Genomic DNA, 41,149 nt, shown 5'->3' with positions numbered 1-41,149 from the left:
TGGTTCCGCCGGTTACGCACCCGCTGGGAGATCCGCGACGACATCCACGAAGCCTTCCTCAGCCTGGCCTGCGCAATCATCTGCTGGCGACGACTGAAGAACCTCTCACTTTGTTAGGAGTTCTAAGGCACCGCGGCCTGCCCCCCCCCACACGCCATCTCCCCTCTCCGGGCCGGGCCGTGACCACACCCTGCTGCGCACCATCCGTGGACACGGGCCGTGCCCAGGAGGACCGCCCTCACAGACCGACTTGCGCAGCATCCCTCCGCAGGCAGGAGCAAGGCGGTTCACCAGGCGCCCGAGGACGGCGGCGGGGCCGATCACGCGCGGGCCGAACTCGTCCCGGACGCGATCGATGGCCACTTCGGCCACCAGTCGGTCCTCGCGGGCCTCATCGAGGCTGATCTGCCGGGTCACCTGGTCCGCGTCGATGAGGTCTTCGCCCTTGAGCATCAACCCAATCAGGTGGCCGCGCCGCAGGCCGGCGGCGTCCACTTGTAGGCGAGGATGCGCAGGTCGTCGTCGTGCGCGGACGGCTCCGACAGGCGGCGGGTCTTCCCAACTGCCGTTACCGGCGAAATCGGAGCGTGAGCGTCAGCGCGAGCCGCCTGGAAGCGGCGGCGCAGTAGCCGCCCGAACCGGACCGCCAGCTCGAGCAGGGCGACGCGGACGTAGGCGCCGTCCAGGATGTGCTGGGGGAAAGCGCAGCGGGCGGTCGCGGCGGCGGGCAGACACGACTACCGCGTTTGCGGGACGATCCTGCGGCCTGCGCGCAGGTATGACTGCGGCAGCCGAAGCAGTGCATGAGGAAGCCGTTCGTTGGCGCTACGCCACCTATCCTGGTCGAGTGGGTTTGACGAGCGCCATTGATGGATTCCGGCTCTGCTACGACCGCGTCGGTGCGGGGGTCGCGGCGGTGTTGCTGCATGGGTGGCCGGGCGACCGCAGCGAGTACCGCGGGGTCCTCGCCCGATTGCCGGCGATGGACGTCGTGGTGCCGGACCTGCGGGGGTTGGGAGCTTCGGACTGGCGATCCAGCGATCCGACATCGTACGGCGCCGACGCGCAGGCACGCAGCGTCATTGGCTTGATCGAAGAGCTGGGCCTGGACCGGCCGGTGGTCGCCGGACACGATATCGGTAGCCGGATCGCGGTTGCGATCGCCCGGCTGCGACCGGATCTCATCCGCGCCCTGGTGCTGACGCCGCCGCTGCCGGGCATGGGTGAGCGGATCCTCGGCCCCCAGGCGGCGCCGGAGTTCTGGTACCTGTCGTTCAACCAGCTCCCCTTCGCGGTGCAGCTGCTGGACGGCCGGCCGGATGCGATCCGTGCGTTCCTGGGCCACTTCTGGACCCACTGGGCCGGCCCGGGGTTCACGCCACCCGACGGACACCTCGACCACCTGGTCTCGGTGTACTCCCAGCCGGGCAGAGCGGCTGCCCTGCTCGGCTGGTATCGAGCCACCGCAGACGCCCTGGCTCGCGTGGTGACCGAGCAACCACCGCCGCCCGCGGAGCGGATCGGCGTACCGACCACGGTACTCTGGCCGGACCGTGACCCCCTGTTCCCTCCAGCCTGGTCCGACCAGCTCGACCAGTACTTCGCAGACCTCCAGCTTCAAAACCTGCGCGGGATCGGACACTTCGTGCCGATGGAGGCCCCGGACGAATTCGCTGACGCCGTAGCCGCGGCCGATGCGCGGCAAACGGCTGCTCCGCGTGATCTGAGCCGCGCACGCCATGCATGAGCGGCGGATCCGAACCCAGTTCCCCACCCAAACCGCCTGGTCCCGGCATCACCTTCCACTCCGCCTCCGTATCTCTCCACTGCTGCCGCTGAGGTCTTCTCAATGAAGATCATTTCCAGTGTCTGTTGAGGACGAGTGCGGCGCGGGCTGTGTCGCCCATTCTGCTGGGGCCGAGGGTGACGTGCTCGAGTAGCACGTACTTATATTCAGCACGCGCGAGGCCGGGAAGCCGGTCGGAGGCCGTCCATTGGGTGTTTCTGGTATGTGTCTTTTCGGGGCGGTCATGAGGTGCCCTTGGTGAACAGGGATCGTTCGAGCGCGGATCGGATGGAGCCGGAGGCACCGTCACTGGCCGGGGTAAGGGCCAGTGCGGCCGTCATGAGCAGCAGCACGCGAACGGCGCCGCCGGTGGCACTGTCCACTCCGGGCAGCAGCGGGATGACCACAGCGAAACCATCCGCGTCAGATCGTGCGCGAGGCCCTGAACCGTCGGCAATGCTCATCGCGCGTCGGCGTACAGCTGCTCGATCAGCTGGACGACGGTCTCTGGCTCGCGCAGCGTCGGGTAGTGGTCGCAGGCGGCTAGCCGGACCAAGCGGCAGTCGGGGATCCGGTCCGCCATCTCCTCGTTGCAGCGCACCACCTCCGGCTCGTCCAGCTCCCCCAGTGCCAGCAGCGCGGGCGCGGCGATCTCCCCGAGCCGATGGAAGGCGGGAGCGTCGGTCCTCTGGTGGCCGACCGTGCTGAACCAGGCAGGCAGGACCCCCCGGAGCTGGGCGGCTGCGACCGGATCGGCCTCTGGGGTGCCGCCGCCGGCCCGCCCCCAGATACCCAGCACGAGCCGGACGATGCCCTCGATGTCGTCGGCCGTGGCCAGCTTCCCGACCTCTTCGTAGAACCCGGGCGGCGCGCTGTCATACCCGGTGGCCCCGGGCGCGAAGAGCGCGAGACCCGCAACCCGGTCCGGGCTGTGCAGAGCCAGACTGATCGAGGTGGCGCCGCCCATGCTGGAGCCCACCAGCACCGCGCGGGCCAGCTCGAAATGGTCAAGGACCTCAGCGAGGTCCTCCACCAGGGAATACACGGCAGCCGGCCCGGGCGAGCGGCCGTAGCCGCGGGAGTCGTAGCGGATCACCCGGTGCCGCGCGGTGAGCGCCGGGAGGACGAGGTCCCATATCGTCGAATCGCCGACGCCCGGGTGCAGCAGGATGAGCGGCAGCCCGTGCCCTCCCGAATCGTCCGCCCAGAGTTCACCGTTGCTGACAGGCACGATAGTTTCCATGATCTTCAGTCTGGTCAAGCGGTAAGGACGCCTGCCAGTGGGATCTCGGCCGTGTCGCTGTCACCGACAGGGCCAGGCGAACCCGACCCGCCGGCATCAGCCTGTCGCCCCGTGAGGAACAACAGCCGGTCTGGCGAACAACGTGCTGAGCCAGCTCACTCAACCGCTACTTCGAGCAGCCGGTCCTGACCGGCTAGTAGATTGTCGCAGCTTATTTTTGCTGTGTGGTTGGGTAGAGGTGGCGCAGTTTCACGCGGGCGTCGTCGGTGGTGAAGTGCCAGTCGACTTGGCGCTGGTCGCTGTTGGTGTGCTGCTGCCAGGCGGCGAGTTCGGTGTTGAGCACGGCGAGGTCGTCGATGCGGCGGTCCAGGCACTGGCGGGTGAGCGCGGAGAGCTCGATCTCGGCGATGTTGAGCCAGGAGCCGTGTTTGGGGGTGTGGTGGATCTCCAGGCGCTGGGCCAGCGCGAAGGCCTTTGCCGGGTCGAACGCCTCGTAGAGCGAGGCGGTGGTGTGGGTGTTGAGGTTGTCCATCACCAGCACGACCGTGGCGGCGCCGGGATAGTCCACGGTCAGCAGGTGCTCGACCTGGTGCGCCCAGTCGACCCTGGTCCGGCGGGGCCGGGCGTCCACGCGCCGCCATCCGCGCAGCGGTTCGACCCAGCAGAAGATCGAGCAGGTCCCCAAGCGGACGTACTCGTTGTCCTCGCGGCGGTCACGGCCCGGCCGCGGGGGAAGCGGATCGCGGACGTGGCCGAGCAACTGGTATGGCTTCTCGTCCATGCACACCACCGGACGCTCCGGGTCGCAGGGCCGGCGGTAGACCGCCAGGACGTCCTCCATCGCCGCGGCGAAGGCCGCATTCGCGGCGGGCGGGATGGTCCAGCACTTCTTCAGGTGAGGACGCAGTTCCGTTTTTTTAAGACCCGGCCGATCGTGGAGTGGTCCAGGTTCGGGATGTCCTCGATCAGCGCCACGTGCCTCTCCAGCAGGCGCAGCGACCACCGGGCGTGGCCCTTGGGCGGCGTCGAGCAGGCCAGCGCGATCAGCCTCGCCTCGACCTCACCGGTCACCGGGGAGGGCACCGGGGGGCAGGCGCGTTCCTTCCGGCCGACCGTGGCCCACACATCGCCGCCGGTCTCCGCATACCGCTTCGAGATCAGCCGGACCGACTCGCACGACACCCCGACCCGGTCCGCGATCACCGCCCGCGGATCGACTCGCCGACCGACGTATCCAGCGCGAGCAACACCCGCGCCCGTCTGATCATCGACGCGCTACGGACTCCAGTCGTGGTCACCCGCACCAACGCCTGTCGATCCTCAGCACTCAAGGCAACCGGATACTTCTTCTGCGACGACATGGCACCCCCGCCCGGCCGAAGTGAAGCGACGAGGGAAGACCGCCCGACCGTCAACTCCACCGATCAGAGCCACACTTAGCAGCGACAATCTACTAGAGGTGACTGTATGTCACTTTCCGCCGGGGACTCAATGCCGTTGCTTGTGAGGTGCAAGTAGTTCCTCTCCCAGGCGCGGTGACCGCCGGAGTGCTGGTTCGTTGACCGGGCATGCATCAATGGATCGGGTTATCCGATGAGGTCCGGCTCGGGTTGCTCACCGAGTGGATCGTTCCTGAGCTGGTGGATGAGGTGCTGACCGCGTGTGGTCGGCGGGATGCCAAGCCCCGTCCCCTGTCGAGCCGGTTCATGGTCTACTTCGTGCTTGCTCTGGCGCTGTTCCAGCAGGACTCCTACGACGATGTCGTGCACGGATCAGGAACAGCTTCTGACCTTGTTCTTTAACCTCTGGTGCTTCTCATGGCCTGCGACATGTACGGTGCCGTGGCGACAGATGGGCTGTACCCACGACTGGCGGATGCGTTCCCAGCACTTGCTACCGAGATCGTGAACTGCTGCGTGCTGAGGGTGAACCGCTGGCCGAGGTGGTCGCTGACCTGCCCTACTACGGCCCGTGCACCTGTACCGCAACCTGCGTCAACCTGCTGACCGCGCAGCCCGGTTCGTCGGGTTCCTCCAGGCGGCCACAGCGGGGAGATCGGGAACATCCGAGTGCGCGACCTCGACGTCGGCCGTCAGCTCAAGCAGTTCATCGACTCGACGGGTGGCCTGTGGCAGCAGGGCGAAGCTCGCCAAGTAGTGAGCCGGTCAGGTCGCCTGAGTAGGCCGCTTGAGCAGGTCACCTGAGCGGTGCGCTCGAGTAGGTCAACATCTGTCCTATAAGGCCTCTAGTCTGCGGTTTATGCAGAAATACGAGGACGGCGTCGAGATCCTTGTTCCCGCGAGCCCGGCCGAGCTTGAGGCCTGGCTCGACACGCATCACGGGGAACGGACCGCGCTCTGGGTGAAGATCGCCAAGAAGCACACCGGCATCCCGTCGCTCACCTGGGAAGAGATGGTCGACACGGTGCTCTGCTTCGGCTGGATCGACGGTCTGCGGCGTGGCTTTGACGACACGTACTTCCTGCAGCGCACGACACCCCGCAGCCCCCGCTCCGCCTGGTCGCAGGTGAACGTCGACAAGGCCGAGGCTCTGATCGCGGCAGGTCGGATGCGCCCCCGCGGCCTCGCCGAGATCGAGGCGGCGCGGGCGGACGGCCGCTGGGAGACGGCATACGCCTCGCAGAAGAATGCCACCGCACCGCCGGATCTCGTCGAGGCGCTCGACGCGAACCCGGCCGCGCGGGCGTTCTACGAGACGCTCAGCAAGTCCGACCAGTTCGCCCTATACCTCCGCCTGGTCACCGCCCGCACCGAGAAGACCCGGCTGGCCCGCCTGGAGCGGATGGTGGCGGCGATGGCGAGGCCCGAGCGGCCATCATGATCAACCGCTCGGCCAACGCGCAGATCAAGGACATCAAGGCCCGCGGAGGCTTATAGAGAGCTTGAATAGCTGAGGTTACGAGTAACCATCCCGTCGCATATCGGTGATCTCCGTGGCAGGCTTCATTCCGAACGGGTCCCCTCCGTGAGAAGAGTTCGTGATTCGACAGCCCGAACACTCTTCGGGAACCTTCACCTAATCCTAATCACCCCGAAAAGACAATGAGGAAAAGTGATGCTCAATCCAACCGATTTTCCCAAGCCCACCATTATTCCGGTCAACGGTGTGGAACTCGAAGTCTTCGAAGCAGGTCGAGAAAACGAGGGAAAGCCCATCGTGCTCTGCCACGGCTGGCCGGAGCACGCCTTCTCCTGGCGTCACCTGATGCCCACCCTCGCCGCAGCCGGCTACCACGTCATCGCACCGAACCAGCGGGGTTACGGCAACTCATCCCGCCCGACCGAAGTGACGGACTACGACATCGAGCACCTCTCGGGTGACCTCGTCGCGCTCCTCGACCACTACGGATACGAAGACGCCACATTCGTCGGCCATGACTGGGGTGCGTTCGTCGTCTGGGGACTGACCCTGTTGCACCCCAACCGTGTGAACAAGGTGATCAACCTGAGCTTGCCTTACCAGGTGCGCGGAGAAAAGCCGTGGATCGAGGTCATGGAAGAATTCCTCGGCGGCGACTTCTACTTCGTCCACTTCAATCGACAACCGGGCGTTGCGGACGCCGTGTTCGATGAAAACGCATACCAGTTCCTCCGCAACCTTTACCGGAAAAACGTGCCCCCCGCGCCCCCTGAGCCGGGCATGGCAATGATCAATCTCGCAAGAGCGGAAACACCACTCGGTGAGCCCGTCATGAGCGACAGCGAACTGGCCGTCTACGTCTCCGCGTTCGAATCATCGGGATTCACGGGCAGCATCAACTGGTACAGGAACCTCGACCGCAACTGGCGCTTGCTGGCGGACGTGGACCCGATCATCCAACAGCCCGTCCTCATGATCTACGGCGACGGGGACTGGGCGATCCCGAGGTCCGAAAACCTGACAGAGTTCGTGCCCAATGTGGAAGTGGTCGGCCTGGACTGCGGTCACTGGATCCAGGAGGAAATGCCCGAAGAAACAAACCAAGTGATTTCAAAATGGCTGGAACAGCAGGATGCCACCGTCTGAGCTTGATTCTGTCGGGGATCTTGGAGCTTCCCGGTGCGCCGACGTGATCGGTGGGCATGCTCGGGGTGTTCCGAGAGCCCGTGCAGTTGTTGAGGTGTCCGTTGTCGCTCCGTCCTCGTTCCGGTGAGCAAGTCCCGCTTCTGAGCTTGTTCTTCATGGTCTGAGGTCGAATTGGGCCTCGAACTAGTGCTGCTCCGCGCCAGGGAGCTGACGATCAATACCTCCCCCATTTCGTTGGGGAGTTCAGGGCGAAGGCGGACGCTGTCCGGCGATGGCTGCGAGCTGGTCGTGGGAGGTCACCTTGATCGCTCCGGCGGTGACGGTGTGGCCGAGTGCGTCGAGGTCGGGGGTGGTTTCGCGGACGGCCCTGCCGATCCTCGCCTTGGAGACGCCGAACAGGGTGGCCAGGGTGGCCTGCTGCAGGGACCAGCGTTTGGTGAGGACGGTGGCGAGTACCTGGTCGGAGGCGGAGAGCAGGCTGGTGCCTGTGTTCCCTCCCCGGTGACGTCCGGGGATGACGACCGGCGGGTGGTCGGTGCGGTAGCGGGTGTAGCGCTCGAGCAGGTCGGCCCAGGCGGCCGGTTCCAGGCCGGTCAGGCTCGGATGGGCGAGCCAGGCGGGAGCTTTGTCCCCCACAGGGAAGCGCCCGAACTCCACTGCTGATGCTGGGCGTTGAGGCGATAGAGGCTCGGGGCGCGTGAAGTCGACCTGGGGCGCGGTTCCGGTGTCACCCACCGGCCCGTTTCCCCAGGCCGCTTCCCGCACCCGGCGTGCCCGTTTCCGAGCACCGGGCGCTCCACAAGCCGTGCTGGTTCCCGTCTTTCTCTCTCATCCCGTGGTCGGCCACGGTGTCGGGATAACTGCTCCCCGGTATCGGTAGCGGGTCGTGCTCACCTTGGCCGGGTTGAACAATGATCTTTCTTCCGAGGCAGGCCACCATCCGTCGGCGCAGTAGCGGCGGCGGAGGTCCTTCCATCCGGATCGGTGGTGTTTCCGACACATCCATCGGCCCACCCGCAGCCACGTGTAGTAGCTGAGGTAGCCGAAGACCGCGCTGGACACCCCGGGTCGGAAGTACATGCACCAGCCCTTCAGCGCCGGGTTGAGCTGGCGCAGCAGGGCATCGAGCGGCTGGCTCGTGTCCATTCGTCGACACAGCGTCTTCACCTTGCGCGTCACGGCCTTGACGGACTTGCGCGCCGGATAGGTGTAGACGTACTGCTTGGACGTGCCTCGTTTCCGGTGGCGCTGGATGCGCCAGCCGAGGAAATCAAGGCCCTCGTCGATATGGGTGATCAGGGTCTTCTCCGGCGACAGGCGCAGGCCCATCGCGGCCAACACCCCTGCGATCTCCTCCCGGAGGATTCCGCGTCGGTCTTGGTGCCGTGCACCATCAAGCACCGGTGAGTCGGCGGCGGGAATCTCACCCGCCGCCGCTCGCAGAACCGTGCGGGAGCCTCTCGGCTCACACGGCTCCCATCGCCCAGCCGTCAGGCTTGAGACCGAATCGCCAGTGGGCGAAGAGGTTCGGGTACCGGCGGGCCGTGCCCGCCAGCAGTTCCTTCGCCTTCCGCTCCCTGCGGTGAAGCCGTTTGTACTTCCGGCAAGCCCAGCGCACCAGATACTCGTTGAGGCGCCGGAGGAGGGGATACAACATGGACTTGTAGAAGCGCCCGTAATAGTTGACCCACCCTTGCACGTTGAACATCCGCGCAAGGTCGTTGAGGGACTTGTCACTGCGGGCGGCAATGCGCCAGGAGCGGATCTCCTTGCCCATCGCCTTGATCGCCTCCTTGCTGACCGCGGGCAGGAAGTTCACAAAGTGCTTCCCGTACCGGTTCTTGGCCAGCCTCGGACGGAACGTATACCCGAGGAACGTGAACGACGTGTGCTCGTACGAGCCGCGTCGGTCGGCGTCCTTGCAGTAAACGATGCGTGTCTTGTCCGGATGCAATTCCAGACCGACCTGCGCCAATCTCTCGGCGAGCGCGTCCCGCACGCGGCGGGCCTGCCTCTCGCTCTTGCAGTGAATCACTGCATCGTCGCAGTACCGCTCGAAGGTGACGTGCGGAAAGTTCCGCGTCAGCCACACATCGAACGCGTAATGGAGATACAGATTCGCCAACACGGGGGAAACAGCCGATCCCTGGGGAGTCCCACGAACCCGCTGCTGCACCGTACCGTCCTGCTTTGCCAGCGGGGCCACAAGCCACCGCTTGACGTAGAGCAGGACCCACTTCCCGTCCTCATCGATATGCCGCTCGACGGCCTTGAGCATCAGCTCGTGGTCCACGCTGTCGAAGAACGCCCGGATGTCGAGATCGACCACCCAGTCGCTGCGCCAACAGCGCCGCCGGCACTGCTCCACCGCATCCAACGCCGACCGCCTTGGCCGGTAGCCGTAGGAGTCCGGATGGAACACAGGCTCCACCCGCCGCTCCAGATACATAGCGGCCACCGTCTGAGCGATCCGGTCAGCCACAGTGGGCACCCCAAGCACACGGACACCTTTCCCGCCCGCCTTGGGGATCTCCACGGCCTTCACCGCCGGAGGGAAGTACGAGCCGGACGAGAGCCGATTCCACAGCTTGTACAGATTCCCCTTGAGGTTCTGCTCGAACTGCTCGATCGACACACCGTCCACCCCGGGTGCACCCCGATTGGCTTTGACCCTCAGATACGCCTCCCACACCATCGACTTGGAAATGTAAAACGGCTTGGTCTCGGCTTGCAGCCTTGATCCGTTCACCTGGCTCCTCCCGGAAACACCGGTTGACCACCAAACAAGATCAGGACGACCCGCCCCCTTCGCTCCGCCCCCATTACAAGGACTTCATCACTACTACGAGACGGTCCGTCCCCCTGCCACGCATCGGTACTCAGCCCCTTACAGTTTCAGCTGCTTGGGGTTCTCCCTTGACACCAACCAGACTCCAACAAAGCCCAGTCGGCAGCAGCGCAGCGAGGGGTTCCCACGTTCCGCACTGGCGCCTGTCACCGAGCTCGCGCCACCTTCATGCCGGGCCGCCACCTGGTGTTGAGCGTCTTTCGTTCTGCTGGGCGCTGGCGGCGTTGCTGTGGAGCTGGGCGAGGAAGCCTTCCAGGTCGTCGGCGAGTTTGAGGTAGTCGTCACGGTCGGCGAGCTGGGCCTCGAGCGCGTCGAGTTGGCCGCGCAGGCTGTGTTCCCGGGCTCGGAGATCGGGCATCCGGGAACGGAGCTCGTCGATGGTGATCAGCTGTTCCTGGAAGGCTTCGATCATGCGGGTGATGGCCGTGGTGGCCTTGGCCAGGGCGAGTTCGAGGCGCTCACGCTGACGTACGGCCGGATCAGCGGTGCGAGCCCGTGCCAGCCTTTTGTCGATCTCGGCGCGGATCAGCTGCGGGTCGGCGATCAGTGTGGTGATGTGCTTCCAGACGAGGGTGTCGAGGTAGTCGGCGCGGACGGGTTTGTTGGTGCAGACGCGGCCGCCCTCGTAGCGGTAGTCATCCGAGCCCAGACATCGGTAGTAGTAGATCTTGTGCTTCTTGGTGCGGGTCGAGGTGCGGTAGTAGCCGTATCCGCAGCCGGCGCAGGCGGCCATGCCCTGCAGCAGGGAGGGGACCTTGCTGTTGCGGGAGGCGTACTTCTTGTTGTCGTTCAGGCGCTGAGCTGCGCGTTCGAAGGTGGCCGGGGTGATGATCGCCGGGACCGGGATGGTGATCCACTCCTCGCGGGGCGGTCGACGCTCTTCACCGCGCGTGGTGTGGAGCGGCCTTGAAGGCGGGCGACGCGGTTCAGCCCCGGGGACTCGTGGAGGACCATGGTCTTGCCGAAGACCGCGGTCCCCATGTAGGCGGGGTTGCGGAGCATGCCCCAGACCACGCTGCGGTCCCACCGGTGCTTGCCGGTGCGGGTGGGAGTGCCGGTGGCGCTGAGCCATCGGGTGAGCTCCGCGATGGAGGCGCCGTCGTCGGTGTAGCGGCGGAACAGCTCGGCCACCAGCGCCGCTTCATGCTCGACGATCTCGTATCCGGCGCCCTGTTCAGGGGTTTTGCGCAGGTAGCGGTAGCCGAAGGGGGCGCCGCCCAGGACGTTGACGCTGCCGGTGCGGGCCCGGTAGGTCTTGCCGCGTCGGTAGCGCTCCATCAGCTGGGCCTTCTCGTACTCGGCGAACATGCCCTGGAACTGGATCAGCAACTGGTCCTCGGGGGTGTCGCCGCGGGGGCCCTTGACGAACTCCACCCGGCAGCCACGGCGGGCGAACTCCTCCAGGAGCAGGGCCTGGTAGGCGAACTTGCGGGCGAGACGGTCGGGTGCGTAGCAGAGCACCACGTCGACGCAGCCGGTGGCGATCAGGTCCCGCAGCCGCTCCAGCGCGGGACGCACGAGTGTGGCTCCGGAGTGTCCCTCGTCTTCGAACACCCACTCCTCGGGCAGCTCAAGCTGACCAGCGTGGATACGCAGGGCCGAGGTCTGCGAGGCGATCGTCTGGTCCTTCTTCTGCCGGGCCGAGGAGACCCGGGCGTAGATCGCTGCACTCGTCATCGCCCACTCCTTGCGTGCCGCCGGCCCGGTGCTGGGGCACCAGCAGCGCATAGGCGGCGGACAGATCCGCCTCTGCATACCGGTCGAAGAGCGACTCCGACTCCACGACCCGCTCCTTCACCAGCCCGCGCGCCCCTCGGGAGCGTCCCGATCGAGGAACTCCGCCAGCGCGCGGGCCACCACCGCGGAGAGCGTGGCATCTGTGCCCCGCGCATGGGCACGGACCTGACCGGCCAGCGACCCCGGCAGCTTGACGGTGAACACCACGTTCGTTTCGGGGACTTCGAGTCGTCCAGTGGCCATGGCCTGCTCCACGTAGCGGCGTGCCTGCCGTTCCGACACGCCATACCTGCTGGCCATCGTGTGCGCGGCAGCCGCGACGGGCACCCCCGACTCGACCAGATCGGCGGCGGCATTGACCCACCGTGCCTACTCGACGCCATCAACGCAATCACGACGCACCATAGGTGAGCCCTGTGGGGTTCCCGACCCGGTCGGAGAGGTTACCCCGCCCTCCAGCACTCCCATCCGCAGCCAGGCCCGGATCAACTTCAGCATCGACCGGTCCACCACCCGCCGGGCCACCTGGGCCATCAGCGCGTCGTGGTCGATCGTGCCGAAACAGTCCCGGATATCGGCCTCGAAGACCCGCTCCCGGCCCTGGTTCACGGAGACGCGCACTGCTTCGCACGCGTCGATCGCGGACCGTTTGGGCCGGAATCCGTAGCTCGCCTCGGTGAACTGGGCCTCGAAGACCGGTTCCAAGACCAGTTTCGCGGCCGTCATCACCACCCGGTCCGCCACGGTGGGAATCGACAGCGGCCGCAACTCCCCCGGCCGCCCCGGCTTGGGAATCCTCACCCGCCGCAGCACCGACGGACGATACGTATACGTCCGCAGCTGCTCCGACAGCTCCTGAAGGAACGCGTCCACCCCCGAGGCCGCCACCGCGTCGACACTCACGCCGTCGACGCCGGGGGCTCCCCGGTTCGCACACACATACCGGCCGCCGTCGCCCGCAAGGCGGGCGTCTCCCGCACCTTCCACTACGAAACCCCGAGGCCAGGAACCTGATCGAGACCGCACGGGAGCGGGGCGAAGGAGCTGGCCGACCAGATCGGCATCACGGCAGCGAGGCCGAGACGGCCTGGCGTGAACGCGCGCTCAACGCCGAAGACGGGCTCAAGACCGCACACGCGGAGATCAGAAGACAGCGCTCCCGCGTGGGCCAGTTGCTCGGTCAGATCCGCGACCTGGAGGCCCGCTGGTCCTACGAGTCGGTGACGCACCTGGTCGAGCAAGACGCGCAACTCAAGCAGCGAGTTCAGCAACTGTCCCAGGACCTGCGGCAGATGGAGGAGCGACTGCAGGCGGCCCGGACGAACAACACGTTCCAGGACTGCCGCATCGCCCAGTTGGAAGCACAGCTGCTGGAACATGGCGGCGGTTGAGCACCGTGCTGGCCTTGCGACTCGGGGCCTCCGTCAGGGCCGGGACAGCTGCAGGCTGGGCATCTGCTCGTGCCGCAGGTGCTGGCCGGCGTCGTACACGTGCAGGGTGAAGGTCTCCGGGCCCGGGGCGCCGGCCGAGTCGTAGGCGTCCAGGACGCGCTCGATGCGCTCCCACAGTCTCACAGGGCCGCCCTCGCGCACCCGCCAACCGTCGTCGGCCGGGGTGAGGGTGGCGGCGGATCCGGTGACGACGTCGACCAGGTGCACCACCTCGCCCACGGTCGTCATCTGCGCGTCGGGCACCGCGCTCTGTGCGAGGAAGCGCAGGTGGAACGCTTCCTCGGTCGCGGCGGTGATCCGCTCCGGGCTCTGCCGGGCCGTGCGCGGCTTGTCCGGCAGGCCCGCGGCCCAGTGGGCGGGATTCCCGAACACCGGCGCCGCGTGTGTACGTGCCGACATGAACGAGACTGTGCCTCCCAGCAGCCGGCCCTCGGCGGTGCCGTTTCCGTCGACCGTGAGCAGGACGCGGGCGTACCCGTAGAGCCAGCCCGACAGGGTGAGCAGGATCTTCCCGCCCGGCCGGGCCTGGGCCAGCAGCGCGGGCGGCACCGTACGGAACGAGCAGGCGGCCACGATGCGGTCGAAGTTGGCCTCGGGCCAGTACCCGTACAGCCCGTCCGCCACCGCCAGGGTCGGCGTGTAGCCCAACGCGTACAGCGCGCTCGCCGCCTGCTCCAGCCGGCGCCCGTCCACCTCGATGGAGGTGATGTCGGCGGAGCCTAGCCGTTCGCAGGCGAGCGCGGTCGAGTAGCCGGCCCCGGTGCCGATCTCCAGCACCGTGTGCCCCTCGTGGAGGTCGGCATCCGCCCACATCCGCAGCACGAGCGATGGCAGCGTGGACGACGAGGTCGGGGCCCCTCCGTGCCGCACGACTGGGTTCTTCCAGTCGGTCTCGTCGCCGTCGAACTGCGTGATCAGGGTGGCGTCGGAGTACGCCGCGGCCAGCCAGCGGCCGTAGTCGAGTTCGGCGGTGACCGGCTCCCACACCGTCAGGCCGTGCCCGTCGTGTTCGTCGGCGGGCAGGTAGAAGCCGGGCACGAACCGGTGCCGGGGCACCGCCTCGATGGCCGCCCGCCAGGCCGGATCGGCAAGGACGCCGTCCTTGGCGAGGGTCTTCGCCATCGTTTCGCGCAGCCGTACGGCGTCGGATTCACAGTCGGCGGGCATGTTCATGGCCTGCCGCCTCCTTCCCGCTCAGGATGTCGGCGAACGCCTCGGTGATCTGCTCGGCGTCCGGGAGCCAGCCCCACTGTCCGTTCGGATTGCACTCGATCGCGGTCCAGTGCCCGGGATCGTCTCCGTCGTCGGTCAGGGCGAAGTCGAAGCAGCCGAAGACCAGGCCGAACGAGGCCAGGTAGCTGTGCAGCGCGGCCTCGATCGGTGCCGGGACCGTGATCGGGGCGTGGATCAACTCGTCCATCGCCGCGGCGCCAGTCCAGCGCACCGTCCGGGGCGGCGATCTGCTGGGCGAACACGCGGCGGCCGACCACGGTCACCCGCACGTCGCCGGTCTTGGGGATCTCGGCCTGGAAGAGGTGCGCGGTCACCACCAGGGAGTCGTCGAAGCTGTCGGGGTTCACGCGCTGGGCCCAGATGGCCCCCGCGTGCCCGTCCTCGCCTGCCGGAAGGCCACGGAAGGGCTTATAGATGATGTGCTCGTGCTCGGCGGCGAACTTCCGTACCTGTTCGACGTCGTTGGTGACCAGAGTCGGCGGGATCGTCAGCCCGAGTTCGGCGAACCGGGCCAGTTGGACGGGCTTGAAATCCGCGCGGGTCACGGCGGCGGGATGGTTCACGTACGTCGCGCCGTGCAGGTGGTTCAGGACGCCGCCGAGCCCGTGCCTCGCCTCGGCGACGCAGAAGTCCCGCTGCTGGACAGGCAGATGCTGATACCGGGCGGCGTAGGGGGTGGGGCGGCGGTAGTAGACCGCCGCCACCTCCCCCAGCTCCACCTCACGGCTCGCCGTACGCAACCGTCCGCCCCAGGTGGGGCTGTCCTGCCCGATGCGGAACCCGAAGGTCAGGGAGGGCCCGATATCGGCGGGGTCGACGCGTACGACGGGCACCTCACGCTCGTTCAGCGCGGTGATCACCTTGTCCGCGGTGAAGTCCTCCAGCGCGGTGACGACCAGGACGGTGGAGGCCATCGGTCAGTCCGACTCGTAGTCGGTGGTGTTGTCGTCCTGGGTCTGCGGCTGCGGGTTCTGCCCGTCGCCGCCCCCGGACATCGACGCCGTACCGGTCGTCTTCGACGTGCCGTGCTTGCCCATCTCCACCAGCTGGCCGGCGGTGTCGGTGTAGCGGGCGGTCTGCGAGCCCGGGTCGAGCGTCACCGCCGCGTACGACGGCGGGCCGATCGGCAGCCGGTCGGTGACCAGCCGCATCGCCCACGGAGCCTCGGGTGCAAGCGTCATGCGTTGTCCCTTCCCCTGTACGCCAAGCGGTCAGCCGGGCAGCTGCCGCCTTGCACAGAATCGGTGTCCGGCAGGTGCCCTGACCAGTACCGTAGGGGTCGCGAACCGTGGCGGAAATGCCACCTTCCGATATGCAGGCGGGGAAGGGGGGCAGCGATGGCCGGCAGATCCGGCAATGCGCACCTGGAACTGTGGATCGCGGCGACGGGTCTGTCCCACGGGGAGATCGCCCGAAGGATCGCCGCGGCGGCCAAAGACCAAGGCCACCGGCAGATCGCCCCGGACGCGACCCGTATCCGGCGCTGGATCGACGGTGACGCTCCCGCCCGCCGGTTCCCGCCCTGCTCTCCGAAGTCCTGTCCGAAGCGGCTGGCCAGCCGCTCACTCCCGGTGATCTCGGCCTGACGGCCACGGGTCCGGTGCTGGATAACATCCAGCTCCCGCTGCTGACCGAGGCAGCCGCCCAGGCCCTGGCCGGATGGACGCAGATGGACCTGTTCATAACCGTCGCGACACCCTCAAACTCGCCGTCGGCGCCCCGCTGATCCTGGCCGCCGAACGGATGCTCGGCGGCACCGCCCGCGCCCTGAACAACGACCACAGGGGCTTCGACGCGGACACGGTCACCGCGCTGGAGGAGGCGACCGCCTTCTTCACCAAGGCCGACGCATCCAAGGGCGGCGGCCTGTACCGCGCGGCGATCGTCGCCCACCTCGCCGAGGTCGCCCGCCGCATCCAAGACGGCGTCCCGGCGTCCTTGAAGACCCGGGTCTTCTCGGCGACCGCCGACCTGGCAGCGCTCGCCGGATGGGTCAGCCACGACGCCGGCGGCCGGTACGGCGCCGCACAGCGGTACTGGAGCTACGGCGTATACGCGGCCGGGGAAGCGGGACAGCCGGATCGTGGGATGGAGATCGTCACCCGCATGTCCCACCAGATGATCTACCTCGGCCGTCCCCAGGACGTCCTGGGCCTTCTCGGCGTCGCCGCCACGAAGGCCCAGATGTCCGCGACCCGGGCGCTGGTCGCCTCGCAGACCGGCCGAGTGCACGCGGCCCTCGGCGACGAGCGCCAGGCGGATACGTACCTCGGCGCTGCCGATGAGCTCCCTGCCCACGGACTCGGCGACGACGTGCCGGAGTGGGTGGGCTACTTCGACGCCGCCGAACACGCCGGCGCCCGCGCGGTATCCGCCCGTGACCTCACCGGAATCGGACCTCCCTGCCGAGCCGCGAGCCCCCACTTCGAGGACGCGCTACATCTGCGCAAGTCCGGCTTCGACCACGTGAAAGTCATGGACCGCGTCGGCCTCGCCGCCGCACTGTTCAACGAGGGCGAGCCGGAGCGGGCCGCCGCCGCAGCCCACCAGGCGCTCGACGACGCGGCCCGTGTCGACTCCACTCTCGTCGCCTCCCGGCTCAACACGCTGCTGGACGCGGCTCGCCCGTACGAGACCGCCACGGTCGACGACGTGCGGACCCGGGCGAAGGACCTCGCCGCCGCCCGGCCGACCACGATCGCGGCCTGAGAGCATCGAGGTATGGGCAAGCACAGCCGACCCGGACCGTCGAACCAGCCGTCGCGCGCCGTCCCGCGCGTGGACGCCGACAACCCGTTCGCCGCGTACGACAAGCGGCGCCGCCCGCCGATGGACATCTACCGACGCCACCGGCCAGCGCACGGCGGCGCCGGTCATCTCCGGCCCGACGAGCCGCGCGTCCTGGAGGAGTGGAGCGGGTTCGCGTATGAGCCGGCCGGCACCGCCCCGGGCCTCGCAGCAGCCCAGGAATGGGTGAACGAACTTCAAGTCGGCGACGACCCCGCAGCGTGACGACCCGTAGCGAAAGGCATCGCAGTCCGCGGCCTACCGAACGCCAGCCACCGCGACATCGACCGAACACGTGGCGAACATGTCCGGCATGCAAAGTGCCTGGTCAAGCCAGCTTCTGGCAAGAGATAGTCGGAAAATTGGAGATCACGGGCCGCTGCCAGCTCACCCTTCCGTCCCGCGTCGCGGCACTCGCCGTGTCCCACGCCCTCGGTGTCGTTCTAGGCGGGGGCTGTGCCTCGTACGTGCGCAGTGGCGTGGGGGGTCATCGTGTTTCTTTCCGGCCTGGCTGGCGTGACACATGTCATAGGGTCTCTGATGTGCCTTGCGCCTGACTATACGGGTGCCGCAGGTTCGGTGAGTGGCGAGTGACGGTGCCGCCTCGGTCCCTCTCGGGACGGAGGCAGTACGGGTCTGCGGGTTCGTCACCGGCTCCCCGGGCGTGAGGCCGACCAGCGTCTGCGACACGGGGGCCAGATCGGTAGCGGAGGCCACAGACACCTCAAGTCGCTCGCCTCCAACCTTCCGTTTGAGCTGGTCGGGGTACCCTCGGCGATCACAGTGTCCTTGTCGACGACCGCGACCCTGTCGGCCAACTGGTCGGCCTCCTCCAGATACTGGGTGGTCAGCAATACGGTCACCCCCTCGGACACCTGGTTGCGGATCATCTCCCAGAGCGTCCGCCGTCCGGTGGGGTCGAGCCCCGTCGTTGGCTCGTCGAGGAAGAGCACCGGCGGTTCGGCCGGCCAGGCTCGCGGCCATGTCGAGGGGCGACGCATCCCGCCTGAGTACGTCTTCGCCGACCGGTCAGCGGCCTCCACGAGTCTGAACTCATGGAGGAGTTCGTCGGCGCGGATCTTGGCCTCGCGTCTCCCGAGGTGCAGCAGGATGCCGATCAGCCGGAGGTTCTCGCGTCCGGTGAGCCGCTCGTCCACCGCCGCGTACTGGCCGGCCAGACCGATGCGGGTCCGCACTTTGCGAGCCTGGGTGGCCACGTCGTACCCCGCCACGGTGGCGCGTCCCCCGTCCGGCTCCAGCAGCGTGGTGCCCCGCACGCCGGGCAGACCGCGGTGTCCTGCGGAGTTCGTGCCCGCACCACGATCCGCTCGCCCTCGTCGGCCACATCCTCGATGACCAGTGGGGACAGACCGAAAACACCGTCAGCACGAGCTGGTTGACAGCCTTCACACGGAGGTCAACGACCCCTCACAACACTGCGTCACCACCGAAAGTGAGACAGGGCCGATGACCGTACAGATCCTGCTCTTCGGATGATCCAGGGGCGTCAGAATGGTGCGATGGACCATTACTTCGTTGGCATCCCAGAGTTGACCGACGTTCCCCGTGTTGCTGTCGTCATCGACGTCATGCGCGCCTTCACCGTGGCTGCCTGGGCCTTCTCGCGTGGCGTCGAGAGGATCGTCCTGGCCTCAACGGAGAGTGAGGCACTTGCCTTGAAGGAGAGCGGCTCGGGTTGGCTGGCTTTGAAGGACGGAGCTCCAGCAGCGGGCTTCGACGCGGTGAACTCACCCGGCTTGCTCAGGTCATGCGATTTCGCTGGGCGCACGCTGGTGCAGAAGACGACGGCAGGAACCGTGGGCGCGCTGGCCGTCGCGAACGCGCCGCTGGTCTTGTGCGCGAGCTTCGTGGTGGCTGGCCCGACCGCGCGGTTCCTGCAGACCAAGGGTTCCGGTCCGGTGACGTTCGTTGTCACCGGCGAGGGAGGCCAGGCCGACGAAGACCTGGCCTGCGCTGAATACATTGGTCAATGTATGGCCGGAGGCGATGTCGAGGCGGCCCCGTATCTCCACCGCGCGAGGACTTCTCGTGCCGCGGCAGACCTCGCCGGTGGGCTGCGGAGCGGATACCACCCAGACGATGTCGATCTCTGCTTGGAAATCGACAAATTCTCCTTTGCGATGATGGCTCGCCAGGAAGAGTCCCTAACAGTGCTCCGTCCCGTTGCGGTGCCTGACATCCCGTCCAGCATCCGCTGACCTACTGGAACTTTGGACTTTCGGGCGGCAGAGCTCACCTATCCGGGCGGGCTCTGCCGCCCGCGCCAGTCGCCACGAGCCGATGCCAGTGTCGATGATGCTGACCTAGCAATTGACCCAGCGCCTCCCAAAACCATTACCATCACCCGACCGTGGATCGGGGTGCCTCCCAAACCCGTGAAAAACCGCTGTCGTTACCGTCTATCGCCTCGTCGGCCCTTCCCGTGAGGAATTCCGGCCGTTGCCGGGTAGGGGCGGCGGCCCGATGCTCCGTAGCCGTCCTGTTCACGAATGCGCATGGCATGGACGACCTGGATAATCAGTGAATTCCTGGGCCCCGCTATCGCGCAGAAGCTGTATCACCTCCCGTGTCACGCCAGGGCTCGATAGGTACACGGGGATGTTCAGTCGTTTGTCAAAGACCGTCTCTTCGCCGGAGTTTTCCCATATGACCCAATGTGCGCCAGCCTGCTGCTCGCTGACATCACTGCTTGTACCACGTTCCATCATTCGTGTCCCTTCTACAATCGGGTGCACTCGCACTGCCTCCACTGCGAATAGACACGGCGGCGGCCCGTGGACCACCCGGTTACACGACCGTCACCGACCGGGTCTCCCGGAAACCATCCGTGCGGAAGCGGCCCGTCAGCGCCTCGTCGGGTGCGGATGACAGTATGAGGAGATCGTGGCCGGGGGCCTGCGCGGACTCCGGCCAGGACAGTGGTGTGCCTCGGTGCCGTCCCCACGTCACCACGAGCGCGGGGTCGGAGAGCGAGCGCAGCGTAAGAATCCTGTCGGCGTGTTCGCCCCCCAGCTTGGGGTCGAGTGTCTGGGAGGGGACGGGGGCGAAGCCGAAGCGACTCTTGAACGTGAACAGTCCCGGCTGGACGACGTGCCCGAAGAGGGACGGGTCGTTGCCGAGAGACGCGAAAGCCAGCCCGCTTTCGCGGGCGAATCGGAACGCCTCCATGTAGGCGACCCGCATCACCCGGCTCAGGCGCGCGTCGGCGGAGGCCGCGGAGAAACGCATCTGCAGCACGGACTGCTCGGGGCGGATCCACCACAGCGAGCCGACGATCATGCGGGCGCCTTCGTACACGCAGACGCTGACGTGCTCGTGCCCCGCCGCGAGGAGACGGTCGCGCCAGCGGCGGGCGAAGTTCTTCCCGCGCGGCATCGTCTCGATCTGGCGGTCGTACAGCACCAGGAACTGGTCCACGAGCTCCGGGGTCAGTCCGACCCGGACGCTGACGTGCAGTCCTTCGTCCTGGACGAAGCGGCGGCCGAGGCGGATGTTGCGCCGCTCGGTACCGGAGAGCGCGGCCTCGAAGTCCGCCTCGGAATCCCGTACGGGAGCGCACCAGTTGATCCAGCGTGGGCGCGCCACGAACCCCAGGTCGGCCAGGGTCGCCTCGTCGAGATCGTCGGATTTGGCGAGCCTGACGATGTCGACCGGCGCGTCAGTGCCTTTCCAGGCGTGTTGCTCGGCCTCGTCACGGTTCACAGTGACGACGACGGCGTGGTCCAGCTCATCGATCTCCAAGGGAGACTCCTTCCAGGTCGTCCGCCCCCTGGGCGGCCGGTTCGCTGCTGTGGGTGTAGACGGCCCAGATCACGATCGCGGCGCCCCACAGACCCAGTCCGGGCAGCCAGTACCAGAAGCCGTCGAAACGGCTCGCCCACGCGAAGAGAAATCCGGAGAGGGGGGTGGCCCCCGTGATGAACATGCGGATCGTCGCGTTGGCCCGGCCCGCGACGTCGGCCGGGATCGTCTCCTGCCGGTAGGTGATGGAGGCCACGTTGCTCACGGCGACCGCGAAGCTCTCCACCATGAAACCGGCAAGCCGCACCGGCAGCAGCGGCGTGGCCACCAGGACCAGGCCGACGAACGCGATCAACTGGGCTGCCAGGATCCTCCGTTCGGGGCCCCATGCGGGAGCGATGGCCGGCGCCAGGCGGCTGGCGAGGGCGCCGATGAGCAGGCCCACAGCCAACACCAGCGAAATGACGGTGCTGTTCATGCCCTGGTCCCCGAACTCGGTGATCAGGACGGGCTCCAGCTGGCCGATGGCGAGGTTCGTCATCGACATGGTCACCACGAGCCAGAGGATCTCGCGGCGGCCGAGCCAGCGGAATCCGATCGCGAGGTCCCGGCGGATGTCCATCTTCTCGCGACTGGATGCCACCCTGGGCAGCAGCAGCGCTACGCAGCCCGCGAGCAGGTACAGGACCGCGATGCACAGCGAGGCCGGTGCCGGGCCGAGGAGGTCGAAGGCGGTGCCGCCCAGGACCAGCCCGATGACCTTCGACAGCTCGATCGCCGAGTTCAGCTTGGCCACGGCCACGGGACGGGCGGGCGCGCTGATCAACTTCGGGATGAGCACGAACTGGCCGGTGATCGTGCTCGCGACACCACCGAAGCCCGAGAGCAGCACCAGCGCGGCCACCGACAGCTGGCTGGACAGCAGCGCCGCCAGCAGGACGAGACACACGGCCTGCTGCAGCTGGGCCAGTACGTAGATCGTCCGCTTGTCGAAGCGGTCGATAAGCGCTCCCAGGAAGGGCGAGCCGACGTAGGAGACACCGCGCAGCGCGAACGAAACCAGCGCCAGGGCGACGGAGTCCGACTCCGCGAGTACCGCCAGCGGAATGACGATGCCCATCTGCCAGTCCGCGACCTTCGAGAGTATCGAGGAGGTGACGAGCACGCGCAGCACGCGCGTGTCCGTGGGCAGCCCTTGGTGCATGTGAGTTTCTCCCGGGATGGCCGGCCGCTCCTACTTGACGGCGGTGTCCAGCGCGCGGCGCTGCCTGCGGTTGCGGTTCGCCTCTCTCATGATCTTCAGGTAGAAGGTTGCGTAACTGTCGTCCGTGTGCACGGCGTACTCCTTGGCCACCGGATGGCGTTCCTGGAGGCGGTTGATCGGGACCACCATCGACGCGTGGTGCTCGACGTGGAAGTTGTTGCCGTTGGTGAACCACTGGCTGAACCAACTGCCGCTGATCGTCCGGGTGTTGCGCAGCACGTCGGTGCTGTCGGTCTCGCACAGGACGTGCTCGGGGAGCTCCAGGAGGAAGTGGATCGGTATCGACAGCAGGAGCGGCAGGACCCACAGCACCAGGACGGCGTGCCCGTACCCCCCGACGGACAGAGCCGCCGCCCCGACGATGTACAGCGCGAACAGGCGGTACTCGGTGATGACCTGCCGACGGGCACGGTCGGCGATCTGTCCCATCGTGTACGTCCAGCTGCCCCGGCAGCTCTTGAGAACGTCCACCGCGACCTGGAACAGCCGCGCGGGGCTGAGCGTGCCCCGCAGCAGGGCCCCCCAGGTCAGCGGCGCACGCGTGTCGAAGCCGAAGAACTCGGAGTCGTCGGGCGTTCCCAGGTACTTGTGGTGCTGAAGGTGCTGAACCCGGTAGTGGCTGTACGCCGAGAGCAGCGGGAGTCCGAGCAGGAATCCCACGGGCCGGTGCGGCGAGCTGCTGCGGAAGGCCGAGTGGTGCAGGCACTGATGCTGCAGCTCCACCATGTGCGTGTACATCGCGGCGAGCAGGAGAACGCCGATGGATGCGCCGAGCAGGCCGGAGGTCAGGGCGAGGAACCCTCCCAGCCAGCTGAGCAGCAGGGCCACGGCCAGCTTCGCCACGAACACGAGCTCGTCGTTGCGTGAGACTCTCGTCCGCTCGAACAGCGCCTTCGCCGCAGCGTTGTCGGTACTCATGATCTCCCTCGTGGGCGCGGTCCGAAGAACCGCTCGGATGTAAGGCGCTACTGCCAGACCACCGTGGTCGCCCCGTCGGCGACGCGGTACGCCTCGCGTCCGAGCACGGAGTTGACGATGCGGGCGCTGCGCCAGGACGCGAGGCTGAGCAGCGTGTCGTTGATGCCGTGGGTGCTCTCCGCAAAGCCCTGGACGTAGATGCGGAGGTCCTGCGGTCCGTCGAACTCGAGGGAGTAGTCCGGCCGCACGCCGAACCTACCGTTCTCGATGGACAACTGGTCCTGGATCGGCTTGAGGTACTCCGGAATCGGGCTGTGGTATCCGGTGCAGAAGATCACCAGATCCACCGGGAGCCGCTCGACGTCCCCACGGTTCACGTCGTGCAGGTCGACGACGATCTCGGATCCGTTCTGCTCCAGGCCCACTGCCCGGCGGCAGGCCAGGAGCCGGTGGCGCAGCTCAGACCGCAGGACGTGGTCGAGGTGGTAGAGCCGCCGGTAGACGGAGCCCAGCAGCTCGTCGGTGATGCCGTCGCCGCCGGCGTCGTGCTGCTCCCGGATGATCTCCGCGCGGCGCGTGGCGGGAAGCCCGTTGAAGTAGCCGGCGAAGTTCGACGAGAACCACTCGTTGGTGAAGGGCGAGTCGTCCAGCGGCTGGAAGCCTATGCGGCTGGAGGTCCAGGTGAGGGACGAGGGAAGGCGGTTCTCGTCGGACAGGATGTGGTTGACGACCTCGGCTCCGCTCTGCCCTGCCCCGACGACGAGGACCCGGAGGCCCTTCCACTCGGGGCGGGTGACGGTCAGGTTGCTGCTGTGCACCACCCGCTCGCCCTCGAAGGGCTTCGCGAAGGCGGGCAGGCGGGGCTCGGACCCCGATCCGAGGACGAGATTGCGGGCCGTGCTGGTGTCACCGCCCTCGGAGGTGACCTGGAAGCCGTCCTCGGCCAGGGACACGGACTCGACGCGCCTGCCCCATCGCAGCGACGGAAGCTGCGCGGCCGCCCACTGGTAGTACTGCTCGAACTCGCGCCGGGAACAGCTCAGTCCGTTCGCCTCTAGGAACCTGAATGCCCGGCCCGATTCGACGAGGAAATTCAGGAAGGAGAACTTGCTCCGCGGGTCGACGAGCGTGACGAGGTCCCTGAAGTACGTCACCGTCAGCTGGGAGTCGGGGAGCATGAGTCCGGGGTGCCACCGGAACTCCGGTTTGGCGTCCAGGAATCGGGTGCGGATCTCGGGCAGGGGGTGGGACAGGGCCGCGAGGCTCAGGTTCGCCGGCCCTGTGCCGATGCCGATCAGGTCGAAGTCAGGCATGCCACATCTTTCGTTCATGGGTCGGGGCGCTGCTGTCGCGCCCCGCGGGGAAGGGACATACCGCGGGGGCCGTCACCGCCGGTACTCGTCCTTGACACGGGCGATCCGGTGCAGCAGCGCCTCGTCGTCGGGGGCCCTGACCACGTACGAGTCGAGGAAGTCCGTGGAGTGCCGGACGCCTCCGCGGCCGTTGCCCGCGCCGCTGTGCGTGATGTGTTCCACGACGCCCAGGGCGGCCAGCCGGTCGGCGTCGATCCCCTGCGCGTCGCCACTTCCGGGGTAGAAGGCGATGAATCCGCTCGTGCCGCCCCCGTCCACGGGCTCGGGTGCGGACCCGAGGGAGATGTCGAGCCCGGCGTCGATGCGGATCTGCGTCTCAACGATGTTGAAGCCGTACTGCGCCTGGATGACCGGGGGGATGGTGCCGCCCGGCGGGCGCCCGGCGACCTCGCAGAACACCAGCTCGTCCGCCTCCGTGTGGAACAGCTCCAGGTGGGTGGTGCCGTCCTGGATCCCCAGTGCGGCCAGCACCTCTGCGTTCAGTGCGGTGATGCGCCGGTGCAGCTCGCCCTCGCCCACGAGGACGGTGCCGAAGATGGAGCCCGGACTGTAACTCGCGGGGTCGGCCAGGTACTTGCCGACGCTGCGGAAGACGATGCGCCCGTCGAGCACGACGGAGTCGCAGTGGTAGATCTGGCCCCTGACGAACTCTTCGACCTCGTAGTGCGAGCCGGAGAGGTCCAGGCCGCCGACGATGCGCCGCGCCTCCTCCAGTGACTCGACGATGTAGAGATCCTTCGCGGCGAGGCCCCAGCGGCTCTTGATGACCTTGCGGCCGGTGCTCCAGTCCACTCTCTCTAGGTCCTCGACGCTGTCGAGGGCGGCGAAGTCGGGAACCGCCGCGGCGCCCGCCGACCGTACGGTCTCCTTCATCCGCACCTTGTCGCGGAAGCGGGTCGCCGTCTCGAGATCCATCCCGGCGAGGCCGAACTTCGAGCGCATCTCCGCCGCGAGGAGCACCGCCCGCTCGTGCACGGCGATGACCCGGCTGATGGGGTGGTTGCGCAGCGTCCACTCGCAGATCTCGCGCCAGCGGTCCTCCTCGTCGGCGTCGCACAGCGCGACGTGGTCGAGGGGGTGGTCGGCGAATCCGCTGACTCCGCCGTGGACCCGCTGGCGGGCCACCATGTGGATCCCGATCTCCGAGCTCGGCAGGATGTGGGTACCGCCGCGGTCGAAGTTCGCGTACGGATGGTTGTTGATGAACAGCGCGGTCGTCTTCGTCATCGGGTGGCCCCCTCCTGGGCGCGGGCGGGGCTCGTGGCGTCGTCGGCGATTTCGAGGGCCCGGCCCAGGGACGCGCGCACCAGGTCGAATCCCGTGAGTCGCCGGACCAGCTCGGCCTCCTCGTCCGTGCCCGCGGTCGGGGCAGCCCCGAGGACGCGCACCTCGCCGTCCCGGCTCCGCAGCCGGATGCGGGCGGGTCCGTTCTCCAGGCCCGCGGCGTCGAGGAACCCGGTCAGGGCAGCCTCGACGGCGTCGTACTCGCCGGAGGTCAACCGCCGCTCCGGAACGACGTGCTCGAGCAGCGTCGGCTGTGTTCCCTCGTCCAGGAGCGCCACCCACCGGTGTGCTCCCGCCTCGCTGAAGGTGTACGCGGACCACTCCCCGGTGCCGTCGGCCTCACCGCTCACCGCGCCGGCCGTGAGGCGCCGCAGTACGTCGGCCTGGGTGCCAGGCGTGCCGAGCAGGGAGTTCGCGAGCGCGGCCGGCAGGACGCCGTCGTCGCTGAGGGAGACCACGGCCGTGGGAGCGAGTGGACGCAGGACCTCCAGGACGAATCCCTCGAACGTCTCCCCCGTGAAATCCACGTTGTAGTAGCCCGAGAAATCGTCGACCAGCTCGTGCACCGGGGCGCCGGGACGCTGGACGAAGACGGTGTGGCAGCCGAGGGTGTGCGCGCTGCGCGCGGTGCGCACGCTCGCGTCGATGACGACCAGGCGCTCGGAGGCGGGCTGGGTGTCGCGCTGGGGCCCTACCACTGTGTGCTCCCGTTCCCGTTGCCGTCGTTCACCGCTCCGCCCAGGTGTGAGATCTCTTCCCTGATGGCGGCCCACTCCCAGTCCTCCCTGCTGCGCACGTACTTGGGGTCGGCGGCGACGATGGAGACCGTGGAGGTCCGGCTGCCTGCCAGACGCCAGCGCACCGTGCCGGTGACCGGGGCCACGAGTGCCGTGACGAAGGCCTGGCAGGCCGCTCGCAGGCCGCCGTACCAGCGTCCTTCGAGCGCCTCGCGGACCCAGATCTGCTCGACGTGGATCTTCTCCCTGAGGGCCTCGGCCTCGAGCACCGCCGTTTCCAGGTGGCGGCGGGACGCCAGCAGTAGCCAGGCCGCCGGCATCTCCCGCACTTCGAGGACCTTGATTCCGTCCGCGAGGTGCTCCAGGCCGGTGTGGCGGCCCAGGCCGTGGGCTCCGACGGTTCGGTTGAGCAGCTCGATGATGTCCGTGAGCGGGAGTTCCCGGCCGTCGACAGCGACGGGCGTTCCGGCGTGGAAGGTCACTTCGAGGTCCTCCGCGTCGGGGGTCCCTCGCGTCGCGGTCCACCGGTAGTAGGACTCCGGCACCGCGTGGTTCTCGGGATCGTCCAGGCTCCCGGACTCGAACTCGCGGCACCACAGGTTCGAGTCGCCGCTGGCCGAGCGCTCGGCCATCTCGTCGAGGCCGATGGCCCGCAGCTCCTTGATCTTCATCTCCCGGCCCACGGGATCGAGGTCGTAGGGGGTGCCGAAGTACCCCTGGAACCCGAGCTGTTCGAGCGCGCCGTTCAGTCTGCGTAGCGTGTTCTGCGAGCGGTTGGCGGTGTGCAGGATCATCTGCGCGTCCAGTTCCCGCGCCACCTGCACGGCCGTACGGGCGATGAGCGGCCGGCTCAGGGACGAGCTGACGGGGTGGGTATCCAGGTACACGCCGTGTGCGGCGATCGCGGGCTTGACGAACTCCTCCACGAACGCGGCCCGTCCGTCGACCAGGTGGAGCCGTACTCCCAGCTGGTCGGCGATCCGCCGGATCTGCTCCGGCTGTTCGTCGCCACCGACGTCCACGCCGAGGGCGTGCACCTCGGTGGAGCCTGCCTGCACCAGGCGGTGCAGGAGGTAGGTGCTGTCCAGCCCTCCGCTGAACAGCGTCACGATGGGGCGCCTCACATCGACATCACTCCGCGTGATGTCGTGGAAGGATCGGATCCCCCTTCGACTTGTCTTCACGCCGCACGTCCTTAGGGTCCGGCCGGATTCTGAGGGATGAGGCGGTCACGGCCGCCGCGATCTGCTCCGCGGCGGCCGTTGACCGTCAGCGGTCGGCGGGCTGCGAACTGTCGCGCAGGAAGGACAACTTCGAGTAGAGGCCTCGGTTGGCCGCGATACCGAGCCCCGCCAGATGCGCCTCGACCAGACTGGTCAGGCGGCCCAGTTCGGCGTCGATCGACGTCCCGTCCATGCCGTCGTGTCGACGGGTCTCCAGGTACTCCGTCTCCACCTGCCGCATCTTGCGCCCGGAGCCGTCGCTGAGGGTGACCTCGTCCGTCTCGATGCCGAAGCAGTGCCCGGTGGTGACGGACTGGACGTTGATGTCGAACTTCGTACGCCGCAGTCCCGGCAGTCGCCTGAAGCTCAGGCCGGGGAACTCCCGGGCCAGGTAACCCTCGAAGTCGGCGCCCGGAATCTCCAGGCCGTTGCGGAAGGTCTCGATGCGGCGAAGGGAGTCCTTCGCGAACTTCTTCATCTTGAGCCGGTACGTGCCGTCCGCACGCTCCTGGAAGGCGAAGTGGCCGACCTCGTCGTCCGGCGCGAGCACCTCGAAGTTGTACTGGACGAAGTGCCAGCGGGTCAGCTCGTATCCGGGGTCTGTGACGAACCCGGGGAAGTCCCCGTTCTCGACGGCCGTCCACATGCTCTTGGTGAGGGGCCAGATGGGGGCGTCGTCGACGAGGGTGACCTTCTCCTCGATCTCGATGTCCTTTTCGTATCCCAGATAGGCGTTGCCCTCGATGCGGACGAAGTCCTCGAGTTCGGTGCGGTGCTTGAACGCCGCCGCCACGAGCTCACCGAGGCCGACGTCGGCGGCGTGGCCGAACTGGGCGACGCGGACGAACAGCGCCCCGATGGCACGGATACGGGTACACATCAGTACTTCCGTATAAGGCTGCTGCTCGCCGGCGTGCGTGCGGAGCAGCATGACGGGGCCGAGCGCCGCAAGCGCCTCGTCCGTGGAACCGGAATCCGGAGCCTGCCCCGGCGCCGCCAGGGCGGTGCGCAGGTGGTCCGTGAAGGCCTCGTCGAGCCCCGTACCGGCCCAGGTCGCCAGGGGCTCGGCCGGCAGGACGAGCGCCCTGGCCCCATCCGTGGCGTCCAGCACGGCAACCGCTCGTGCGACGGTGTCCCCCTGGCGCAGGTACTCCACGGCCCGCGTGGTGGCCCCTTCTTCGGGTACGAGCTCCGCCACGAGCACGGGCGCGTCCGCAACCGGCGCCAGCGTGTACTGGTAGGCGGCATCCGCGAGGATGAGGCGCCTGGCGACGACCGTGCCGACTCCCCCGTCGTCAACGGGCAACTGCGCTGTCAATGCAACTCCTAGAGAAGTACTCAGACGCGGAAAGGCCACCGCAAACCGACGGACCAGAAACCCATGGGGATACCCGCGCAAGTTAAAAGGCGACGGCTGGAGCCGTCCCTCGCGACGCTGCGAGAATCCGGAACAGAAGAATCCGTAACGGCTGACGGCGAAACCGAGACGTTTCACCCGGGTCACCGCCGGGATTGCCAACGAGGAAGCACGATAAGCAGACCCGACATTAGCCGTCAACACTCATACGGACCTCGGCGTCTCGCCATATCGTTCCATCGCTGGCGACTTCCAACACGCGGCGAAATCGGGCGAGTTCACCCCATAGACCTTCCGCCTACACATAGCCCGCCCTCTCCTGCCCCACGGCACGGACGCTATCGCGCACCCCTAGTTCGCGAAGCTAAAACAAGACACCGGATGCGCCCTTCATTCACGACCAGACCACGCCCGAGCAGCGGAGATCAAGAAGCCAATCCGATCGGGGCACCACTTCTCAGCCACGCCTGTCTCATCACCCGAGACGTCATCGGAAAAGCGGTTGTCAATGCGGCTGGTAAGGATCTAGGTTCACTGAGGCGTCGGCGGGGAGACGCGAGTTCAGAACCGTGGATTCACCTCACGGAAATCCGCATCCTTGGTTCTCGCCTTCCCTCACGAAAGCCGCACAGCAGGCCGGTCAATATTTTGGTGACGGAACACTTTCACTAGGCGGTACAAGTGCGCGCACAGCAAAACCCTGCGGCCCCAGGAGCCAGAACCGGGCGACTCGTGTCCGTGGTAGGCCTGGACGGAGCCGGCAAGTCGACCCAAGTGCGCATGCTCGGCGACTGGCTCCGCTCACAGGGCGTTCCGGGCCAGGCACACCGGAGCCTCACCATGGCCCCCGTACGCAAGGCACTCAACGCGATTGCCGAAGAGGAGGGGCTCACGGACCACTTGGAGCTCATCGGCGGCGAGACCATGCGCCTCGTCTCCGCCTGCTCCCAACTGGCCCGGGTCACCGCCCTCGCGGAGAACCTCACGACGTCCCCGGACGTCGTGATCGTCGACCGCTTCGTCTACTGTCAGTACGCCCTGGCCAAGGCTGAGGGGGTCGGCAGTGTCGACTTCCTGCGCAGACTCCTCGGAGGTGCGCCCAAGCCGGATCTCACGATCTTCCTGGACGTCTCCCCGGCCGAAGCGGTACGCCGCATCAACGTGCGCGGAATCGACGAGGAGGACCCGGACTTTCTCGAGACCTTCCGTGCCGCCTACCTCGACCTCCCCGAGTTCACCGATTTCGTCTCGGTCCCGGGCGACGGCGACTTCGAGACGGTACAGCTGGCCATGAGGCAGGCCCTCGTCGACGCGTTCCCCGAGATCTTCGCGAACGTCTCGACCACCTGAGCCACCCTCCCGACGGGATCGAGGCTCCGTCGAGCCGGATCGCCTCTCAACTAGCTTAGAAAAAACGGAGCTTCGATAAAGCCGACCTTTACCACGCAGGTGATGCGGTCGATGTCGGCCGCCGTTGTGGCGAGCTCCTTCCCTTGAGGCGGCGGCCCCGGAAGGGCACGCATACGAGACGGCCCACGCTTTGGTACGCCTCGTGATCCCACGGCTTCGAGCGGCGGCCGGATGGTGGCAGCGCAGGATCTCAACCCCGCCCCTCGCGGGCCGCCCACTGCTCCGGCAAGAGCTCGCCGCCTCGCGCCCACCTCATGCGTCGGTCGTCCCGCGACGATCACGCCCTGCCGCCCGGCCCCGCACGTTCCATTTCGGCAGCCCATCCAACGACGAGGGGAATGCACACCATGAAGGGCTCGATCGTCCTCGTGAACGACACTGACGATCCCGAGATCACGCGGTCGATCGCTCAGGAGCGGCAGCACCGCCTAACCCAGCTGATCGCCGCACTCCGCCTCTTCTCGCGGTGGGGCTACGACGAAGGCGAGGGCTTCGCCGGGCACTTCGCCTGCCGGGACCCGGAAGTGACGAACGCGTTCTGGGTGAACCCCGTCGGGGTCCATCTGTCGATGGTCGATGTCGACGACCTCGTCCTGCTCGACTACGACGGCAACGTGCTGGCGGGCCGCCACCCGGTCAACATAGGCGCCCTGGTGCTGCACTCCAGCGTGCATGCCGCACGACCGGACGTCGTGGCCTCAGCGCACTTCCATTCCCCGTACGGGCGCATCTGGGCAAGCACCGGCAGAATCCTCCCCGCCACCAGCCAGGACACCTGCGCCTTCTACCAGGACCAGGCGGTGGACCACTTCTTCGGCGGCCTCCCCCACACTTTCGAGGACGGCCGGGCAACCGCCGAGGCGCTCGGCGGCCTCAACACCCTGATCCTCAAGTACCACGGCCTGCTCACAGTCGGGGCCTCGGTGGAGGCGGCGGCTTGGCGCTACATCACCCTGGAAAGGGCGTGCAAGGCACAGGTGCTGTCGGCGGGGCTCGGACCGCTGGAGCCGATTCCGCACGATGTCGCCCTCAAGACACAGCGCTACGTGGCGTCCGAGGAAAGCGCGTGCGTGCAGTTCCAGCCTCTCTACGACTACATCGAGCACGTCGACGGGGCATGGACCACCGAAGCGTCCCGCATGCCCGTGGTGCCTGCGCCCACTCCGGTCTGACCCTCGCCGCCCTCAGCGACCCGCCCATCGCACCGGAGTTCACCCGTCTCAGGAGGACCGTTGAAAGCGCAGCTCACCCGGCCGGAACTGGATGCCCTGCCGTCCTACCTGCCAAGCCCCATCCCGCTCGACAGCAGCGGTGCCCCGCAGGCACCCGACGCTGCAAGACTCGCGCTCAACGAGCTTCCCTTCGGCCCACTGCCCGGTGTCCTCGAAGCCATCATCGCCGCAGCCGGCGACTCCAACCGCTATCCGGACATGGCGGCCGTGGCCCTGCGCAACGCCCTGGCCGATCGCCACGGTGTGACACCGGATCGGATCGTGACCGGCTTCGGCTCCGTCTACCTCCTCGAACTGCTGCTGAAGGCAGTATGCGAACCCGGCCAGGAGTTCGTCTTCCCCTGGCGCTCCTACGAGGCGTATCCGGTCGTCGCGGTGGGCGGCAACATACGTCCCGTACAGGTGCCCTGCGCCGCTGATTTCCGCCAGGACCTCGACGCCATGTCGGCGGCGATCACCGCCGACACCCGCGTGGCACTCATCTGCAATCCCAACAATCCCACCAGCACCGCCGTCACCCGCGCAGAGCTCACGAAGTTCATCGACTCAGTCCCGGAATCGGTCCTGGTCGTCCTGGACGAGGCATACGGCGAGTTCGTCACCGACCCCGACGTCCCGGACGGACTGGTCGAGTACGGCGACCGGCGCAACGTAGTCGTCCTCCGCACCATGTCAAAGGCTTGGGGCCTGGCCGGCCTGCGCCTGGGATGGCTGGCCGCCGCACCGGAAGTGGCCACCGCCATGCGCAAGCTCCTGGCCCCCTTCTCCACGAGCACCTTCGCCGAGGTAGCCGCGATCGCCGCGCTCGAACAGGAGAAAGAGGTACGCCGCCGCGTCGACTTCATCACCGCGGAACGCGCCCGGATGTACCCGGCGCTGAAGGCACTTGCGACCCAGGCCCCAGTGTCTCAGACGAATTTCTTCTGGCTCCCCATGGCGGATCCCGCTGCCTTTGCGGCGCACTGCGAGGCTGGCGGGGTCCTCATACGCGACTTTCCCGAAGCTGCCCGCGTCACCATAGGCACCGCAGCGGAGAACGACCGGCTTCTCGAGGTGACAGCCACAGCAGACAAGTTGCTTACAGCGAGGATTGACTAGTGTTTATTCCCCTTGATTCTGACGGCTATCTGATAAATCTTGCCGACGCCGAGAAGGTGGGTCCGCAATGGCACCCCCTCATCGAGAGTCTGGTGGATGAATGCCGGTCACGCTACCAAGATCTTGCCAGCGTTTACATCAGAGGATCAGTGGCCACCGGAACAGCCGTATGGGGACGTTCAGACCTTGATCTCATAGCCGTGACGTACCAGGAGCACGCGTTCGACAGGGTGTGGATACAGGAGGCTGCGGATCGCACGCTCAGCCGACACTCGACTGTCGTCGACATCGATCTCGCCATAACGTCCGCGACAACAATACTCACGGACCGTAAGAGCGGTTTCTTCATCAAGACGCAATCGGCTCTGGTGTACGGCGAAGACTTCGCGCCGCGGATCGCTCCCTACCGAATTGATGCGGACGCGTTCAGCCATCTATTCAATCTCGAACTCGATCTCAAAACGGTCCGTTGCGCCGTTGACGGCACCTCTGAGACGTTTGCGCGAACGCTCATTTTGCGGCTTGTGAAGCGAGTGCTGCGCGCCGCCCTAGAATTGGTTGCCGAACGGCAGCAAGCATATACGCGTGACCCGGGCATGTGCTGCGACCTCTTCGGGAAGTTTTATCCGGAAAAGGTCGCAGCCATGCGGAGCATATTGGATCTCATGTCCGAATTAACCGATCCTGATGACGCACTTGAATCAATTGAATCATTGATTCGTTGGATCGCTACTGAGAGGTCACGCCTCTACCCGCTGGAACTGCCGAAGATCGCTTTTATTGACGACCTCGGAGTCTGAGAAAACTCCCCCCAAAGTCTTCAGTGGGGTTCGGTCGCTGGTCGGCTCGGCCTTTCACCCGTAATGTCTTCGTGCCGTGTGTGGTGGGCCGTCGCGTGACGCCGCAGGCCCACCACCCTCTCCCTGGACGAGTTCGCCGTCCTCGTCCTCATCGACCTCCAGAACGGCATTCTGGGACTGCCCACTGTGCACCCCTCCAGCGACGTGCTGAGGAACGCCGTGCGGCTCGCCGACCTTCCGCGCCAAGGGCCTCCCGGTCGGACGCTTGCGGGTAGCCTGGTCGCCCGACGGTGGCGGACCTGCCGGTGAGCCGGTCCGCCGCGCCGAGCCTGACGCAGGCACCGCCGACCGAGTTTGTCGAGTTCCCGGACGACCTCGGGCCGGTCGGCGATGACGTCGTGATCACCAAGCGGCACTGAGGTGCGTTCACCGGCACCGAGCTGGATCTGTAGCTGCGCCGGCGTGGGGTCGCGCAGATCCTGCTCGGCGGTGTCGTCGTCGATCGGCGTCAAGTTGACCGCGCGCTCGGCGTTCGAGCTGAGCTACCACCTGGTGCTCGTGGGACGCAACGACCGGCACGGAGGCCTCGTCCCACGAGCACGCCTTCGGCAAGACATTCCCGCGGATCGCCGAGATCGGCACGATCGACGAGGTGCTCGAACTCCTGGGCCGGTAGGGCCTGTTCAGAGCTGCGCCGAGGTCCCCGGGGCTAGACGCAGGTGCTCCGTGCCGCCGAGCCCGCCGATCTGCCGGTCGTAAATCGGGCGGGCCAGGTCGGTCAGGAGTGCGTCGTGGATGTCGTACGCACGTCGCGGCTTGACCTCGCGTACGTAGTCGATGACCTCGGAGATCTTGTTCCATGGTGCATGGACCGGGAGCATCAGCGTCTCGACCGGGTGGTCGGGGACGGTGAGCGCGTCGCCCGGGTGGAAGACCGTGCCGGCGTCGTCGCCCTTCACGAGGTAGCCGACGTTCGTGATGCGCGGGATGTCCGGGTGGATGACGGCGTGCAGCTCGCCGTGGACCTGGACGTCGAATCCGGCCGCGGTGAACGTGTCGCCGTGGCCGACGGTGTGGACGCGGCCAGGGAACGCGGCGGTCAGGTGCTCCGCGACCGATTTCAGGGTCCAGATCTGCGCGCCGGGGTTGGCCTCCATCCCGGCACGCAGCCGTGCCTCGTCGAAGTGGTCGGGGTGCTCGTGCGTCACGAGGATCGCGTCGGCGCCGAGCGCGGCGTCCTGCTCAGAGAACCCGCCCGGATCGATGACAAGGGTTCGGCCGTCCTTCTCCAGGCGGACGCAGGCATGGGAATTCTTGGTTAGCTTCATAGGCCCATCCTGCCGTGCCCTCCGGCCAAGCCCTCCAAGCCGCGAAGGCGCACGCGTGACGGCGCCTGAGCTGCGGGCGCTGCCCGGCCCAATCAGTGCGATCCGCCTCACCTACACCTGCGAGCGGGGCTGGTGGGACACCGGCGAGGACGAGCCGGAGATCTGGCACGTCGCCGCCGACCTGTACGACTGGGAAGGGGAACGCAGCGTCGAGCACGTCGGCGACTTCGAGTTCTACCGCGCCGGCCCCTATGCCACCCGTGACCTGTTCGGCGTCCTCGACGGCGACATCAGCGTGATCGCCGAGTCGATCCTCGACCCGGCCACCGGACACATCCGCGACGACCTGGACGAGTCCGCCGAGCCGTTCGGCTCGGGCATGCTCCCGCTCAACTCCGCACAGATGGCCTGCCCGTGGCGGGGCTTCGGCGTCGGCGTGGTGCTGGCCAGGCAAGGCCATCGCCCGGGGCTGTGGGCCAGGCCGCCTGCTACCCCTCCCCACTGGACCGCACCGGCCTTAAGGACGACGCCGCCCGCGACCGCGCAGTCAGCGCCTTCCAACGCACCTGGTCCCGCCTGGGGTTCCGCCCCTTCCGCGACGACGGCGTATACGTTCTGAACCTCGGCACCACAGCCCTGAGCGAGGCCCTGCCGCAGCCCGACCGTGAGGAGTGGGAGGCGGGACTGGACCGAGGAGCATCTTGCCCCTGACGCCGGTTGGTCCGCCGGTGCGCACGGGCGGACCAACCGGTGCCGCGCCGGTCAGCTACATGAGCCGAACGGCGCTGTGCGGTCACCGGCGCTCGGAAGACGCCGCAGGTTGCCCGCCTCGGCCGCCTGGGCGGCCTGGGTGCGCAGGCGGGTGATCTCCTCGTGCTGGGCGGCCAGCCGGGAGACGGCCTGGGTTCGGAAGTCCTCCAGCTCGCGCAGGGCCGCATCTCGGGCGGCGATGCGGTCCTTGAGCTCGGCGAACCTCGGCCTTGAGGCGTTCGATCTGCGCGGCTCGAAGGTCGGGGACCTGCCCGGCGTCCTGGAGGGCTTGCAGGCGGCGTTCGAACTCCTCGGCCAAGTGCTGGTAGGGGCCCGGACGTTCGGTGCCGTCGCGGTTCTTCTTTGGGTAGAAGCCGGTGCGGGTCACTCCGGCCTCGGCGGCGAGGGTCTTGAGATCGCACTTGCCGCCGGGCGGCAGCTCGCCGCGCAGCATCCGGTCCATCGCCGGGCGGATGGCCTGCTCGTTGCGCGCGCGGGTCTCGTCGCTGATCCGCGCCATGCTCAGCTCACCTCTTCGGTCTGGGTGGCCTGGCAGATCTCGTCCACGACCCGCTGGGCCCGCTCCACCTCGGGCTCGAGTCGCTTCTTCTCGCCCTTGGGGAAGCGCGGGTTGTCCAGGAAGACCCGGCCGCTGCCGACGGCGGACTTCCATACCGGCAGGTGGCAGGGGTGGTGGGTGGCCTGCGGGCAGCGTGCGGAGTCGCACATCCCGCCCAGTGGCTTCGTCGCGTCCGGGGTGCCCGCCAGCTTCAGGCACAGGGCCTTGTGGGGGTCGCGGAACCAGCAGTAGTTCGCGGTCTGCAGATGCAAGGTGCTTGGACTGCTGCCGCAGCAGGTTCTCCAGCCGCCGTTCGGCCTCCAGTACCACCGCTGTGCCCGGCTCGTGGTCCTTGAGCTGGGCGTCGATGTGCTCGAACGCTTTGATCAGCTCGCGGGCCCCGGGGCCTGCGGGCATGCGGCCCGCGCGGTAGTCCTCGAAGGCCTCCTTCGTGAGCGTCAGGTGGTGGTTGTCCTGTTCCCGCTCCACCTCGGCCAGCAGGTTGCCCTGGGAGCCGCCGGGCCGGTTCGCGTAGCCCTCGGTGGTGACCACGGAGACGTGCTTGAGGTGGATCTTTGCGGCCAGCAGCCCGCCGGGGCGGTGGGCCAGCGACAGGGCCAGCGTCCGCCGCAGCATCCGTCCGTTCGCCGGCCCGGCCGGGATCGGCGCCAGGCCGAGCCGCTGGCCGGCGGGGCCGTAAGCGCCGCTGTAGGAGAAATACGGCGGGCCGGCCTCCTGCTTGGTGCCGGTGCGCGGCCGGTAGTTGTAGTTCACCACCAGCTTGGGCGGGTTGGAAGCGGCGTTGGCGGAGTTGACGCGCTTCCACTGGCTGACGGAGGCCGACGGGGCGCGCAGACCCATGTGGGAGCTGGTGTTCTTCGCCGAGGCCCAGGTCTGAACCAGGTTGGTAACGTCCGCGTTGATCCAGCCGTCGGCGGTGCAGGCGGAGCTGCCCTTGGTCTCGGTGGAGCTGGCGTACTGCTGGATCCAGGTCGGCTGGCTGGTCCACCGTGAGGAGGTGGACGGCGCTCCCGTCTCCCACACCGTCCAGGTGGCCGGGGCACAGTGTTGCCGGAGTGGAAGTTCCACAGGGACACCTCGGCGTCCAGGATCAGCGCGTCCTGGATCGGCGTGGTGTTCCAGGTGATGAACGACCGCGCGTAGCGGGGCGTGCCGTCGGAGTTGGTGGTGCCCGGGTTGCCCAGGTCCAGCTCGGTGTCGGTGGACCAGTCGACGGTCTCGCCCTGCTGCACGTAGGTGTCGAAGACGTTCAACAGCGACGAGGTGGACGGGTCGACCGTCACCGGGTACGTGGTGTCCTGGTCGGTGAGGAACTCCGTGTCCCGGGTGACCACCAGGTCGACGGAAGAACCTTTCTGCACTACCGTCAGGCCGACCCTGGCCCGGTTCGTGTGCTCGCCGGACCGCTTGTCGACGGTGGCGTCCCACTTCACCGGAGCGGGCATCACGGCCTGCTTCTTGTTCTTCTTGTTGGTGAACTGCACGCTACCGTCAGCCAGTTGCTTGACCTTCAGTCCCTTGGCCTTCAACGGCAGCGTGTAGGAGTAGCCGTCCGCGCCGGGGCGCTGCTTGATCTCGACGTACTGCTCGAAGCCGGTACGGGTGGCCTCGACGACCACGTCCGCGCCAGGTACGGCGTTGACGTACTCAGCCCGCGTGCTGTCCAGTTCGGGCTTCGGCAACCCGCCCTTCCACTGCAGGGTGATCTGCTGATCGCCCTCACCGAGCGTCACCAGATCGGTGGCCTTGGCCTCGCGTGCCGCCGTCAGCGACTTCGCCGGGGTACCGGCCTTACCGGCCAGCCGCAGACCCCCCGGATGCGCGACGGGCTCTACACCGGAGCCGGACTCGCGCAACTCCACATCGACGTCGACCCACTTGTCGTCCCGCTTGAAGCGAACCGGACCGGCCGCGAACTCGGTGGTGACGCTGCCGTCCTTGTTCGCCCACGTCGTCGACGTCTCGGTGCGCTCCGAGAGCGCCTCGACCCGCTCGCCGGACAGCCTGGCCGCGACACGGGCGGCAGGTATGTCGGCCGCCTCCGTCGCCGACGTCCTCTTCGGCGCATCCGCGGCCTCGGGCGGCGACGCCGCCCCCGCACTCGTCGCGTCGAGCAAGGTGATGGCCATGACCAAGGCGACGCCGCCCGCTGTCCAGCGAACGCTTCCCCCGAGCCAAGGCCGCCCGCGCCGTCGTGGCGCGGGTCTGTGAACCGTCATGATTCCTCGACCTCTCGCATTTTCAGTTGCATCACCCATGTGATGCCAATGCGAAGGTATGCGTCAGGTAAAGAACGGAAACGATGACAAGATCACAGAAGTCGGACAGGATGACGACTGTGCGATGCGGTGATCTATGTCATCCCGACGGGATAACTGGCCTAAAAGGCCGTGGGGTTCACTTCGCCGGTCACTGGACTTCAGCCACTGATGGCTGGGAATTCCCTGCAGTGGCCACTTCCGGGTTGTTCCGGGTGCAGGCGGACGCGTTCGCGTCCGTGCCGGTGTGCCGCGGCGTGGCGCACCTGGGTTTCCGTACCGTCTCGGCGTGAGCAAGTCCGGCTCGCAGCCGCTGACCTGATCGAGGCGGGCCAGTGTCCGGGAGACGGCCCGGCGGTTCAGGGTGACCCGGATGTCGGCGAATCGCTGGCGGCGGGCGTTGGCTTCGGGCGGTCGGCGGGCCCTGGCCTTCAAGGGCCCCGGTGGCGCCCAATGCAAGCTCCAAGAGAGACGACTCCGTGCTCTGGAAGCGGTGTTGGATGCTGGCCCGGCCGCCTCTGGCTGGAGTGACCAGTGCTGGACGCTGGCGCCGAGATCGTGCGCCGCCAGGCCGCGAGACCGGCAGGGCAACCCTTCAGGCGGGGTGTGAGTCTTCTGATCGATCACGTTGTGATCGGAGCCACGAGGAGACCATCATCAACGCCATACGCAAGACCCTGACCGCCACCGCCGTCGTCGGCGCCGTCCTCGCAGGCTCCGCCGCCTGTGGAACAGTGGAGCAGCTGTCCGCCGGCAGGAAGCTCGACCGGGCCTTTGAGGAGCTCGGCAAGAAGAACATGCTCTCCTTCGAGGTCGACCTGGACACCGACGTCGCGTCCCTGAAGGCGCTGGACGCCTCGTCCGACCCCGCACCCGGTGAGGAGATCCCGGACGAGGCCGCCGAGCTGCTCAGTGGCGCGAAGATCACTGTGACCGTGCAGTCGAAGAATCCGCTCGAGGAGTCCGGCGAGAAGGACCTCATCGGCACAGCCATGAAGGTCAGCACCCCGGACGGCGCCCTTGTCGAGTACCGGGTGATCGGCGACTACACCTACATCCGTGCCGACATGGACGCCATGGGCAAGACGATGGGCAGCCCGTTGCCGGACGCTGACGATCTGCCCCCGGAGGCCGGGGCGATGAAGGACGTCATCGAGGGCAAGTGGGTGAAGTTCAACACCAAGGAGATGGACAAGGCCGCCGCCGAGGGCCAGGACACCGAGGGCGGTGCCGCGCGGTCCCTCGACGCCAAGACGCAGAAGAAGCTGGTGAAGGCCCTCCGCGACGTCGTCGCGGGTGAGGTCGAGTTCGAGACTGACGGTGGCGGGGACGGCACCGAGCACGTCACCGCCACGGCCCCCTTCCGCACGCTGATCACCTCACTGCTCGGCGAGATCCGGCCACTGGTGAAGGACCTGCCGCCGGGCATGGAGCTGCCGACGGCCAAGGACCTGAAGGACGCTCCCAATGCCAAGGTGACGGCGGACTTCACCCTCAAGAACGGCGAGCTGGCCCAGGTGGACATCGATCTCGCCAAGCTGGCCGAGAACGCCAAGGTGAAGAAGCTCGGCCTGACCCTGCGGATGCGCGAGGGCACCAGGCCCACCGCTCCGGCCGGTGCCACGACGCTCGACCTGGATGACCTCATGAATGGCTTCCTCGGCGGGCCGGCGATGGGCGATGCCGAGTTCGACATGAGCGGTCTCGCTGACGAGGACGTCCCACAGGACCAGCTCTGATCGAACCGAGCACGGGGTCCCGCTGCTCCCCGAGGGGGAGACGGACAGGAGCCGTACGGGAAGGACCCCTCGCAGGCGTCGGCCTGGCAAGGGGCCTTCCCCATTCGGCAGGTGCCACCATGCGCGAGCCGATCGCCGCCCGATTAGGGCTGACCGTCTACCAGCTGCCGCCGTATGCGCCTGAGCTCAACCCCGTCGAGGGCCTCATCGTAAGGACCGGACTCGACCTCCAACCGCCGTAACCTCAGCCGTTAAAGGTCTCTAAGCAGGTCGGGCTAAGTCCGCTACGGTTCGGCAGCGCCCTGAAGGGGCGCGGGGAACTGCGCGACCAGCCACGATGGCGCCGCAGACGGCCGACGACGCATCGCGGCACTTCCAGCGGAGCGCTTAGTGGCACCTGACAAGACGGGCGGTGCGGTGGTCATGAGGCGGGCGAACCGCCTCATGACCACCGGCTGCCTGACCGTCCTGATCGCGCTGATCATCGTTCTCGGCATCGTCGTCTCCTGGCTGTGGTATTCGGTCTGGCATGCCGGGAATGTCAACAGCGAGCGCAGGGAGAAGGCGCTCGCATCGACCCTGGAACAAGCCCGTGACACGGCTGACCGCACGGCCCGCGCACTCGACACGAGCGGCGCCAGTGACGCCGACACGCTCACCAGCCTGATCTGGCAGCATTCCGAAGCCCCAGTGATCACCTACGACGCGTCCCGCCATGAGTTCACCGCCACGGTCGCGAAATCCACCCAGTACGACGTGACTCCTCTCCCGGCTGAGGCCGGGGGCTTCTCGTTACGCCGGGTTGGCGTCGCGAAGGACCAGCCCGGCCCGTAGAACGTTGAGAGCGCCTACCGTGTCAGCGTGCGCGTGGTGGCCGCACGAGATGCAGTGGAACTTTTCCTGTGTGGGCCGGTTCTCCTTCGCT

Annotated in this window: 44 protein-coding genes and 3 pseudogenes; 20 read left to right on the top strand and 27 right to left on the bottom strand. The window is 67.4% G+C overall.

Translation table 11 applies throughout. From position 1 onward, the window contains the following. Window positions 1-219: 219 nt before the first annotated feature. Window positions 220-501: a hypothetical protein gene (locus F7R91_RS37795; protein WP_150957813.1), complete on the top strand. Its 282-nt coding sequence runs from the start codon at window positions 220-222 to the stop codon at window positions 499-501. 346 nt (window positions 502-847) lie between these two features. Continuing rightward, the gene (locus tag F7R91_RS37790; protein ID WP_225321029.1) at window positions 848-1,747 is read left to right on the top strand and encodes an alpha/beta fold hydrolase; all 900 of its coding nucleotides are present in this window, start codon (window positions 848-850) and stop codon (window positions 1,745-1,747) included. Window positions 1,748-2,028: 281 nt separating this feature from the next. Here F7R91_RS37790 and F7R91_RS42355 read toward each other — a convergent pair whose 3' ends face one another. The 4 genes from F7R91_RS42355 to F7R91_RS43365 all read right to left on the bottom strand — a co-directional run bounded on the left by F7R91_RS42355 (window position 2,029) and on the right by F7R91_RS43365 (window position 4,232). Then, window positions 2,029-2,193 carry a hypothetical protein gene (locus F7R91_RS42355; protein WP_191971820.1) on the bottom strand — a complete coding sequence of 55 codons (165 nt, stop codon included), beginning with the start codon at window positions 2,191-2,193 and terminating at the stop codon, window positions 2,029-2,031. Between the two features lie 53 nt (window positions 2,194-2,246). Next, complete coding sequence (locus tag F7R91_RS37785) at window positions 2,247-3,029, bottom strand: alpha/beta fold hydrolase (RefSeq protein ID WP_150957809.1); 783 nt, start codon at window positions 3,027-3,029, stop codon at window positions 2,247-2,249. Window positions 3,030-3,240: 211 nt separating this feature from the next. Next, window positions 3,241-4,032: an IS630 family transposase gene (locus tag F7R91_RS37780; RefSeq protein ID WP_225321028.1), complete on the bottom strand. Its 792-nt coding sequence runs from the start codon at window positions 4,030-4,032 to the stop codon at window positions 3,241-3,243. Next, complete coding sequence (locus tag F7R91_RS43365; RefSeq protein WP_225321027.1) at window positions 3,921-4,232, bottom strand: helix-turn-helix domain-containing protein; 312 nt, start codon at window positions 4,230-4,232, stop codon at window positions 3,921-3,923. Before F7R91_RS43365 ends, F7R91_RS37780 begins: the two co-directional genes overlap by 112 nt. A gap of 365 nt (window positions 4,233-4,597) precedes the next feature. Here F7R91_RS43365 and F7R91_RS37775 point away from each other — a divergent pair, with 365 nt between their 5' ends. The 3 genes from F7R91_RS37775 (at window position 4,598) to F7R91_RS37765 (ending at window position 7,055) form a co-directional block, all read left to right on the top strand. After that, window positions 4,598-4,831: a transposase domain-containing protein gene (locus F7R91_RS37775; protein ID WP_150957808.1), complete on the top strand. Its 234-nt coding sequence runs from the start codon at window positions 4,598-4,600 to the stop codon at window positions 4,829-4,831. Window positions 4,832-5,288: 457 nt separating this feature from the next. After that, the gene (locus tag F7R91_RS37770) at window positions 5,289-5,870 is read left to right on the top strand and encodes a YdeI/OmpD-associated family protein (RefSeq protein ID WP_150957806.1); all 582 of its coding nucleotides are present in this window, start codon (window positions 5,289-5,291) and stop codon (window positions 5,868-5,870) included. A 234-nt stretch (window positions 5,871-6,104) separates the two neighbouring features. Further along, window positions 6,105-7,055 (top strand): alpha/beta fold hydrolase, encoded by a 951-nt coding sequence (locus tag F7R91_RS37765; protein ID WP_150957804.1) that lies wholly within the window; start codon window positions 6,105-6,107, stop codon window positions 7,053-7,055. Between the two features lie 243 nt (window positions 7,056-7,298). On the opposite strand, the gene F7R91_RS37760 is transcribed toward F7R91_RS37765, so the two are convergent. The 7 genes from F7R91_RS37760 to F7R91_RS37735 all read right to left on the bottom strand — a co-directional run bounded on the left by F7R91_RS37760 (window position 7,299) and on the right by F7R91_RS37735 (window position 12,543). Beyond that, the gene (locus F7R91_RS37760) at window positions 7,299-7,691 is read right to left on the bottom strand and encodes a hypothetical protein (protein ID WP_150957802.1); all 393 of its coding nucleotides are present in this window, start codon (window positions 7,689-7,691) and stop codon (window positions 7,299-7,301) included. A 192-nt stretch (window positions 7,692-7,883) separates the two neighbouring features. Beyond that, window positions 7,884-8,396, bottom strand: a complete 513-nt coding sequence (locus F7R91_RS37755) for a group II intron maturase-specific domain-containing protein (RefSeq protein ID WP_225321026.1) — start codon at window positions 8,394-8,396, stop codon at window positions 7,884-7,886. Window positions 8,397-8,520: 124 nt separating this feature from the next. Next, on the bottom strand, window positions 8,521-9,804 hold the full coding sequence (gene ltrA, locus F7R91_RS37750; RefSeq protein WP_225321025.1) for a group II intron reverse transcriptase/maturase: 1,284 nt from the start codon (window positions 9,802-9,804) through the stop codon (window positions 8,521-8,523). Between the two features lie 265 nt (window positions 9,805-10,069). Further along, on the bottom strand, window positions 10,070-10,636 hold the full coding sequence (locus F7R91_RS43360; protein ID WP_225321024.1) for a zinc ribbon domain-containing protein: 567 nt from the start codon (window positions 10,634-10,636) through the stop codon (window positions 10,070-10,072). A gap of 56 nt (window positions 10,637-10,692) precedes the next feature. Next, on the bottom strand, window positions 10,693-11,580 hold the full coding sequence (locus F7R91_RS43355; RefSeq protein ID WP_225321023.1) for a recombinase family protein: 888 nt from the start codon (window positions 11,578-11,580) through the stop codon (window positions 10,693-10,695). A 117-nt stretch (window positions 11,581-11,697) separates the two neighbouring features. After that, window positions 11,698-11,883 (bottom strand): hypothetical protein, encoded by a 186-nt coding sequence (locus F7R91_RS37740; protein WP_225321022.1) that lies wholly within the window; start codon window positions 11,881-11,883, stop codon window positions 11,698-11,700. A 126-nt stretch (window positions 11,884-12,009) separates the two neighbouring features. After that, on the bottom strand, window positions 12,010-12,543 hold the full coding sequence (locus F7R91_RS37735) for a reverse transcriptase domain-containing protein (protein WP_191971819.1): 534 nt from the start codon (window positions 12,541-12,543) through the stop codon (window positions 12,010-12,012). Between the two features lie 260 nt (window positions 12,544-12,803). Here F7R91_RS37735 and F7R91_RS37730 point away from each other — a divergent pair, with 260 nt between their 5' ends. Then, window positions 12,804-13,031 (top strand): hypothetical protein, encoded by a 228-nt coding sequence (locus F7R91_RS37730; protein WP_150957797.1) that lies wholly within the window; start codon window positions 12,804-12,806, stop codon window positions 13,029-13,031. A gap of 33 nt (window positions 13,032-13,064) precedes the next feature. Here the strand turns inward: F7R91_RS37730 and tgmC are convergent, their stop codons facing one another. From tgmC to F7R91_RS37715, 3 genes are read right to left on the bottom strand one after another with little or no spacing between them, the layout of a single operon-like run. Next, a complete protein-coding gene (tgmC, locus tag F7R91_RS37725; protein ID WP_150957795.1) occupies window positions 13,065-14,264 on the bottom strand; it encodes an ATP-grasp peptide maturase system methyltransferase in 1,200 nt (399 codons plus the stop codon). Further along, window positions 14,261-15,238, bottom strand: coding sequence for an MvdC/MvdD family ATP grasp protein (locus F7R91_RS37720; protein ID WP_225321021.1), 978 nt, complete (start codon window positions 15,236-15,238; stop codon window positions 14,261-14,263). The genes tgmC and F7R91_RS37720 overlap by 4 nt, the downstream gene beginning before the upstream one ends. A 3-nt stretch (window positions 15,239-15,241) precedes the next feature. After that, on the bottom strand, window positions 15,242-15,475 hold the full coding sequence (locus F7R91_RS37715; protein ID WP_150957815.1) for a putative ATP-grasp-modified RiPP: 234 nt from the start codon (window positions 15,473-15,475) through the stop codon (window positions 15,242-15,244). A gap of 186 nt (window positions 15,476-15,661) precedes the next feature. On the opposite strand from F7R91_RS37715, the gene F7R91_RS43350 reads away from it, so the two are divergent. The 3 genes from F7R91_RS43350 (at window position 15,662) to F7R91_RS37705 (ending at window position 17,336) form a co-directional block, all read left to right on the top strand. After that, complete coding sequence (locus F7R91_RS43350) at window positions 15,662-15,910, top strand: hypothetical protein (RefSeq protein ID WP_225321020.1); 249 nt, start codon at window positions 15,662-15,664, stop codon at window positions 15,908-15,910. Window positions 15,911-15,983: 73 nt separating this feature from the next. Next, the gene (locus F7R91_RS37710) at window positions 15,984-17,033 is read left to right on the top strand and encodes a Tat pathway signal protein (RefSeq protein WP_225321019.1); all 1,050 of its coding nucleotides are present in this window, start codon (window positions 15,984-15,986) and stop codon (window positions 17,031-17,033) included. Between the two features lie 12 nt (window positions 17,034-17,045). Next, window positions 17,046-17,336, top strand: a complete 291-nt coding sequence (locus F7R91_RS37705) for a DUF6087 family protein (protein WP_150957793.1) — start codon at window positions 17,046-17,048, stop codon at window positions 17,334-17,336. 422 nt (window positions 17,337-17,758) lie between these two features. Here F7R91_RS37705 and F7R91_RS43345 read toward each other — a convergent pair whose 3' ends face one another. Then, window positions 17,759-18,328: an ATP-binding cassette domain-containing protein gene (locus F7R91_RS43345; RefSeq protein ID WP_331000703.1), complete on the bottom strand. Its 570-nt coding sequence runs from the start codon at window positions 18,326-18,328 to the stop codon at window positions 17,759-17,761. A 303-nt stretch (window positions 18,329-18,631) separates the two neighbouring features. On the opposite strand from F7R91_RS43345, the gene F7R91_RS37695 reads away from it, so the two are divergent. Further along, window positions 18,632-19,330, top strand: a complete 699-nt coding sequence (locus F7R91_RS37695) for a 2-phosphosulfolactate phosphatase (RefSeq protein ID WP_150957791.1) — start codon at window positions 18,632-18,634, stop codon at window positions 19,328-19,330. Window positions 19,331-19,919: 589 nt separating this feature from the next. Here F7R91_RS37695 and F7R91_RS37690 read toward each other — a convergent pair. The 8 genes from F7R91_RS37690 to F7R91_RS37655 form a co-directional block, all read right to left on the bottom strand. Then, window positions 19,920-20,873 carry a hypothetical protein gene (locus tag F7R91_RS37690; RefSeq protein WP_150957789.1) on the bottom strand — a complete coding sequence of 318 codons (954 nt, stop codon included), beginning with the start codon at window positions 20,871-20,873 and terminating at the stop codon, window positions 19,920-19,922. After that, window positions 20,860-22,077 (bottom strand): MFS transporter, encoded by a 1,218-nt coding sequence (locus F7R91_RS37685; RefSeq protein ID WP_150957787.1) that lies wholly within the window; start codon window positions 22,075-22,077, stop codon window positions 20,860-20,862. Before F7R91_RS37685 ends, F7R91_RS37690 begins: the two co-directional genes overlap by 14 nt. A gap of 30 nt (window positions 22,078-22,107) precedes the next feature. Continuing rightward, on the bottom strand, window positions 22,108-23,055 hold the full coding sequence (locus F7R91_RS37680; protein WP_150957785.1) for a fatty acid desaturase family protein: 948 nt from the start codon (window positions 23,053-23,055) through the stop codon (window positions 22,108-22,110). Between the two features lie 47 nt (window positions 23,056-23,102). After that, window positions 23,103-24,368, bottom strand: coding sequence for a lysine N(6)-hydroxylase/L-ornithine N(5)-oxygenase family protein (locus tag F7R91_RS37675; RefSeq protein ID WP_191971818.1), 1,266 nt, complete (start codon window positions 24,366-24,368; stop codon window positions 23,103-23,105). 72 nt (window positions 24,369-24,440) lie between these two features. Further along, window positions 24,441-25,655: an ATP-grasp domain-containing protein gene (locus F7R91_RS37670; RefSeq protein ID WP_150957781.1), complete on the bottom strand. Its 1,215-nt coding sequence runs from the start codon at window positions 25,653-25,655 to the stop codon at window positions 24,441-24,443. After that, entirely contained in the window at window positions 25,652-26,410 is a 759-nt protein-coding gene (locus F7R91_RS37665) for a hypothetical protein (RefSeq protein WP_150957779.1), read from the bottom strand. The genes F7R91_RS37670 and F7R91_RS37665 overlap by 4 nt, the downstream gene beginning before the upstream one ends. Continuing rightward, window positions 26,404-27,633, bottom strand: a complete 1,230-nt coding sequence (locus tag F7R91_RS37660; RefSeq protein ID WP_150957777.1) for an argininosuccinate synthase-related protein — start codon at window positions 27,631-27,633, stop codon at window positions 26,404-26,406. Before F7R91_RS37660 ends, F7R91_RS37665 begins: the two co-directional genes overlap by 7 nt. A gap of 85 nt (window positions 27,634-27,718) precedes the next feature. Next, complete coding sequence (locus tag F7R91_RS37655; RefSeq protein ID WP_150957775.1) at window positions 27,719-28,990, bottom strand: hypothetical protein; 1,272 nt, start codon at window positions 28,988-28,990, stop codon at window positions 27,719-27,721. Window positions 28,991-29,761: 771 nt separating this feature from the next. Here F7R91_RS37655 and F7R91_RS37650 point away from each other — a divergent pair. From F7R91_RS37650 to F7R91_RS43945, 5 genes are all read left to right on the top strand, one after another. Continuing rightward, complete coding sequence (locus F7R91_RS37650) at window positions 29,762-30,379, top strand: dTMP kinase (RefSeq protein ID WP_150957773.1); 618 nt, start codon at window positions 29,762-29,764, stop codon at window positions 30,377-30,379. Between the two features lie 407 nt (window positions 30,380-30,786). Then, window positions 30,787-31,611 (top strand): class II aldolase/adducin family protein, encoded by an 825-nt coding sequence (locus F7R91_RS37645; protein ID WP_191971817.1) that lies wholly within the window; start codon window positions 30,787-30,789, stop codon window positions 31,609-31,611. A gap of 60 nt (window positions 31,612-31,671) precedes the next feature. Then, on the top strand, window positions 31,672-32,769 hold the full coding sequence (locus tag F7R91_RS37640; RefSeq protein WP_150957770.1) for a histidinol-phosphate transaminase: 1,098 nt from the start codon (window positions 31,672-31,674) through the stop codon (window positions 32,767-32,769). After that, window positions 32,769-33,569: a nucleotidyltransferase domain-containing protein gene (locus tag F7R91_RS37635; RefSeq protein ID WP_150957768.1), complete on the top strand. Its 801-nt coding sequence runs from the start codon at window positions 32,769-32,771 to the stop codon at window positions 33,567-33,569. Before F7R91_RS37640 ends, F7R91_RS37635 begins: the two co-directional genes overlap by 1 nt. A gap of 290 nt (window positions 33,570-33,859) precedes the next feature. Continuing rightward, complete coding sequence (locus tag F7R91_RS43945) at window positions 33,860-33,988, top strand: hypothetical protein (RefSeq protein ID WP_269144814.1); 129 nt, start codon at window positions 33,860-33,862, stop codon at window positions 33,986-33,988. Between the two features lie 264 nt (window positions 33,989-34,252). Here the strand turns inward: F7R91_RS43945 and F7R91_RS37625 are convergent, their stop codons facing one another. Further along, window positions 34,253-34,897, bottom strand: coding sequence for an MBL fold metallo-hydrolase (locus F7R91_RS37625; protein WP_150957766.1), 645 nt, complete (start codon window positions 34,895-34,897; stop codon window positions 34,253-34,255). A 55-nt stretch (window positions 34,898-34,952) separates the two neighbouring features. On the opposite strand from F7R91_RS37625, the gene F7R91_RS37620 reads away from it, so the two are divergent. Continuing rightward, window positions 34,953-35,516 (top strand): hypothetical protein, encoded by a 564-nt coding sequence (locus F7R91_RS37620; protein WP_150957764.1) that lies wholly within the window; start codon window positions 34,953-34,955, stop codon window positions 35,514-35,516. Between the two features lie 174 nt (window positions 35,517-35,690). Here F7R91_RS37620 and F7R91_RS37615 read toward each other — a convergent pair whose 3' ends face one another. From F7R91_RS37615 to F7R91_RS37610, 3 genes and pseudogenes are all read right to left on the bottom strand, one after another. After that, window positions 35,691-36,167: a hypothetical protein gene (locus tag F7R91_RS37615; RefSeq protein WP_331000704.1), complete on the bottom strand. Its 477-nt coding sequence runs from the start codon at window positions 36,165-36,167 to the stop codon at window positions 35,691-35,693. A gap of 2 nt (window positions 36,168-36,169) precedes the next feature. Then, the gene (locus F7R91_RS42350) at window positions 36,170-36,478 is read right to left on the bottom strand and encodes a hypothetical protein (protein ID WP_191971821.1); all 309 of its coding nucleotides are present in this window, start codon (window positions 36,476-36,478) and stop codon (window positions 36,170-36,172) included. 424 nt (window positions 36,479-36,902) lie between these two features. Further along, a pseudogene (locus F7R91_RS37610) lies at window positions 36,903-38,356 on the bottom strand (DNRLRE domain-containing protein); the annotation flags it as partial. A 414-nt stretch (window positions 38,357-38,770) separates the two neighbouring features. On the opposite strand from F7R91_RS37610, the pseudogene F7R91_RS44550 reads away from it, so the two are divergent. The 4 genes and pseudogenes from F7R91_RS44550 to F7R91_RS37590 form a co-directional block, all read left to right on the top strand. Then, window positions 38,771-39,035, top strand: a pseudogene (locus F7R91_RS44550) (helix-turn-helix domain-containing protein); the annotation flags it as partial. Window positions 39,036-39,219: 184 nt separating this feature from the next. Continuing rightward, window positions 39,220-40,224, top strand: a complete 1,005-nt coding sequence (locus F7R91_RS37600) for a hypothetical protein (RefSeq protein WP_150957762.1) — start codon at window positions 39,220-39,222, stop codon at window positions 40,222-40,224. Window positions 40,225-40,340: 116 nt separating this feature from the next. Beyond that, window positions 40,341-40,466: pseudogene (locus F7R91_RS37595) on the top strand (IS630 family transposase); the annotation flags it as partial. A gap of 148 nt (window positions 40,467-40,614) precedes the next feature. Beyond that, complete coding sequence (locus tag F7R91_RS37590) at window positions 40,615-41,058, top strand: hypothetical protein (protein WP_150957760.1); 444 nt, start codon at window positions 40,615-40,617, stop codon at window positions 41,056-41,058. The last annotated feature ends 91 nt before the right edge of the window (window positions 41,059-41,149 follow it).

It is taken from the genome of Streptomyces luteolifulvus, assembly GCF_008806595.1.
In the GTDB taxonomy this organism is placed as follows: domain Bacteria; phylum Actinomycetota; class Actinomycetes; order Streptomycetales; family Streptomycetaceae; genus Streptomyces; species Streptomyces luteolifulvus.
This window is presented reverse-complemented; position numbering and strand designations above follow the sequence as displayed.

What these genes read in the sequence shown, in the direction of transcription:
- F7R91_RS37770 (WP_150957806.1), top strand. Translation starts at nt 5,289, where the DNA reads ATGCAGAAATACGAGGACGGCGTCGAGATCCTTGTTCCCGCGAGCCCG.
- F7R91_RS37685 (WP_150957787.1), bottom strand. Translation starts at nt 22,077, where the DNA reads ATGCACCAAGGGCTGCCCACGGACACGCGCGTGCTGCGCGTGCTCGTC.
- F7R91_RS37740 (WP_225321022.1), bottom strand. Translation starts at nt 11,883, where the DNA reads ATGGCCACTGGACGACTCGAAGTCCCCGAAACGAACGTGGTGTTCACC.
- F7R91_RS37670 (WP_150957781.1), bottom strand. Translation starts at nt 25,655, where the DNA reads ATGACGAAGACGACCGCGCTGTTCATCAACAACCATCCGTACGCGAAC.
- F7R91_RS37710 (WP_225321019.1), top strand. Translation starts at nt 15,984, where the DNA reads ATGGACGCAGATGGACCTGTTCATAACCGTCGCGACACCCTCAAACTC.
- F7R91_RS37775 (WP_150957808.1), top strand. Translation starts at nt 4,598, where the DNA reads ATGCATCAATGGATCGGGTTATCCGATGAGGTCCGGCTCGGGTTGCTC.
- F7R91_RS37720 (WP_225321021.1), bottom strand. Translation starts at nt 15,238, where the DNA reads ATGGCCTCCACCGTCCTGGTCGTCACCGCGCTGGAGGACTTCACCGCG.
- F7R91_RS37765 (WP_150957804.1), top strand. Translation starts at nt 6,105, where the DNA reads ATGCTCAATCCAACCGATTTTCCCAAGCCCACCATTATTCCGGTCAAC.
- F7R91_RS37785 (WP_150957809.1), bottom strand. Translation starts at nt 3,029, where the DNA reads ATGGAAACTATCGTGCCTGTCAGCAACGGTGAACTCTGGGCGGACGAT.
- F7R91_RS37705 (WP_150957793.1), top strand. Translation starts at nt 17,046, where the DNA reads ATGGGCAAGCACAGCCGACCCGGACCGTCGAACCAGCCGTCGCGCGCC.
- F7R91_RS43355 (WP_225321023.1), bottom strand. Translation starts at nt 11,580, where the DNA reads ATGACGAGTGCAGCGATCTACGCCCGGGTCTCCTCGGCCCGGCAGAAG.
- F7R91_RS37675 (WP_191971818.1), bottom strand. Translation starts at nt 24,368, where the DNA reads ATGCCTGACTTCGACCTGATCGGCATCGGCACAGGGCCGGCGAACCTG.
- F7R91_RS37680 (WP_150957785.1), bottom strand. Translation starts at nt 23,055, where the DNA reads ATGAGTACCGACAACGCTGCGGCGAAGGCGCTGTTCGAGCGGACGAGA.
- F7R91_RS43360 (WP_225321024.1), bottom strand. Translation starts at nt 10,636, where the DNA reads ATGGCCGCCTGCGCCGGCTGCGGATACGGCTACTACCGCACCTCGACC.
- tgmC (WP_150957795.1), bottom strand. Translation starts at nt 14,264, where the DNA reads ATGAACATGCCCGCCGACTGTGAATCCGACGCCGTACGGCTGCGCGAA.
- F7R91_RS37645 (WP_191971817.1), top strand. Translation starts at nt 30,787, where the DNA reads ATGAAGGGCTCGATCGTCCTCGTGAACGACACTGACGATCCCGAGATC.
- F7R91_RS37695 (WP_150957791.1), top strand. Translation starts at nt 18,632, where the DNA reads ATGGACCATTACTTCGTTGGCATCCCAGAGTTGACCGACGTTCCCCGT.
- F7R91_RS37715 (WP_150957815.1), bottom strand. Translation starts at nt 15,475, where the DNA reads ATGCGGCTGGTCACCGACCGGCTGCCGATCGGCCCGCCGTCGTACGCG.
- F7R91_RS37625 (WP_150957766.1), bottom strand. Translation starts at nt 34,897, where the DNA reads ATGAAGCTAACCAAGAATTCCCATGCCTGCGTCCGCCTGGAGAAGGAC.
- F7R91_RS37615 (WP_331000704.1), bottom strand. Translation starts at nt 36,167, where the DNA reads ATGGCGCGGATCAGCGACGAGACCCGCGCGCGCAACGAGCAGGCCATC.
- F7R91_RS43350 (WP_225321020.1), top strand. Translation starts at nt 15,662, where the DNA reads ATGGCCGGCAGATCCGGCAATGCGCACCTGGAACTGTGGATCGCGGCG.